The 56,101-nt window shown below is 62.3% G+C and carries 50 protein-coding genes, 3 tRNA genes and 1 pseudogene; 23 read left to right on the forward strand and 31 right to left on the reverse strand.

The genetic code is table 11. The features are described from left to right. Positions 1–420, forward strand: a 420-nt coding sequence (locus H8S23_RS13850; protein WP_207721171.1) for a hypothetical protein, incomplete at its 5' end; no start/stop codon positions are given. 30 nt (positions 421–450) lie between these two features. Here the strand turns inward: H8S23_RS13850 and H8S23_RS14020 are convergent. Next, positions 451–1,323 carry a helix-turn-helix domain-containing protein gene (locus H8S23_RS14020; protein WP_243166017.1) on the reverse strand — a complete coding sequence of 291 codons (873 nt, stop codon included), beginning with the start codon at positions 1,321–1,323 and terminating at the stop codon, positions 451–453. Between the two features lie 232 nt (positions 1,324–1,555). Here H8S23_RS14020 and H8S23_RS12180 point away from each other — a divergent pair, with 232 nt between their 5' ends. The 3 genes from H8S23_RS12180 to udk all read left to right on the forward strand — a co-directional run bounded on the left by H8S23_RS12180 (position 1,556) and on the right by udk (position 3,923). Continuing rightward, on the forward strand, positions 1,556–2,335 hold the full coding sequence (locus H8S23_RS12180; protein WP_186888630.1) for a type III pantothenate kinase: 780 nt from the start codon (positions 1,556–1,558) through the stop codon (positions 2,333–2,335). A gap of 179 nt (positions 2,336–2,514) precedes the next feature. Further along, the gene (locus H8S23_RS12185) at positions 2,515–3,114 is read left to right on the forward strand and encodes an ECF transporter S component (protein WP_186888631.1); all 600 of its coding nucleotides are present in this window, start codon (positions 2,515–2,517) and stop codon (positions 3,112–3,114) included. Between the two features lie 185 nt (positions 3,115–3,299). Then, entirely contained in the window at positions 3,300–3,923 is a 624-nt protein-coding gene (udk, locus tag H8S23_RS12190; protein ID WP_186888632.1) for a uridine kinase, read from the forward strand. Between the two features lie 392 nt (positions 3,924–4,315). On the opposite strand, the gene pgmB is transcribed toward udk, so the two are convergent. Beyond that, complete coding sequence (gene pgmB, locus H8S23_RS12195; RefSeq protein ID WP_186888633.1) at positions 4,316–4,993, reverse strand: beta-phosphoglucomutase; 678 nt, start codon at positions 4,991–4,993, stop codon at positions 4,316–4,318. 394 nt (positions 4,994–5,387) lie between these two features. On the opposite strand from pgmB, the gene H8S23_RS12200 reads away from it, so the two are divergent. The 6 genes from H8S23_RS12200 (at position 5,388) to H8S23_RS12225 (ending at position 12,538) form a co-directional block, all read left to right on the forward strand. Then, the gene (locus H8S23_RS12200) at positions 5,388–6,419 is read left to right on the forward strand and encodes a sugar ABC transporter substrate-binding protein (RefSeq protein WP_186888634.1); all 1,032 of its coding nucleotides are present in this window, start codon (positions 5,388–5,390) and stop codon (positions 6,417–6,419) included. A 124-nt stretch (positions 6,420–6,543) separates the two neighbouring features. Continuing rightward, on the forward strand, positions 6,544–8,064 hold the full coding sequence (locus H8S23_RS12205) for a sugar ABC transporter ATP-binding protein (RefSeq protein ID WP_186888635.1): 1,521 nt from the start codon (positions 6,544–6,546) through the stop codon (positions 8,062–8,064). Beyond that, on the forward strand, positions 8,061–9,050 hold the full coding sequence (locus H8S23_RS12210) for an ABC transporter permease (RefSeq protein WP_186888636.1): 990 nt from the start codon (positions 8,061–8,063) through the stop codon (positions 9,048–9,050). The genes H8S23_RS12205 and H8S23_RS12210 overlap by 4 nt, the downstream gene beginning before the upstream one ends. A 49-nt stretch (positions 9,051–9,099) precedes the next feature. After that, positions 9,100–10,797: a glycoside hydrolase family 3 protein gene (locus tag H8S23_RS12215; protein ID WP_186888637.1), complete on the forward strand. Its 1,698-nt coding sequence runs from the start codon at positions 9,100–9,102 to the stop codon at positions 10,795–10,797. Positions 10,798–10,955: 158 nt separating this feature from the next. After that, positions 10,956–11,252, forward strand: a complete 297-nt coding sequence (locus tag H8S23_RS12220) for a hypothetical protein (protein WP_186888638.1) — start codon at positions 10,956–10,958, stop codon at positions 11,250–11,252. 113 nt (positions 11,253–11,365) lie between these two features. Further along, entirely contained in the window at positions 11,366–12,538 is a 1,173-nt protein-coding gene (locus H8S23_RS12225; protein WP_186888639.1) for an ROK family transcriptional regulator, read from the forward strand. Positions 12,539–12,645: 107 nt separating this feature from the next. Here H8S23_RS12225 and H8S23_RS12230 read toward each other — a convergent pair whose 3' ends face one another. The 12 genes from H8S23_RS12230 to H8S23_RS12285 all read right to left on the reverse strand — a co-directional run bounded on the left by H8S23_RS12230 (position 12,646) and on the right by H8S23_RS12285 (position 24,369). After that, entirely contained in the window at positions 12,646–13,464 is an 819-nt protein-coding gene (locus H8S23_RS12230; RefSeq protein ID WP_186888640.1) for a histidinol-phosphatase HisJ family protein, read from the reverse strand. 37 nt (positions 13,465–13,501) lie between these two features. Further along, on the reverse strand, positions 13,502–14,152 hold the full coding sequence (gene hisIE, locus H8S23_RS12235) for a bifunctional phosphoribosyl-AMP cyclohydrolase/phosphoribosyl-ATP diphosphatase HisIE (protein WP_341479924.1): 651 nt from the start codon (positions 14,150–14,152) through the stop codon (positions 13,502–13,504). A gap of 39 nt (positions 14,153–14,191) precedes the next feature. Next, positions 14,192–14,950: an imidazole glycerol phosphate synthase subunit HisF gene (hisF, locus tag H8S23_RS12240; protein WP_186888642.1), complete on the reverse strand. Its 759-nt coding sequence runs from the start codon at positions 14,948–14,950 to the stop codon at positions 14,192–14,194. After that, the gene (gene hisA, locus H8S23_RS12245) at positions 14,947–15,684 is read right to left on the reverse strand and encodes a 1-(5-phosphoribosyl)-5-[(5-phosphoribosylamino)methylideneamino]imidazole-4-carboxamide isomerase (protein WP_186888643.1); all 738 of its coding nucleotides are present in this window, start codon (positions 15,682–15,684) and stop codon (positions 14,947–14,949) included. The genes hisF and hisA overlap by 4 nt, the downstream gene beginning before the upstream one ends. A gap of 14 nt (positions 15,685–15,698) precedes the next feature. After that, positions 15,699–16,310 (reverse strand): imidazole glycerol phosphate synthase subunit HisH, encoded by a 612-nt coding sequence (gene hisH / locus H8S23_RS12250; RefSeq protein WP_186888644.1) that lies wholly within the window; start codon positions 16,308–16,310, stop codon positions 15,699–15,701. A gap of 264 nt (positions 16,311–16,574) precedes the next feature. Next, positions 16,575–17,162 (reverse strand): imidazoleglycerol-phosphate dehydratase HisB, encoded by a 588-nt coding sequence (gene hisB / locus H8S23_RS12255; protein ID WP_186888645.1) that lies wholly within the window; start codon positions 17,160–17,162, stop codon positions 16,575–16,577. Next, entirely contained in the window at positions 17,159–18,232 is a 1,074-nt protein-coding gene (gene hisC, locus H8S23_RS12260; RefSeq protein ID WP_186888646.1) for a histidinol-phosphate transaminase, read from the reverse strand. Before hisC ends, hisB begins: the two co-directional genes overlap by 4 nt. A 177-nt stretch (positions 18,233–18,409) precedes the next feature. Continuing rightward, a complete protein-coding gene (gene hisD / locus H8S23_RS12265) occupies positions 18,410–19,696 on the reverse strand; it encodes a histidinol dehydrogenase (RefSeq protein ID WP_186888647.1) in 1,287 nt (428 codons plus the stop codon). Then, entirely contained in the window at positions 19,693–20,325 is a 633-nt protein-coding gene (hisG, locus tag H8S23_RS12270) for an ATP phosphoribosyltransferase (RefSeq protein ID WP_186888648.1), read from the reverse strand. Before hisG ends, hisD begins: the two co-directional genes overlap by 4 nt. After that, the gene (locus tag H8S23_RS12275; protein WP_186888649.1) at positions 20,310–21,467 is read right to left on the reverse strand and encodes an ATP phosphoribosyltransferase regulatory subunit; all 1,158 of its coding nucleotides are present in this window, start codon (positions 21,465–21,467) and stop codon (positions 20,310–20,312) included. Before H8S23_RS12275 ends, hisG begins: the two co-directional genes overlap by 16 nt. Positions 21,468–21,983: 516 nt before the next feature. After that, the gene (locus H8S23_RS12280) at positions 21,984–23,162 is read right to left on the reverse strand and encodes an AI-2E family transporter (protein WP_186888650.1); all 1,179 of its coding nucleotides are present in this window, start codon (positions 23,160–23,162) and stop codon (positions 21,984–21,986) included. A gap of 610 nt (positions 23,163–23,772) precedes the next feature. Then, a complete protein-coding gene (locus H8S23_RS12285; protein ID WP_186888651.1) occupies positions 23,773–24,369 on the reverse strand; it encodes a hypothetical protein in 597 nt (198 codons plus the stop codon). 171 nt (positions 24,370–24,540) lie between these two features. Between H8S23_RS12285 and H8S23_RS12290 the strand changes: the two genes are divergently transcribed. From H8S23_RS12290 to gluQRS, 3 genes are all read left to right on the forward strand, one after another. Beyond that, on the forward strand, positions 24,541–24,738 hold the full coding sequence (locus H8S23_RS12290) for a hypothetical protein (RefSeq protein WP_186888652.1): 198 nt from the start codon (positions 24,541–24,543) through the stop codon (positions 24,736–24,738). Positions 24,739–25,083: 345 nt separating this feature from the next. Continuing rightward, positions 25,084–25,857 carry a MerR family transcriptional regulator gene (locus H8S23_RS12295; RefSeq protein ID WP_186888653.1) on the forward strand — a complete coding sequence of 258 codons (774 nt, stop codon included), beginning with the start codon at positions 25,084–25,086 and terminating at the stop codon, positions 25,855–25,857. Positions 25,858–26,404: 547 nt separating this feature from the next. Next, positions 26,405–27,358, forward strand: a complete 954-nt coding sequence (gluQRS, locus tag H8S23_RS12300; protein ID WP_186888654.1) for a tRNA glutamyl-Q(34) synthetase GluQRS — start codon at positions 26,405–26,407, stop codon at positions 27,356–27,358. 372 nt (positions 27,359–27,730) lie between these two features. Here the strand turns inward: gluQRS and H8S23_RS12305 are convergent, their stop codons facing one another. Next, a complete protein-coding gene (locus tag H8S23_RS12305; protein ID WP_186888655.1) occupies positions 27,731–29,134 on the reverse strand; it encodes an MATE family efflux transporter in 1,404 nt (467 codons plus the stop codon). Positions 29,135–29,537: 403 nt separating this feature from the next. Between H8S23_RS12305 and H8S23_RS12310 the strand changes: the two genes are divergently transcribed. Next, on the forward strand, positions 29,538–30,410 hold the full coding sequence (locus tag H8S23_RS12310) for an AraC family transcriptional regulator (RefSeq protein WP_186888656.1): 873 nt from the start codon (positions 29,538–29,540) through the stop codon (positions 30,408–30,410). A gap of 264 nt (positions 30,411–30,674) precedes the next feature. On the opposite strand, the gene H8S23_RS12315 is transcribed toward H8S23_RS12310, so the two are convergent. From H8S23_RS12315 to H8S23_RS12350, 8 genes and pseudogenes are all read right to left on the reverse strand, one after another. Beyond that, on the reverse strand, positions 30,675–31,025 hold the full coding sequence (locus tag H8S23_RS12315; protein WP_186888657.1) for a thioredoxin family protein: 351 nt from the start codon (positions 31,023–31,025) through the stop codon (positions 30,675–30,677). A gap of 21 nt (positions 31,026–31,046) precedes the next feature. Then, on the reverse strand, positions 31,047–32,045 hold the full coding sequence (locus H8S23_RS12320; protein ID WP_186888658.1) for a permease: 999 nt from the start codon (positions 32,043–32,045) through the stop codon (positions 31,047–31,049). Beyond that, positions 32,042–32,353, reverse strand: a complete 312-nt coding sequence (locus H8S23_RS12325) for an ArsR/SmtB family transcription factor (RefSeq protein ID WP_479771549.1) — start codon at positions 32,351–32,353, stop codon at positions 32,042–32,044. The genes H8S23_RS12320 and H8S23_RS12325 overlap by 4 nt, the downstream gene beginning before the upstream one ends. 303 nt (positions 32,354–32,656) lie before the next feature. Further along, on the reverse strand, positions 32,657–34,522 hold the full coding sequence (locus H8S23_RS12330) for a flavodoxin (RefSeq protein WP_186888659.1): 1,866 nt from the start codon (positions 34,520–34,522) through the stop codon (positions 32,657–32,659). Next, the gene (locus H8S23_RS12335; protein WP_186888660.1) at positions 34,519–35,079 is read right to left on the reverse strand and encodes a flavodoxin family protein; all 561 of its coding nucleotides are present in this window, start codon (positions 35,077–35,079) and stop codon (positions 34,519–34,521) included. The genes H8S23_RS12330 and H8S23_RS12335 overlap by 4 nt, the downstream gene beginning before the upstream one ends. Beyond that, complete coding sequence (locus H8S23_RS12340; protein WP_186888661.1) at positions 35,076–35,630, reverse strand: DapH/DapD/GlmU-related protein; 555 nt, start codon at positions 35,628–35,630, stop codon at positions 35,076–35,078. Before H8S23_RS12340 ends, H8S23_RS12335 begins: the two co-directional genes overlap by 4 nt. Positions 35,631–35,645: 15 nt before the next feature. Continuing rightward, positions 35,646–36,821, reverse strand: a pseudogene (locus H8S23_RS12345) (iron-containing alcohol dehydrogenase). Further along, positions 36,818–37,066 carry a hypothetical protein gene (locus H8S23_RS12350; RefSeq protein ID WP_186888662.1) on the reverse strand — a complete coding sequence of 83 codons (249 nt, stop codon included), beginning with the start codon at positions 37,064–37,066 and terminating at the stop codon, positions 36,818–36,820. The pseudogene H8S23_RS12345 and the gene H8S23_RS12350 overlap by 4 nt, the downstream one beginning before the upstream one ends. A 126-nt stretch (positions 37,067–37,192) precedes the next feature. Here H8S23_RS12350 and H8S23_RS12355 point away from each other — a divergent pair, with 126 nt between their 5' ends. Next, on the forward strand, positions 37,193–38,068 hold the full coding sequence (locus H8S23_RS12355; RefSeq protein ID WP_186888663.1) for a LysR family transcriptional regulator: 876 nt from the start codon (positions 37,193–37,195) through the stop codon (positions 38,066–38,068). Positions 38,069–38,322: 254 nt separating this feature from the next. Here the strand turns inward: H8S23_RS12355 and H8S23_RS12360 are convergent. Next, positions 38,323–38,399, reverse strand: a tRNA-Arg gene (locus tag H8S23_RS12360). A gap of 324 nt (positions 38,400–38,723) precedes the next feature. On the opposite strand from H8S23_RS12360, the gene H8S23_RS12365 reads away from it, so the two are divergent. From H8S23_RS12365 to H8S23_RS12395, 7 genes are all read left to right on the forward strand, one after another. After that, positions 38,724–39,146: a potassium channel family protein gene (locus H8S23_RS12365; RefSeq protein WP_186888664.1), complete on the forward strand. Its 423-nt coding sequence runs from the start codon at positions 38,724–38,726 to the stop codon at positions 39,144–39,146. 2 nt (positions 39,147–39,148) lie between these two features. Beyond that, entirely contained in the window at positions 39,149–39,817 is a 669-nt protein-coding gene (locus H8S23_RS12370; RefSeq protein ID WP_186888665.1) for a potassium channel family protein, read from the forward strand. Positions 39,818–40,012: 195 nt separating this feature from the next. Next, positions 40,013–41,440 carry a DUF4340 domain-containing protein gene (locus H8S23_RS12375; RefSeq protein ID WP_186888666.1) on the forward strand — a complete coding sequence of 476 codons (1,428 nt, stop codon included), beginning with the start codon at positions 40,013–40,015 and terminating at the stop codon, positions 41,438–41,440. 29 nt (positions 41,441–41,469) lie between these two features. Continuing rightward, positions 41,470–41,889 (forward strand): PH domain-containing protein, encoded by a 420-nt coding sequence (locus tag H8S23_RS12380; RefSeq protein ID WP_186888667.1) that lies wholly within the window; start codon positions 41,470–41,472, stop codon positions 41,887–41,889. Further along, positions 41,886–43,262 (forward strand): PH domain-containing protein, encoded by a 1,377-nt coding sequence (locus H8S23_RS12385; RefSeq protein WP_186888668.1) that lies wholly within the window; start codon positions 41,886–41,888, stop codon positions 43,260–43,262. Before H8S23_RS12380 ends, H8S23_RS12385 begins: the two co-directional genes overlap by 4 nt. A 49-nt stretch (positions 43,263–43,311) precedes the next feature. After that, positions 43,312–44,145: an HAD family hydrolase gene (locus tag H8S23_RS12390; protein WP_186888669.1), complete on the forward strand. Its 834-nt coding sequence runs from the start codon at positions 43,312–43,314 to the stop codon at positions 44,143–44,145. Between the two features lie 5 nt (positions 44,146–44,150). Beyond that, positions 44,151–44,330 (forward strand): DUF6440 family protein, encoded by a 180-nt coding sequence (locus H8S23_RS12395; RefSeq protein WP_186888670.1) that lies wholly within the window; start codon positions 44,151–44,153, stop codon positions 44,328–44,330. A gap of 159 nt (positions 44,331–44,489) precedes the next feature. Here H8S23_RS12395 and H8S23_RS12400 read toward each other — a convergent pair whose 3' ends face one another. Further along, positions 44,490–45,953 (reverse strand): GntR family transcriptional regulator, encoded by a 1,464-nt coding sequence (locus H8S23_RS12400; RefSeq protein WP_186888671.1) that lies wholly within the window; start codon positions 45,951–45,953, stop codon positions 44,490–44,492. Between the two features lie 946 nt (positions 45,954–46,899). Between H8S23_RS12400 and H8S23_RS12405 the strand changes: the two genes are divergently transcribed. Then, a complete protein-coding gene (locus H8S23_RS12405; protein WP_186888672.1) occupies positions 46,900–49,119 on the forward strand; it encodes a putative bifunctional diguanylate cyclase/phosphodiesterase in 2,220 nt (739 codons plus the stop codon). A 1,191-nt stretch (positions 49,120–50,310) separates the two neighbouring features. Here the strand turns inward: H8S23_RS12405 and H8S23_RS12410 are convergent. From H8S23_RS12410 to H8S23_RS12435, 6 genes are all read right to left on the reverse strand, one after another. Next, the gene (locus H8S23_RS12410; RefSeq protein ID WP_186888673.1) at positions 50,311–51,153 is read right to left on the reverse strand and encodes an alpha/beta hydrolase; all 843 of its coding nucleotides are present in this window, start codon (positions 51,151–51,153) and stop codon (positions 50,311–50,313) included. A 510-nt stretch (positions 51,154–51,663) separates the two neighbouring features. Then, a tRNA-Glu gene (locus H8S23_RS12415) sits at positions 51,664–51,738 on the reverse strand. A gap of 83 nt (positions 51,739–51,821) precedes the next feature. Continuing rightward, positions 51,822–51,898: transfer RNA gene (locus H8S23_RS12420), tRNA-Met, on the reverse strand. A gap of 170 nt (positions 51,899–52,068) precedes the next feature. Continuing rightward, positions 52,069–53,361 (reverse strand): serine--tRNA ligase, encoded by a 1,293-nt coding sequence (gene serS, locus H8S23_RS12425; RefSeq protein WP_186888674.1) that lies wholly within the window; start codon positions 53,359–53,361, stop codon positions 52,069–52,071. After that, on the reverse strand, positions 53,361–54,227 hold the full coding sequence (locus H8S23_RS12430) for a ParB/RepB/Spo0J family partition protein (RefSeq protein WP_186888675.1): 867 nt from the start codon (positions 54,225–54,227) through the stop codon (positions 53,361–53,363). Before H8S23_RS12430 ends, serS begins: the two co-directional genes overlap by 1 nt. Positions 54,228–54,484: 257 nt before the next feature. Continuing rightward, on the reverse strand, positions 54,485–55,258 hold the full coding sequence (locus tag H8S23_RS12435) for an AAA family ATPase (RefSeq protein ID WP_186888676.1): 774 nt from the start codon (positions 55,256–55,258) through the stop codon (positions 54,485–54,487). Positions 55,259–56,101 lie beyond the last annotated feature (843 nt).

The raw sequence follows: 56,101 nt of genomic DNA on the forward strand, positions 1-56,101 counted from the left end.
CGCTTGCGTCCTTTTGTGAATTACTTTAAAGGAATTTTTTATTTTTACGAGCAGGTTTCTTCCTGCTCTAAGGGTTCCTTCAAGCTTCTTCCTATATTGTTTAATTTTCAAGGTCCTGTACTCCAAAACTTTGGAGGTTTTGCTGTGCTCACTTCCGTGGGACAGCTTATTTATTATAGCGTACTTGGTTTCGCTTGTCAAGCACTTTTTGGAATTTTTTTGAATTCTTTTTTGTGCCCGGCCTGCCGGCCTTTCCGCTATGGTTGCGGCCCCGCTTGGGGCAGCTCGATTATGATACCACACTCCGCCCACGAAAGTCAACACCTTTTTTCAAAAAATCTGCGCGCCCGCCCCGTCTCTTTCGGCGGCCCTCTTTTTTGCCCCGCCGCTTGGTCCGCTCTTTCTCCCTATATAATGTAATATATAGGGACATCGGGCGGCATCCCCGCTTCAGCCCCCGGATCTCCGGTTGGCAAACGCCTGAAAGACGAGCGAGGCCAACAGCAAGATCGAGATCGCGGCACCTGTCACGGTCCCATACGCCACGCCCAAAAGCACAACGGGGGCGGCCGAGCACAAAAGGGCGGCGGCCGTGCAGAGGAACGCCGCATTTTGCAGTTTTGCCGTTCTCAGCCTTTTTGCCAGCAGAAAGATCGAGAGCCCCCCGGCTGAAACGGTCAGCACCGCTGTCAAAAGCGGAAAAAAGTTTGCATAGCCAAACGGCGTCAGGCTAAAGTAGGAAAACGTTTCTCTGACCGTTTCCCCCGGACCAGGCGCAAAGATCAGAACCGCTCCCCAGGGCGTGGCCTCCAGGACAAGCGCCGCCGTCAACGCGGCACAGGCAAGAACACCTGCCAGACGGGTGGAGAGCCGGAAAGGCCTCCCGGGCGCTCTTCCAAAAAAGAGCAAGGCCCCCACAGCCGTGACGGCGATCCCCAGCAGGCAGATCTCCGGCAGCAGCGGGCCTCTGACCGCGAGCACCAGCGGGGACGCCGCTATGCAGGCGCCGATGAGCGCCGTCAGGGCCCCAAACGTTTTTCTGCCCATCCGCCCGGCATAGCCGAGCGCTTCCACGACCGCGCTGTCCGCCTGTTCCCCGGCGTTTTCGGGCTCGATCTTCTCCCCCTTTACAATTTCCGCGACCGACACGTCCAGCGCCTGCGCGAGCGGCTGCAAAACGGAAACATCGGGAAATCCCCTTCCCGTCTCCCACCGTGAGACAGCCTTGTCGGTGACTCCTATTTCCTCCGCCAGTTCCTTTTGCGTCATCTTCTGTTTTTTGCGTGAAGCCGCCAGAAAAGCTCCTGTTTTTTTCAGGTCCATGCCGCCGCCTCCCTGTGTTTTCCTGTCTTAACTATAGCGTCTTGACCGAAAAAAGTCACTCTATGCTTCCTAGAGCCGGCTTTTTGGCGGTCAACTACGGCGCCGGGCGGCCGGCCGCCCGGGGCGCGGGGCGCATTTTGACCGCGGCGGCGCGGGAACAGTTTTTCTTCCCATTTCGCTTGCCTTTTGCCGCTCTTTGCTGTAGGATAAGGGGCGGAAAGGGGGAAGCGCTGTGTTTCTCGCCATCAATATCGGCAACGCCAACATCCTTGCGGCCGCTTATGAGGGCCGGGAGAAGCTTTTTTGCTCCCAGCTGCGCACCGACCCGCTCAAGACCGCGGACGAATACGCCATCGGGCTGAAAAACCTGCTGCAGCTTTACGGCTTTTCCCCCGACCAGCTGGAGGGGGCGATCCTCAGCTGCGTGGCCCCCGCCCTGGCCGGCACCCTGCGCCAGGCGGTGCGCCTGCTGCGGGAGGTGCGGGTCCTCACCGTGGGCCCGGGCCTGAAAACCGGCCTCAACATCCGCATCGACAACCCCGCCGAGCTGGGCGCCGATATCGTGGCCACCGCCGTCGCGGCGCTGGAGCGCTATCCCGTGCCCAGCCTGTTGGTGAACTTTGACACCGCGATCACGGTCATGGGGCTGGACGAGCGGCGCAGCCTGATCGGGGGCTGTATCTCGCCCGGCGTGCGCCTCTCTCTGGAGGCGCTCTACACCCACGCGGCCCAGCTGCCCCAGATCGACCTGACCCGCCGCCCCGGCAGCGTGGCCGGCACCAGCACGGTGGCCAGCATGGAGGCGGGCCTGATCCTGGGCACCGCGTCGATGGTGGACGGGCTGATCGACCGCTTTGCCGCCCTGTTCGGCTGCGCGCCCGCCGTGATCGCCACCGGCGAGCTCTGCCGCTCCATCACCGCGCACTGCGCCCACAGCATCCAGGTGGATGAAGATCTGCTCACCGACGGCCTGGCGCTGATCTATCTGCGCAACGCGCGGGGCCCCGCATAACAGCGGCGGCCGCGCGGCGATGTTCTTCCCGCGCGGCAGGGCCTCTGCAGGCCGGCCGTCTGCCTTTTCCCGATGCATCCGCGCCCCGGGGGAGCGGTCCCCCGCCCGGCGTGTCTGCATAAATTTGATTGCGCTGTATCCGCCGGCAGGGCGGAACGGCAGCAAGGAGGAATTCTTTTATGAAAAACCGCACCAATACCCTGCGCATGACGCAGCTGGCGCTGCTCATCGCCATCGAGGTGGTGATGGCGCTGACCCCGCTGGGCTTCCTGATGATCCCGCCCATCGCAGCCACCCTGATGCACATCCCGGTCATCGTGGGGGGCATTCTGCTGGGGCCGGGCTGCGGAGCGATCCTGGGGGGCGTTTTTGGCCTCACCGCGCTCTGGAAAGCCTCCACTGCGGCCACCAGCCCGGTCGATATGGCTTTCAGCCCTTTTCTCAGCGGCAAGCCGCTGGCCAGCCTGGTGATGTGCCTCGTGCCCCGCATCCTGCTGGGGATCATCGCCGCCCTGCTTTTCAGGGCGTTTCTCAAGCTCTTTAAGGGCAGAGAGGGCCTTTCCATCGGCGCGGCGGCCGTGCTGTCCACCATCTGCCACACCGTGATGGTGCTGGGCTGTCTGGCCCTGTTCTTCCGCGAGTTCGGCATGGGCGTAATGAGCGTGGTCCTCTCGCTGGTCACCGTCTCCAGCGCTGCCGAGATGCTCATCGCCGCAGTGGTCGCCATCGCTCTCTGCGTGCCGCTGCGGGCTTACCTCAAGCGCAGTTCCCGCAGCTGAAGCCCTATTAAAAGGCCCTCTCACAGCGGGGGCCTTTTTCTTTTTCGCCATTTTTCGTCTTTCGCTTTACCCCGCGCCTATTTTATATTATACTGGTTTTTAAATAAACCGCTGCGCCGGGCCCCTGCCGTCAGGAGGGGCCCGCGCGCAGAGCGCTGGTGTGCAGTGAAAGGATGGAACTGGATATGGAGACGATGGTGATCGGCATCGCGGGCGGTACCGGCAGCGGCAAAACGACCCTGACCGACCGGCTGAAGCGGCATTTTGGAGACGACGTGAGCGTGGTTTACCACGACAACTACTATAAAAGTCACGACGATCTGACCTACGAGCAGCGCTGTGATCTGAACTACGACCATCCGGACGCTTTCGACACCGACCTGCTCATCGAACACCTGGCCGCGCTGCGCGCCGGCGAGGAGATCGACTGCCCGGTCTATGACTTTACGGTGCACAACCGTTCGGACAAGACCCTGCGCATCAAACCCTCCCGGGTGCTTCTCATCGAGGGGATCCTGATCTTTCAAAACCGGGCGCTGCGCGACCTGATGGACATCAAGATCTTTGTGGACACCGACGCCGACGTGCGGCTGCTGCGCCGCCTCTCCCGCGATGTAAAAGAGCGCGGGCGCAGCCTGGACTCGGTGGTGACCCAGTACCTCTCCACCGTCAAGCCCATGCACGAACAGTTCGTGGAGCCGTCCAAGCGCGCGGCGGATATCATCGTGCTGGAGGGCGGCCACAACAACGTGGCGCTGGACATGATCATCCAGCGGGTAGAGCGGCATCTCGCGGGCAATGAAAAGTAGGCCCGCAGAACGCGCCGTCCGCCCTTGACGGCTGCCGGGGGACGAGCCGTCAAAGCCGGTCCCTTTGCATCAGTTTTTGCGGACCGGCCGCTGTATCCGCCAACCAAAAACGGTCAAAAGAAGGTGAGGCGCCCACAGGCGCCCCACCTTCTTTGTTTTATTGTCCCTCGCTGGCGCATCTCATCTCCCGCCGTGCGGGCAAAAGCAAAGCCCCTTGCCCGATGCCGGGCAGCGCCCAGCCCGGGCCGGGACCTGCCGCGGCCGTCAAATTTTGTACACCGCCGATCCGTCCGCCTGCAGGCAGGGGGACGACCGGCTGGAAAAGAGACCCCGCCCTTTCTGAAAAGGCTGCCGGCAGAACTTCTTTCCCCCTCCTGCCCGCGCGCCGGACCTTACCGGGTTCCGCCCTTTTCCCTCTTTTCTGCAAGGCGGCGCTCGATCTCACTGAGATCAGCCCCCTGCAGCCCCGGAAGACAGAGGTCCGCTTCCGGCAGGTCTTTTTTGTCGCCGATCCCCACTGCGGGCATGCCGCCTGCATGCGCCGCCTCTATCCCCGCACGCGCATCCTCAAAGACGATGCACTCCCCCGGGGCCAGCCCCAGCGCTTTCGCTCCCTGCAGAAACACCTCCGGGTCGGGTTTTGCGCTGTGGACCGCCGTGCCGTCCACGATCGCGTCAAACAGCTCCAGCAGTTCCAGCCGCTCGAGGATCAGGCGGCTGTTCCTGCTTGCGCTGCCCAGCGCGATCCTGTAGTCCTTTTTCCGCGCCTGCTGCAAAAAATCGCACACACCGGGCAGGATCTCCCGGCGGGTCATCTGCCGGATGCAGGAGAGATAATACTCATTTTTGCGGGCACAGTATTCCGCCCTTTTTCCCGCCTCCATCTTCCTGCCGCCCAGTTCCAGCAGGATCTCAAAGCTGCGCTCCCGGCTGACCCCTTTCAGCCTTTCGTTGTCCTGCAGCGTAAACGGGAGCCCCAGTTCCTGTGCAATTTTGCTCCAGGCCAAATAGTGATATTTTGCCGTGTCCACCAGCACGCCATCCAGATCGAAAAGCAATCCCCGATGCATCGTTTTCTCCCTTCTCTTCAAAGCCCGTCTTCGGCGCTCCTGTCCGCCGTCCCAGGGCGCCTGCTGAAATCGCTCTAAGGATAGCACATGCTCTTTACTTTTTCAACTATTTTTATAAAAGTATATTCGTTTCATTTTCTGCCCTCTGTTTTACATTCGTTAAAATAAACTATTTTTTCCATCGAACTTTTGCAAAAACTTTTATTTTATTGTTTTTTCTGCCAACGTCCGTAAAAGCATTTGAGTTATTTTTCCGAAAATGACAACTCCCCCTTGACTTTCCGACGGGCTTCGCCTATTCTTTATGCAATGTCATTTGCAAAAGTTGTTTGGCGTTTTGCCAGACCCCTTGCAGACAAGAAAACACTTTCACCTGAAATTGGAGGAAAACAGAATGAAAAAGATCCTTTCCCTGCTTCTCTGTGCAGCTCTGGTGTTCTCCCTAGCCGCCTGCGGCGGCTCGGGTTCGTCGTCGGTCAGCTCTTCGGCCGGCGCTGCGGCGGGCGGTTCTTCCGCTTCCCAGGGCGGTGAGGCGCCCCTGATCGGCTACTCTCTCAACTCGATGGACAGCACGATGAAGCAGATGGCCGACTTTTTTGAAGAGACTGCAAAGGCCGCCGGCTGGGAACCGGTTCTGCTGAACGCCAACGGCGACGTCTCCGCCGAACTGTCCAATGTGGAATCCCTGATCAATATGGGCTGCAAGGCCGTTGTGATCATGGGCTGCGACAACGAGGGCAGCGCCCCCGCCGTCAAGGCCTGCGGCGACGCAGGCGTGCCCTGTATCGTTGCCGGCCGCGCCATCAATGCGGACGAGGCCTCTTATTATACCTTTGTATCCGGCGACCATCACCTGGCCGGCGAGGTACAGGCCAAGTTCGTCAACGACTATCTTGCCGCCAACCCCGACACCGTGCTGAACGTGGGCTTCATCTACGGCCAGTCCGGCAGTTCCAGCGTTGCGGCCCGCTATCAGGGCTTTGAGGACGATTGCCTGAGCCTGCCTGAAAATGAGGGCCGGGTAAACCTGGTCGCGGAACAATACGCCGAGTTTGACGCTGAAAAGGCCTACAACATCACCACCGACATGCTGTCGACCCACCCTGAGATCAACTGCTTCGTCACCCAGACTGACGACCAGGCCGGCGGCATCATCAACGCCATCAAAGCCCAGGGCTTACCTGTGGAAGATTTCCTCATCGTGTCCATCGATTGCTCCAGCACCGGCATCGACTATCTCAAGAGCGGTGAGCTGGACGCCACCGTCTTGATGGCGATGCGCCAGCTGGCGGTCACCGCTGCCGACTATGTGCAGAAAGCGCTGGACGGCGAGACGGTGGAAAAGGCCAACCCTATCCCCGAGTACTACCAGCTTGCCACCGCTGAAAACGTCGACGAGCTTTTGAAAGCCAACGGGATGGCCTGAGCCGCAAAGATCCAAGCGATACCGGGGGACAGCGATGTTCCCCGGTACCTTTATCCAGCGGGCATCGCCACAGGGCGCGGCGTGGGCGTCCCCTGTGCGGCTGGCCCGTGAAAGGTGGAAAATGATGAAACTACTGGAAGCAAAGGGAATCAACAAACGGTTCTATTCGACCTGCGCTCTCTCAGATGTGGACTTTGACCTGGAAGAAGGCGAAGTGCTGGCACTGGCGGGGGAAAACGGCGCCGGCAAATCCACGATGATGAACGTGCTGCTGGGCATCCACCGGCCGGACGAGGGCGCCATGACCCTTGCAGGCAGGCCCTATGCCCCCAAAGGGCCTCACGACGCTCTTCAGCAGGGCATCTCGATGATCCATCAGGAGCTGCGCCTGGTGCCCAGCATGACTGTTGCCGACAACGTCTGGATCGGGCGGGTCAAAAACTTTTCCAGCGGAGGGATCTATTTCCCCGAGCGCTGTGTGGAGGCAAGCCGAAAGCTGTTTGAAGAATACGGGATCGAGCTGAATCCCAAAGAGCGGGTCGCCAATCTGAGCGTGGCCCAGATGCAGATGGTAGAGATCGCGCGCGCAGTCTCTTACGATTCCAAGATCGTCATCATGGACGAGCCCACCAGCGCTCTGTCGGATAAAGAGGTGGAGGTGCTCTACAAGATCATTCGCCGCCTCTCTGCGGCGGGCAAATCGATCATCTTCATCTCCCACAAACTGGAAGAGGTTTTTGAGATCGCCGACCGGGTGACGATCTTCCGCGACGGCCGCAAGATCAGCACGCAGCGGGTGGCGGACATCACGATGACCGACCTGATCAACGGTATCGCCGGGCGGGAGGTCAAAGACCTCTATCCCAAGCTGGACGTCCCCCGCGGAGAAAAGGTATTGGAGGTGCGCGGCATCTCCAAGGCGGGGACGTTCAGCGACATCAGCTTTGACGTGCATGCCGGCGAGATCGTGGGATTCTGCGGTCTGGTGGGCGCCGGACGCACCGAGATCATGAACGGCATCTACGGCATCGACCCCATTGACAGCGGAGAGGTCCTGCTAGAGGGCCGGCCCGCTCTCAGCCGTACCCCCCGTCAGGCGCTTGACCACGGCATTGCCATGGTCACCGAGGACCGGCTGCGCCGCGGCGTTATCGTCAAGATGAACGTCAAGCTGAATATGACCCTCGCTTACTTCTATAAGATCTGCAGAGGCACCTTTATCGATCGCCGCCGGGAGACCCGGGACGCCTCCGATATGATCAAGACCCTGCGGGTCAAGACCGCGGGGCCCGAGATGCCCATCTGGTCTCTTTCCGGCGGCAACCAGCAAAAGGTGATGGTGGGCCGCGCCCTGCTGACCCGGCCAAAGGTGCTCATCCTGGACGAGCCCACCCGGGGCGTGGACGTGGGGGCAAAAAGCGAGATCTATCAATACTGCAACCAGCTGGCGAAAGAGGGGATGGCCATTATTCTCATCTCCAGCGACCTGCCGGAGGTCATGGGCATGAGCGACCGCCTGCTGGTGGTGCGCGAGGGCCGCATCGTGGGGCGCCACAGCCGCGGTGAGGCCACGGCAGAACAGTTGATGGCCGAGATGTTCGGCCTCTCATCTACTACGCAGAATACGGAGGGCTCATCCAAATGAATACCGCGACAAAGAAAAAGTTTTCCAAAGACGACATCCTGGTCTTTTTTCTCAAAAACCGTTCGCTGCTGCTGGTGCTCATCTTCAGCATCCTCCTTTCACTCAGCACCAGTACCTTTCTCACCGGCAACAACCTGATGAGCCTGGCGCGCCAGATCAGCGCCAACTGCATCATCGGTGTGGGCTACACACTGCTGCTGGCGTCCGACAGCGTAGACCTCTCAGCCGGCTATATGATGTGCATGATCGGCATTATTTCCGGCCTGCTGTCGCAGATCGAGGGGATGCCGTTCCTCGCCATCCTGCTCATCTGCATCGTGGTGGGCGCGGCCTGCGGTTCCTGGAACGCCTTTATCGCCAATAAATTCAAGCTGCCGCCTTTTCTGGTAACTCTTGCCATGCAGCAGATCTTCAAGGGCACCCTGATGCTGCTGAGCAACGGCTCCCCCATCGGCAACCTGAACCCCGGCATCATCTTTATGGGCCAGGGCTATATCGGCCCCATCCCCTTTCCGGTCATTTTGATGGTCTGCTTTATCGCGGTGGGCGCTGTGATCTTCAGCCGCACCCAGTTTGGCCGCGACGTCATCGCCATCGGCGGGAACCCGGAGGCGGCCCGTGTCTCCGGCATCGGCGTGGCCAAGACCCGCATCCTCGTCTCGGCTCTGCTGGGCGTCACCATCGCCGTCACGGCACTGGTCTCCTGCGGCCGGGTGGCATCCGCGCAGACCACGCTCGGCGGCGACACGGTCATGGACATCATCGCCGCCGTGGTCATCGGCGGCACCCCCATGGGCGGCGGCAGCGGCACCGTTGTGGGCACCCTGTTCGGCTGCCTTGTCATCGGCCTGATCAGCAATGGCCTCAATCTGCTGCGGGTCTCCAGCTTCTGGCAGATGGTCTCCAAAGGCGTCATCATCCTGGTGGCCGTCATTCTGGACGTCTACAGTGAAAAGATCTACGAGCGGATGCGCAATAAGGACTGAGCCGGTCCACCGGCGCAAAACAACCCCAAACGGAAAGGTGTGAACCGGCATGGTGGATTTAAAAGCCAAGCCCTTTTATCTGGATGACGAGGCCTGCGCCTGGGTGCGCGGGACCCTCGCCGGCATGACTGATCTGGAAAAGATCGGACAATTGTTCTGCGAGATTTTGTGGGACCGCCCGGACAGCGACCCGGAGGACCTGTTTGCCAACATCACTCCCGGCGGCGTGATGTACCGGCCTTTCAGCGGCGCGCGGATGAATGAGGTCTCGCGCCTGCTGCAGTCAAAGGCAAAGATCCCCCTGCTCATCGCCTGCAACCTGGAGCGGGGCGGCAGCGGGGGAAACGGCGGCCTGACCGACGGCACCTATGTGGCCAGCCCCATGGGGGCGGCAGCCACCGGAGATCCGCAGCAGGAGTACCGCCTCGGCCTGGTGGCCGCCCGCGAGGGGGCGGCGGCGGGCATCAACTGGACCTTTGAGCCCATTGTGGACCTGGACCGCAACCCGGAAAACCCCATTACCAACGTGCGCACTTTCGGCAGCGACCCCGACCGGGTGATCGCCATGGCCGAAGCCTATATGGACGCCTGCCGGGAAAACGGCGTGGCCACCACCATCAAGCATTTCCCGGGCGATGGCGTGGACTACCGGGATCAGCACCTGATGGCCAGCGTCAACAGCCTGTCGGCGGAAGATTGGTACGCCAGCTACGGCAGGGTCTATCAGACCCTCATCGACTACGGGGCCCCCACCCTGATGTCCGCACACATCCTGCAGCCCGCGCTGACGCGGGAGGTGGATCCGGACATCGCAGACGGCGATATCCTGCCCGGCTCCCTCTCGCGGGAGCTCAATCAGGGCATCCTGCGGGAAAAGTTCGGCTTTAACGGGCTGATCGTCACCGACGCCACCCAGATGGTGGGCTTCACCTGTTCCATGCCCCGCAGCCGGGCCGTGCCCACCGCGATCGAACACGGTGCGGACATGTTCCTGTTCACCGTCAACCAAAAAGAAGATGTGGAGTATATGAAGCAGGGGCTGCGGGAGGGCATCCTTTCCCGCGCCCGCCTCGACGAGGCGGTCACCCGCATCCTGGCCCTCAAGGCCTCTCTGGGCCTGCACTGCAAACAGCCCCTGGTGCCGCCGCTCTCCGCGCTGGAGGTCCTGGGCTGCGAGGAGCACCGGGCCTGGGCGGCGGAACTGGCAGACAAATGTGTTACGCTGGTAAAAGATCGGGAAAAACTGCTGCCCCTGTCCCCCGCCAAAACGCCCAAAGTCAAGCTGATCGCGGTCACCAACGAAAAGGTCTCCCCCGGAGAACAGCTGCCGGAGGTAGAGCTGTTCCGGCAGCTGCTGGAGCGCGAAGGGTTCCAGGTGGACTATTTTAAGGACAGCGCCTACCCCGGCGCCGCGCTCTCTCTGGCGGACTATCGCCGGGAGACCGACCTGCTGATCTATTATGCCAACATGAAGGTGAGCAGCAACCAGACCACGATCCGCATCACCTGGGACGATTTTCTGGGAGAGGATTCGCCGAAATATGTCTGCGATATCCCGACGCTTTTCCTCTCGTTCTCCAATCCCTATCATCTGACCGACGTGCCCATGGTGCGCACTTATATCAACGCCTATACCTCCAACGAGGTCACGGTACGCGCAGTGGTGGAAAAACTGATGGGGCGGTCCGCTTTCCAGGGCCAAAGCCCGGTGGACCCGTTCTGCGGTCTTTGGGATGCGGCGCGGTAAGGCCGGTTTTCAGGGCCTTTTCCCGGTCCTGTTCCCGCCGCAGGCGGTCCCGGCCTGCGCCGCCGGAAAGCGCGCGTCCGGCGTCCGGGCGTCCCTTTCCGGGCTCTTTCGGGGACTGCGCCGCCGCGCGCCCCAATCTGGTTTTTGGAGGAATCGCCATGTCTGTTTTTGAGGTCTTGATGATCGTCTGTTTTGGCTTTGCCTGGCCCGTCAACGTGTACAACAGCCTGCGCACGCATTCGACAAAAGGCAAAAATCTGCTTTTTCTTTTTATGATCGTTCTGGCATATGTTTTCGGGATCCTGCACAAGCTGACCTTTTCCCGTGACCCTGCACTCTGGTTTTATCTGTTCAACGCCGCCATGGTGCTTGCAGACGTGGCGCTCTATTTCCACAACCGCAGACGGGAGATCCGTGCAGGCAAAGCCCACAGCTATGTCCAGGTCCTCTCCTGAATGCGCGGCCCGCACGGTTGCAAACAGCGGGGCGGTTTGTTACAATAAAACAAATTACATTTTTAACCAGTTTTCTAAAAATCATTTTATTTTTTGTGAAAGAAGGGTGGGTCATGTCTGTGCGCCGGGAGCTGGTCTCCAGCAAAAAGGTCAGTAATATTTCGGTGCGCCTGATCAATGAGCAGCGCATCCTGCAGCAGCTCTATTGGCATGGAGGGCAGACACAGCTGACGCTGCGCAACGAGCTGCGTTTGAGCTCGCCCACCATCACCCAGGCCCTGCAGGCATTTAAAGAGACCGGGCTGGTCCTGGAAGGGCCTGAAGTTGCCTCTTCCGGCGGCCGAAAGCCCCGTCTGATCACGTTTAACTACGACGCTTTTCACTCGGTGGGGGTCGAGATCCGCAGACACCACATCGCCGTCGTGGTCACCGACCTGCGGGGCCAAGTGGTCTGCGAGCGCACCGAATCGCTTCCATTCGAAAACGTCCCCGCCTACTGGAGGTCGATCAACCGCAGTATCCACCAGCTGGTGGACGCCGCTGGGGTGCGGCGGGTGCTGGGGGTGGGACTGGCCTTTCCGGGCGAGCTCACCCTGGACGGCAGCGCCATTGAACGCGCCGTGGTCTTAGGCCTGCGCAACGAGCCGCTGGACAACATCCGGCAGCATTTCGACTTTGACGTCACCATCGAAAACGCCGCCAATACGGCGGGCTTTGGCGCGGTATGGCGCGCCCATGGCCTGGAGGACGCCGTCTATCTCATTGTCACAGACAACGGCATCGCCGGCTCTCTGATCGTGGGCAGCCAGATCTTTCAGGGCACCAACGCGCGGCGCAAGGTAGGCGCGTTTGGCCACATGGTGCTGGTGCCGGACGGCAAGCCCTGTTTTTGCGGGGGCCGCGGCTGCTGGTCCGCCTACTGCGCGCTGTCCAACCTTTTTGCGCGCTCCGACGGGGATCTCGATCAATTTTTCCGGCGGGTGCGGGAGGGGGATCCGCTCTATCAGCAGCAGTGGGATTCTTATCTGACCTATTTCGCCCAAGCGGTGGGCAATATCCGTCTGGCGCTGGATATGGATATCATCATCGGGGGCAAGATCGCCCGTTATCTCAAGGAATATCTGCCTCTGCTGGAGGAAAAGGTCGTCTCCCACCCCTCCCTGCAGGGGGACAGCAATTTTTTAAAGGTGGACGACATCGAGGGAAATTCTCTTGCCATCGGCGCAGCGCTGATCTTTGTGGATCGCCTGCTCTCAGGCAAACTTCCGCGCTTTCCGCTCCCCTGAGTCCGGCGCCGGGAGGCGGAGAAACGCAAAAGAACAAAAGAGAAGAGGGGCTGGACGCTTTGAAGCGGCGTCTTTCCCCTCTTCTCTTTTATTTTTATGCGCCTGTGTCACAGCCCGCGCTCTGTCCAGCCCCCCGCCGTCAGCTCCAGCACGCTGTGAAAGCCGGTCTGCCGCAGCAGGTCCAGCGTCTCGTCAAAATAAAAGGTCAGGCCGTCTGCGGCGTGGGCGTCCGCCGTGACGGTCACCCGGCCGCCGGAGGCCAGGATCTGCCGCAACAGAAAATCCGCCGGGTAGGGGGCCCGCCGCCAGCCGCGGCTGATGGCGCCGGTATTCACCTCCAGCACCAGGCCGGCGTCCAGCAGCCGGGCCAGCGCCGCCGAGGCCAGGGCGCGGTAGTCCGCGGCCTGCTCGTCAAAAAAACGGTTTTGGGCATTGAACTTGCAGATCAGGTCAAAGTGGCCCACCACGGTGGGGCGCAGCGCCAGGACATAGGCGCAGAGCTGATCGTAATAGGCCTGCACCAGGGCCAGCGCGTCGCCGCCAAAGCCGTCCTCCACGGCCCGGGCAAACAGTTCCGGGGTGTTGTCCACCGTCCACCAGCGGCCGCTGCCGTCCCGCACCGCATGGGCGGAGCCGATCAGGTAATCAAAGCCGCTTTGCCCCGCCTGCGGGGCCTCGGCGTCCACCTCCAGCCCGCAGAGGATCTCTAGCCGGCCCGCCCAGGCTTTTTTCAGCCTTTCGATCTCGGCGCGGTAGGCGGGCAGGCGGTCCGGGGAGATGCCGAACCCCTCCCGGGGCACCAGGCTGTGGCCGGAAAATCCCAGCACCTCCAGCCCCTGCCGGGCGGCAGCCGCCGCCATCGCCGCCGGGGTGTCCCGGCCGTCGCAAAAGGTGGTGTGGTTGTGTATGCCCGCTTTCAGCCGCATCCCGCCGGCCTCCCCTCTTTTCTGCGGCGCGCCGCGGCTACCGCATGCGCTCCTGCTTCACCTTGTGGTCGACGACATGCCGTTTTTCCAGCTCCGCGGTCACATCCCTCAGCGCGATCCCGCTCTCGACCATCAGTACCAGTAAATGATACACCAGATCGGCGATCTCGTAAACCGTCTCCCCGCGGTCGCCCTTTGCCCCGGCGATGATCACCTCGGTGCACTCCTCCCCCACCTTTTTGAGGATCTTATCCATCCCTTTTTCGAACAGATAGGTGGTGTAACTGCCCTCTTTCGGGTCTGTCTTGCGGCCCCGGATCAGCTGATACAGCCCCTCATAGCAAAAGGGCTTCAGCTCGTCGCTGACAAAGACCGGTTCAAAGAAACAGCTCTCGGCCCCCGTGTGACAGGCCGGACCCGCCTTGACCACTTCTATCACCAGCGCATCGCGGTCGCAGTCCGCGGTGATGGAGACGATGCGCTGCACATTGCCGCTGGTCTCCCCCTTGCGCCACAAGCACCTGCGGCTGCGGCTGTAAAAACAGGTGCGCCCCTCGGCGGCGCTGATGGCCAGGCTCTCCGCGTTCATATAAGCCAGGGTCAGCACCTCTTTGGTGTAGTGATCCTGGACGATGGCCGGGATCAGGCCCTGCTCGTCAAAGTTCAGTTCAACAGACATTTTTTCCACTCCCTCTGCGGTATTGCGGCGCGCGCTTTCCGGCGCGCCTCACAGCCGGACCTCCACACCACTGGCGCGCAGAAAGCGCTTGAGCGCCCCGATCTCCACCTCTCTGCGGTGGAAAATGCTGGCCGCCAGGCCTGCGTCCACCCCGGGATGGCCCAAAAACAGGTCGGCAAAATCCTGCATGCAGCCCGCGCCCCCCGACGCGACGATCGGCACGTCCACCCGCGCGGCCAGCGCGTCCAGCAGCTCCAGATCAAAGCCGCCCTGCACCCCGTCGGTATCGATGCTGTTGGCCACGATCTCCCCCGCGCCGCTGCGCACGCCGCGGACAGCCCATTCCAGCGCGTCGATGCCGGTATTTTCTCTGCCGCCGCGTGCGAACAGCATAAACCTGCCGTCCACCCGCTTTATGTCCATGCTCAGCACCACGCACTGGTCGCCGTAGCGCTGGGCCGCGCGCCCGATCAGCGACGGGTCGGCGATGGCGCCGCTGTTGACGCTCACCTTGTCCGCCCCGCACTTGAGCACCCGGTCAAAATCCTCCAGCGAGCGGATGCCCCCGCCCACCGTGAGGGGGATAAAGATCTCCCCCGCCACCCGGCGCAGCACATCGGTAAAGATGCCGCGCCCCTCGGCGCTGGCCGTGATATCGTAAAAGACCAGCTCGTCCGCGCCCGCCCGATCGTAAAAGCGGGCCATCTCCACGGGGTCCGCCACGTCCCGGACGCCCTCAAAATTGACCCCTTTGACCACCCGGCCGTCCCGCACGTCCAGACATGGGATGATGCGCTTTGTGATCATGCCTTACCCCTCCCTGATGGATTCTGGACCAGTTTCACCGCCTCGTCCAGCCGCAGCCGCCCGGTGTAGAGCGCTTTGCCCAAAATCGCTCCCGCCACCCCCATGGCCGCAAGTTCCTTTAACTCTTCCAGCGCCGTGATGCCGCCGCTTGCCACTACCGCCAGCCCCTCCAGGCCGGCCAGCCGCCGGTAAGCGGGCAGGTTCGTGCCCGCCAGACCGCCGTCCCGGGCGATATCGGTGTAGATGACGGTGCGCACCCCCAGCTCCCGCAGGTGGGCGCAGAAATCAAAGCTGTCCAGCCCGGTGGTCTGCAGCCATCCGTGGGTGGCCACTTTGCCCTCCCGCGCATCCACCCCCACGGCGATGCGCGGACCGTACCGCGCCACCATCCGCTGCAGAAAATCGGGGTCCGCCACTGCGGCGGTGCCCAGGATCACCCGGTCCACGCCGGCCTCCAGATAGCGCGCGACCCGCCGCTCGGTGCGGATGCCGCCACCCACCTCCACAAACAGCCCGCCCTGGGCCGCGATCTCTTTTACCGTGTCAAAATTGACCGGGGCGCCCTCCTTTGCCCCGTCCAGGTCCACCAGATGCAGGTTGCGCGCGCCCTGCCGCCGAAAGCGCTCGGCCACCTGCGCGGGCTGGTCGCTGTACACCGTCATGCGGCTGTAGTCCCCCTGCACCAGGCGCACCGCTCTGCCCTGCCGCAGGTCGATCGCCGGGAAAAGTTCCATCCTCATCCGCCCCCTTACAGTTCGCTGAATGCCCGCAGCAGCCGCAGCCCTGCGTCCCCGCTTTTTTCCGGGTGGAACTGGACCCCCACCACGCTGCCCGCCCGCACCGCGCCGGTGACCGGCAGGCCATACTCGCTCACCGCCAGGGTGTTGGCCTCGCAGCGGGCGGCATAATAGCTGTGGACGTAATAGACGTAATCCTCATCGCCGGAATAGCGGAACAGCGGGTCTTCTTTTTTCAGGATCTGCAGCCGGTTCCAGCCGATGTGGGGCACTTTCAGCCCTGCGGGCAGCGCCTCCGCCAGCGGGACCACTTCGCCCGGCACCAGCCCCAGGCCCGGGTGTTCGCCGTACTCGTAGCTTTTTTCAAACAGCAGCTGCATGCCCAGACAGATGCCCAGCAGCGGCTTGCCCGCAGACGCCTGCCGGCGGATGGTGTCCACCAGGCCGGTGTCCCGCAGCTTTGCCGCCGCGTCCGCAAACGCGCCCACGCCCGGCAGGATGATGCGGTCGGCGTCGATCAGGTCCTGCGCCGCGCGGGTGACCTTTGTCTCCAGCCCCAGGCTGCGCAGGCTGGAACAGAGGCTGAACAGGTTGCCCACTCCATAATCGATGATGGCGATCATATGTGTCCTCCTCGCTCCGCCCTCTGGTCCCCCGACCGCAGGGCGGCGTACCATACGTCTTTTTTGCTGCGCACCGGCAGAGACTGCCGCAGGCCGTTTTTTTGCCCCGGCCCGGGGCCGCTCTCCGCGGGCGGGCGCAGTTTTGGGGCCCTGCCCGCGCCTGCGCGGGGCCGCTCCGCTGCGGCGCGGGCCTCATCAGCCCTTTTGGGCCGCCCGCGCTTTTTCCCCGGCTGCCGCGCATCGCGCGCCGCGGCGGCAGCTCCGTCACAGGACGCCCTTGGTGCTGGGCAGCTCGTCCGGGTGCCGCGGGTCGGGCGCCGCAGCGGCGGCCAGCGCGCGGCCAAAGCCCTTGAACGCCGCCTCCAGAATGTGATGGGTATTGCTGCCCGCCAGCTGCTTCAGATGCAGCGTGACCTGCGCGCCGCGGCAAAACCCGAGAAAAAACTCCTCCGCCAGCTCGGTGTCGAAATCCCCCACCCTGGGCGAGGGCAGTTCCAGCCCGCAGCAGCACATGGTGCGCCCCGACAGGTCGATCGCGGTCAGCACCAGCGCCTCGTCCATGGGCAGCAGAAAGCTGCCGTACCGGGCGATCCCCCGCTTGTCCCCCAGCGCCTGCCGCAGCGCCTCGCCCAGCACGATGCCGATATCCTCCACCGTGTGGTGATAGTCCACCCGGGTGTCGCCCCGGCATTTCACCCGCAGGCCAAAACCGCCGTGCTTGGCAAACAGGTCCAGCATATGGTCCAAAAAGCCGCAGCCGGTGTCGTTCTCGTAGGCGCTGTCCCCCTCCAGCGCCAGCTCCAGCCGGATGTCGGTCTCCGCCGTTTTTCTCTCGATACGCGCCCGCCTCATGCGCCCGCCTCCCTCAAAATTTCCGCCGTTTTTTGCAAAAACGCATCCATCTCCTCATCGCTGCCGATCGAGATGCGCAGGTAGTCCCGGATCAGCGGCTCGTCCCAGCGGCGGGTCAGGACGCCGCGCGCCCGCAGGGCGGTGAAGAGCGCCTCGCCACTGATGCCCGCGGGCTTTGCAAAGACAAAATTCGCTTTGCTCTCCAGCACGGTGAAACCCAGCGCGCGCAGCGCGCCGGTCACCCTCCGGCGGGTGGCGCAGACCTTTTCCGTGCAGGCGCAAAAATAGGCCTCGTCCTCCATCGCCGCCGTCCCCGCCAGGATCGCCAGCCGGTCCAGATTGTAGGGGTTGAAGCTGAATTTCATCTGCTGCAGATCCCCGATCAGCCCGGGGCTGCCCAGCGCGAAGCCCACCCGCATGCCCGCCAGGCTGCGGGATTTGGAAAAGGTCTGCACGATCAGCAGGTTGTCATGCTCCCCCAGCAGCGGCACCGCGCTCTCGCCGCCGAAATCCACATAGGCCTCGTCGACCAGCACCACGCTGTCCGGGTTGGAGCGGGCGATCTCCCCGATCGTCCGCCGCCCCAGCGCCAGGCCGGTGGGCGCGTTGGGGTTGGCGATCACCACGTTTTTGCCGCAGCCGATGTAATCCGCGGGGTCGATGGTAAAGTCCTCCCGCAGCGGCACGGCCTCGAACTCCACCCCAAACAGCCGCGCAAAGACCGGGTAAAACCCATAGCTCAGCGCCGGGAAGCGAAAGGCTTTTCCCCCGCTGCCGAAAGCCAGAAAGGCAAAGGCCAGCACCTCGTCGCTGCCGTTGCCCACAAAGACCTGCCGCCCGTCCACGCCGTACCGCCGCGCGATGGCCGCCGTCAGCGGCCGGGCGTCCGGGTCGGAGTAGAGGCGCAGTTTTTCCACCTCTTCTGCCGTGATGGCCGCCGTCACCCGCGGCGACGGCGGAAACGGGCTCTCGTTGGTGTTCAGCTTGATGTAACGCTGTCCCCCCTGCGGCTGCTCGCCCGGCACATAGGGCCGGGCGGACCTGAATCTCTCGCTCAAAAAACGGCTCAATCCCCATTCCTCCCGCTGCGCCCGGCGCATACCGCCGGGCGGCTCTTTTCCGGCCCGCAGGCCCTGATCTTCCACAAAAAAGCTTCGCCCGGGCCGCGGCCAAAATCCCTTTCCGCAGCCGCCGCAGCCCGTGCCGGCGCGCTTCCCTTTCCGGCGCGCGGTGGCCTTTGGGGCCGCTCAGACCTGTTTTTCCTCAAATCGGATCGCCACGCTGCGCCCGTGGGCGGCCAGTCCCTCTCTCTGCGCAAACTCGATCACGCGGTCCGCCACCTGCCCCAGCGCCTCGCGGCTGTAGTAGAGAAAACTGCTGCGCTTGACAAAGTCGTCCACCCCCAGGGGGCTGGAAAAACGGGCCGTGCCGCCGGTGGGCAGGGTGTGGTTCGGGCCGGCAAAATAATCGCCCAGCGCCTCCGGCACACAGCGCCCCAAAAAGATGCTCCCCGCGTTTTTCACGCTGGGCAGCAGGGCAAAGGGGTCCTCGACCGCCAGTTCCAGATGCTCGGGCGCAATGGCGTTGGCGATCTCCACCGCCTCGGCGATGGAATCCGTGAGGATGATCCTGCCGCCCGCGGCAAGGCTGGCCCGGGCGATCTCCTGCCGCGGCAGAAGCGCCGCCTGCCGCTTCAGCTCCACCGCCACCGCCTCCGCCAGCGGCCTGCTGTCGGTGACCAGCACGGCGCTGGCCAGCCTGTCGTGCTCCGCCTGGCTGAGCAGGTCGGCGGCCACCCATGCCGGATCGCAGCCGCCGTCCGCCACCACCAGGATCTCGCTGGGCCCGGCGACCATGTCGATATCCACCAGACCAAAGACCCTGCGCTTGGCCGTGGCGACAAAGATGTTGCCCGGGCCCACGATCTTGTCCACCCGGGGCACGCTTTCGGTGCCGTAGGCCAGCGCGGCCACCGCGCCCGCGCCCCCGATCTTGAAGATGCGGTCCACCCCCGCGATCTTTGCCGCCGCCAAAATGGCCGGGTCCACGCTGCCGTCCGCCCCGGGCGGGGTGGCCATCACGATCTCTTTCACCCCGGCCAGCTTTGCCGGCACCACATCCATCAGCACCGTGCTGGGGTAACTGGCGGTGCCGCCGGGCACATATACCCCCACCCGCTCGATGGGGGTGTACCGCTGCCCCAGCACCACGCCCGGCTGCTCGGCCATCACAAAGTTCTGCCGGACCTGCTTTTCATGAAAAGCCGCGATGTTCTGCCGCGCCAGGGCCAGCGTCTCCCGGAACCGGGCGTCCACCGCCTCCCAGCCGGCCTGTAGCTCTTCCGCCGTCACCTCCAGCTCCTCCAGCCGCGCCCCGTCAAACTGCAGCGCGTATTCCCGCAGGGCCTTATCGCCGAAAAGGCGCACGTTTTCCAGTATTTTGTCCACTGTCTGCGAGACGTCCTCCGCCTTTTCCGCATCCCGGCTGAGGATGTCTTTCAGCTCCATATCCTTTGCCGCCACGATCTCGATCATCCGCCGATCACCCCGTTCAATTTTTTTGTCATCTCCGTGATGACGCCGTTTTTAAATTTAAAGGCCGATTTGTTGGCGATAAACCGCGCGCTGATCTCCATGAACTCGGTCAGCACGGCCAGGTCGTTCTCGCGGATGGTGCTGCCGCTCTCCACGATATCCACGATCACGTCGGACAGCCCCAGCAGCGGGGCCAGCTCGATGCTGCCCCCCAGCCGGATCACCTCGATATCCCGGTTCAGCCCCGCATAATAGCGCTTTGCGATGTTTTCAAATTTGGTCGCCACCCGCAGCGTGCGGCCGGTGTCCTCCACATAGCCGCGCTTTGCCGCCACCGCCATGCGGCATCTGCCGAGGCCCAGGTCCAGCAGCTCGTAGACGTCGGGGCGCGCATCCTCCAGAATGTCTTTGCCCACAATGCCCACATCCGCAGCGCCGTGCTCCACGTAGATGGTCACGTCCCCCGGCTTGACCAGCAGGTACCGCACCCCCGCCGCCGGGTTTTCAAACACCAGCCTGCGGTTGTCCTCATAGATGCTGCGGCAGTCATATCCCACGCGTTCCAGCAGCCGGTAGACCTGGTCGCCCAGCCGCCCCTTGGGCAGCGCGATATTCAGCAGCTCTCCCATGCCGCGCAGCCCCCTTTCCCGCTCTCTTCCAGCGCGCCGTCGGCGTCCAGACGGGCCTGACGCGCCCAGCGCAGCCGGCCCGCATCCTCGTCCTGCGGCAGCGCCCGCACCCGCAGCCCCTGCCGCACTGCCGCATCCACCGCTTTTGCCAGCTGGGCGGCGCCGGTCTGGGGCCCGTAGCGGATCAGCAGGTCGATCTCCGCCGCCGGCCGTCCGCCGGGCAGCCGCGCGATCTCGGACAGATCCAGCGCAAACCCGATGCCGCCGCCCGCCTTGCCGAATTTTTTCAGGATGTTGTCGTATCTGCCGCCGGTCAGCACCGCCCGGGGCAGCCCTTTCAGATAGCCGCGCAGCAGCAGCCCGTTGTAGTACCCGGTCCCGTTCACCAGAGAAAGATCAAGCTGCTGCTTTTCCCCGCAGCCCACCGCGGAAACGGCGGCGCAGACGTCCTCCAGCTCGGCCAGCGCCCCCGCCATCTCCGGCCCGCGGCAGAGCGCCCGCGCGCGGTCCAGCGCCTCGGGGGCCGGGCCGTAAAGCCCCGCCAGCCCGGCCAGCGCCGCGCCGTCCCGTCCGTTCAGCCCCGCTTCGGCTGCTGCGGCCTGCAGGGCGGGGCCGTTTTTCTGCCCCAGCGCCGCCAGCGCGCGGCTGCGCGGCCCATCCCGCAGCCCCAGCGCGTCCAGCAGCGCGGCGGTAAAGCGCATATGCCCGATCTCCAGCAGATAGTCGCCCCCCACCTCCGCCAGGCTCCTGGCCGCCAGCACCGCCACCTCGGCCATGGCGCAGCGGTCCATCCTGCCGATATACTCCACCCCCATCTGGCTGATCTCCTTGAAAGTGTGGCTCTCGGCGCTGGGCCGGTAGACGTTTTCCACATAATAAAGCTTTTCCGCCGTTGCGGGCCGCGCCGCCGCGTGGCGCACGATGCTCAGCGTCACGTCCGGCTTGAGGGCCAGCAGCCGGCCGTCCAGATCGGTAAACGCAATGACGTTTTCGCTGGGCAAAAAGCTCTTGTTGTCCATATAAAGGCTGTATTCCTCAAACTGACCCATCCGGTATTTGCGGTACCCGTACTGCTCAAACAGGCCCCGCAGCGCCAGGCTGGCCCGCTCTGCGGGGGCGAGCACGCCGGTATCACAGGACATGGGATCCCTCCTCGCCGTTTTTGCTTTTGCTTTATTATAGTAGTGTGATAGTGTGATAAATTAATAAAGCAATTGTAACACACACGGCGCCGGATTTCCACCGTTTTTTTGCCGGTTTGCAGCCCCTGTGAAAAGTTTTTTTCGTGCGGAACCACAAAAGCGAGGCCCAAATGAGAAAACAGGACGGCAAAAGGACAGCGGGAGGCGCATTGCAGGGCCATCCTCCGCGCAGCCCGCACCCGGGAGGCGAGCGGCCGGGCAAGCCGGGCAGGAGGCCTGCGGGCGAAAGCGGCGCGCTTCCAAAACCAGCCGGCAGGCCCGGCGGGAAACGGCCCGCGCCCGGGCGGCAGGCGCAAAAAAGGGGACGGGCCGGAGGTTCTCTCCGGCCCGTCCCCGGGCAAAGCCGAAACCGGATGGACCCGGGTCCGGACAGGGAACTCTATCCGCAAAAAAACACTGTGCGGCCGCTTTTCCCCTCTGTCTGAAAAACGGCGGGCGCGGCAAACGGCTCCCATTTTATTTCTCTTTCCGCTCTTCCCCGGCATAGCGGTCGGCCGGCACCTCGCGCCGCAGCAGCCGGCGCTCGGTGTTCTCCCGCGCCAGCGCGTAGATCACCGAGGCGGCGGGCACCATGATCAGCATGCCCAGCACGCCCATGGTGCTGCCGCCCAGCGTGACCGCCACCATCACCCACATGGCGGGCAGCCCGATGGAACTGCCCACCACCCGCGGGTAGATGAGGTTGCCCTCGATCTGCTGCAGCACCAGGAACAGCAGCACAAACCACAGCGCCTGGATGGGGCTGACCACCAGAATCAGGAAAGCCCCCACAAAGCAGCCGATGAACGCGCCGAACATGGGGATCAGGGCCGTAACCGCCACCAGTACCGCCACCAGCATCGCGTAGGGGAAGCGCAGCAGCGTCATGCTGACAAAGAACATCAGCCCCAGGATCATAGCTTCCAGACACTGCCCGGTCAAAAATTTGGAAAAGGTGCGTTCGGTCATCGAGGCCACATAGATCACCCGGTCAGCCCGGGGCACCGGCAGCCAGGCGTACAGCATCCGCCGGGCCTGCACGGCCAGATGCTCTTTGCGGAACAGGATGTAGACAGCAAAGATAAAGCCCATGAAAAAATTGAACACACCGTTGAAAACAGACGTCGCAATACTAAAAGTTGACCCCAGAATAGAGGTCGCCCCGCTCTGCAAAAAGCCCATCGCCGACTCGGCGATGCTTTTCCAATCCAGCTCCAGCGACTGCACCAGATCCTGCAGCTGGGGCAGCCAGGCCTCCAGCAGTTTTGCCTGCTCCTGCACCCGCTGTAAAAAGGCGGGCATCTGTTTGCCCAGCATCGCAAAGGTCTTGCCCATCTCGGGGATGACGATGAACGAGATCAGCGCCGCGCCGCCCAGCAGCAGTGCCAGCGTCAGCGCAAAGCTGGACATGCGCGCCGCGCCCGCAGCCCGGCCGCCCCGGGCCCGCGCTTTGCGGAACAGCCCGCGCTCCAGCGCGCGCATGGGCACGTTCAGGATAAACGCGATCACCAGCCCGATCAAAAACGGGGCCAGCATGCCCACCAGCGTCCCCAGCAGCCGGAACACGATCTTGTTGTTGTTGAGGCACCAGGCAAACAGGATCAGCCCCGCTAACCCAAGGCCGGCGCGCTGTAATGTCTTTTTGTCCAATTTCATTTTTCCCTCCAAGAGAGCCTGCTGGCGGTTTTGCCGCGCTGCCGCAGGCTTGTCCCCTATTTTACCGCATTTCTCCTCTATGTACAATCAGTGTCCCAGATCACAAAAAAATTTTACCCGCCCTTTCCCGGACAGCTCCTGAGGGAGGGATAAAACGCACAGCGGCTTTCGGCGCGGCAAAAAACGGCGCAGTTCCCGCACCCGGGGCAAAACGCGCCGCAGCGGAGCGGAAAACGCTTGCGGCGGAGACCGCACCGGCTGAAGATTCCTTGCTGCGCCTATCGCCCAGCGGAGAGGAATCTTTCAAAGCTTGCCTGTGGCAAACTTGCGGCATCGGCCGCTGAGTTTAAGGTTCCTTGCTGCACTTATCGCCCAGCGGGAGAGAAATCTTTCAAAGTTTGCCTGTGGCAAACTTGCGGCATCGGCCGCCGGGTTTCAGGTTCCTTGCTGCGCCTATCGCCCAGCGGGAGAGAAATCTTTCAAAGTTTGCCTGTGGCAAACTTGCGGCATCGGCCGCTGAGTTTCAGGTTCCTTGCTGCGCTTATCGCCCAGCGGGAGAAAAATCTTTCAAAGTTTGCCATCGGCAAACTTGCGGCATCGGCCGCTGGACTTAAGGTTCCTTGCTGTGTTTCTCGCCGATGCGGGCCCGCAGCCGACGCGCTTCGTGAAAGAGAGCCGGGTCAAGAAACTGCCACCGCTCTTCCCGTACCAGCTCCCGCGCCAATCGGTACAGGGCGGCTGGGTCATGCGGTTCTTCGGGCAGCTTTTTCCAGAGCGGCCCCGGCACCGTAGCGGCATACCAATCCCATACCTGCGGCCCGGCCCCGCAGCAGCGCAAAACAGCAAAGCTGTTTTCCCCCTCCCTCAGCAGCGAAGCGAACAGTTCCGGGTCAAAGGGGCCGTCCCGCTGCATGCCGCTGCCCCACTCGCCATTGGCGCAATAAAAATGGGCGCTGCAATGGACACAGCTCTTGAGGTCGGCCTTTCGCGCCGCGGGGTTTTCCACACTGCGCAGGGCTGCCCAATCATTGAGGGCCAGACTGGGCCGGCGCAGCAGACCGCGCACATAAAGGCCAAGGTGAGCGGGATACTCGAATTTGCGGCGCAGCCAATCCAGCGCAGCGCCCATCTCCGGAAAGATCTGTTTTGCGCACACCTCATCACTGACGTCATAAAGCAGGGCCTGAATGGGGACTCTGATCCTCATCAAAACATCGCCTCTGTAAAAATTTTTGTTTTATGATTTCATTTAGATATCATAACGAAATAATAATATCATTTTGACTCTATATTTTCCAGCTGTATTTTTATAGGATAATGTCAGAAAGATATAAAAATATTAAAAAGCTATCATTATGATATTAAATGGGGTCATCCTATGGGGAACATCAAAAACGACAAAATTCAAACCACACTGCGGCTCAATGCGGCGGTCTATGCCAAAATGGTCTATATTTCCAAGGTTTCCCGCCGGTCTTTTACCGGGCAGGTAGAGCTGCTGTGCGCTGCCTGCATCAAAAAATTTGAGGCGGAAAACGGGCCGATCCCCGAAAGTGAAACGCAATCGGAACCATAAAGTTTTAAAAACCTCTTTAAGATTCTCCAGGCTTCCCCACAAAATGGGGAAGCTTTTTTCGTCATGAAGAGACCGGGTCTGGGGCGCAGGAGGCGCAGCGGCCATGCACGGGAGCAAAAAAGTATTTTCTTCTGGAAACAGCGTCCCCGGCAGCCGTCTTTGCAGAGCACTTTCTAAGATTCCACAGAAATCTTTCCCCGCCCCTTTCGCCCGCGCTGCGGCGAGGACCCTTCGCTGCACCGGCGGCAAAACGTGCCGCGCCGCACCGCAGATCTTTTTTGCAAAACCGCTTGACCTTGACGCTGCGTCATCCCTTATGCTAAGGTCATGGAGGGAGGGACCGCCATGAAAAACGACAGGGAATACACGGTGAAAGCGCTGGCGCAGCTCGCCGGCGTGAGCAGCCGCACGCTGCGGTATTATGACCGCATCGGCCTGCTGCATCCGGCCCGGACCAGCGCGTCCGGCTACCGGCTTTACGGCGCCGCAGAGGTGGACCGGCTGCAGCAGATCCTGTTTTATCGCGAGCTGGAGCTGCCGCTCGCGCAGATCAGGGCGATCCTCTCCTCTCCGGATTTTGACCGCCGCGCGGCGCTGGACAGGCATCTGACGGCGCTCGAGAGCCGCAGGGCCCGCCTGGACCGGCTGATCGAAACGGCCCGCGCCACGCTGGCGGCAGACAAGGAAGGTGTACCGATGACAGACAAAGAAAAATTCGAGGGCTTCAAGCAGGAGCAGCTTGCCCGCAACGAGGCTGCCTACGGCGAAGAGGTCCGGCAGCGCTGGGGGGACGAGGCCATGGACGCTTCCAACCGCAGGTTTGCGGGTCTTTCACAGAAGCAATACGACGCGATGCAGGCCCTGGCGGAAGAGATCCTCTCCCGGCTGGACGCTGCGGTCGCGGCCGGGGCCGACCCCGCCGGGGAGGAGGGGCGCGCCATCGCCCGGCTGCACCGGGAATGGCTGGGCTATACCTGGCCCTCCTACTCGGCCCCCGCCCATTTGGGGCTTGTGCAGATGTACGTGGCAGACGAGCGCTTTACGGCCTATTACGACGCCCGCCGCCCCGGCTGCGCAGCCTTTTTGCGGGATGCGGTCACGGCACTGCTGCAGGGCTGAGCCCGGCCGCAGGACCGCCCGCCCCGCGCCGGCCGCCGGCTGAACGGACGGCCTGCGCGTGCTCCGCGGGAGCTTTTTCCCGGTCCATGTACTGCACAGTACCGGGCCGTTTGGGCGGCCGCATATCCGGCAGAGGGCTTTCGGCGGCGGGCCTCCCCAGGCACGGCGCCGGGTCTCCCCTCTGCGCCGCACAGCGGGGGGCACAGGTCTCCTGCCCGCGCGGCCGGCGTTTCCGTGCCCGCGGCAGCCTCTGCCGGAAAACCGCTCGGCCCGCTTTTTGCCGCTGAAGTTTGGGAGCTCCCCCGCCGGGGGTCTCCTGCAAAAAATACGAAAAGGGCGATCCCGGCGGGATCGCCCTTTCCGCATCCATCCCCTCTGCAAAAATGTTTCCCCGTGCTCCGGCGGGACCGGGCGGCTGCCTCCCCTCCTGCCGCGCGGCCCGATTTCCGGGCAGCGTTTTCTCTTTGCCGGAAAGCATTGGAAAACCGCCGCCGCTCTATTATAATAGATAACATACAAAGGCGGTCTGCCAAACGGAGGTGCCCGGATGGAAGAAAAAGTGGTGGGGCGGTTTGCCCCCAGCCCCAGCGGACGGCTGCATCTGGGCAATCTTTTCTGCTCCCTGCTGGCCTGGCTCTCGGTCAAAAGCCGGGGCGGCAGAGTGGTGCTGCGCATCGAAGACCTGGACCGCGCGCGCACGACCCGCGCTTTTGCCGATCAGCTGGAGCGGGATCTCGAATTCCTCGGCCTCTTCTGGGACGAGGGCGGCAGCGGCGGCGGCCCCCACGCGTCCTATTATCAGAGCGACCGCTCGCCGCTGTATGAACAGTGCCTTGCCGCCCTGGAGGCGCAGGGTCTGGTCTACCCCTGTTTCTGCAGCCGCGCCCAGCTCCACGCCGCTCAGGCCCCTCATGCCGCCGACGGCGAACCCATCTACACAGGGCGCTGCCGCGGCCTCTCCGCCGCTGAGGTGCGCCGGCGGGCCCTCGCCCGTTCTCCCGCGCTGCGGCTGAAAGTGCCGGACGAGACCGTCGGCCTCATCGACGGCCACTACGGCCCTTTCTCTCAAAATCTGGCGCGCGATTGCGGCGACTTTATCCTCCGCCGGTCGGACGGCGTCTTTGCCTATCAGCTGGCGGTCGTGGCCGACGACGCCGCCATGGGGGTGACCGAGGTGGTGCGCGGCAGGGACCTGCTGGCCTCTGCGCCGCGCCAGATCTATCTGTACCGGCTGCTGGGCGCCCGGCCCCCGGCTTTCTGCCACGCCCCGCTGCTGCTTGCGCCGGACGGCCGCCGCCTGTCAAAAAGAGACGCCGATCTGGGTCTGGACGCCCTGCGGGCGCAGGGCCTGTCCGCCGCCGACATCACCGGCCGCCTCGCGTTTGCCGCGGGCCTGCTGGACAGGCCGCAGCCCGCTTCTCCCGAGCAGCTTCTTCCGCTTTTTTCCTGGGACAAGGTCCCGACGCGGGATATCCCGCTGCCCGCACAGCTGTTCAGATAAATTGTTTACTCTTTGTATTTTTTGGAGAATTTATTTTTGTATTCTCCCGCGGGGCGGTCTGTCCGGCGGCCCGCCCGCGCCAAAACCGGCAGAAAAAGCCGCCCGCCGAAGCGGCGCTCCCGACCCACGGCGGGAGCCAGGCGCGGCGCCCTGTGGAAGAAAGCGGACGGCGCGTCCGCCTTTTCTCGGCTCCCCCCGGCGGCGTCTATCCCGGGGACGCGGCGCTTTTCCGCGTTCCGCCCGCTTTCCAGCGCGCGGCCGCGGGCCCGGTGAGACCCGCTCTTACAGCAAAAAAGACCGGCGGGGCGCTTGCCCGCCGGTCTTTCCATTCCAGGACAAAAGACTTTCCGCCGCCCGGCGGGCCGCTTTTTTTCACTGCGTTTCCCCGCCGCCCGCTTCTTTCACGCCCCCTGATTTTCGAATGCAGCGTTTCAGCCAGCCCCCGCGCAGGTAATAGGCGACAAACAGCACGCTGGTGGCCGCCCAGCTCAGAGGATAGCTGATGAGCACGGTGGAGAGTTCCCGCCGGAAAGGCAGGACCGAGAAGATCCACACCAGCCGCAGCAGGCAGACGCCGCCCGCCACCAGCAGCATGGGCGGCAGCGCCTCCCCGCAGCCGCGGATGGCCCCGGCCAAGATCTCGATGCACACATAGGTGATGTTGAACGGCACCACGGTATAGACGATCTGCCGCCCGACCTGCAGCACCGCCGCATCGCCGCTGAAGATGCGCAGCAGCGGCAGCGCAAACAGGCAGTAGGCGGCGCTGATGACCACGGCCGTGCCCGCGGACATTCCCAGGCAGATCCTCACGCTTTTTTTGACCCGGTCGTATCGCCGCGCGCCGAAATTCTGGCCCGCAAAGGTCGTGATGGCAATGCCGTAAGCGCCCATGATCATCCAGAAAAAGCCGTCCACCTTGCCGTGCGCGGTCCAGGCCGCCATGGTGTCGGTCCCAAAGGAGTTGATGCAGGTCTGGATGATGATGTTGGAGATGGAGTACATGTTGGACTGCAGCCCTGCGGGCACCCCCACCCGCAGCACCCCGGCCAGCATGCTCTTGGTAAACCGCAGCCGGGCCGGTTCAAACCGATAGCAGGCCGCGGTTTTGGAGAGGGAGAGCAGCGTCAGCACGGCGCTGAGAGCCTGTGACAGGATCGTCGCCAGCGCCGCCCCAAACACCCCCAGCCCCATGCCCGCCACCAGGATCAGGTCCAGCAGGATATTGGTCAGACAGGCGGCGATCAAAAAGTAAAGCGGCCGTTTGGTGTCCCCCACCGCCCGCAGCACGCCGGAACCCATATTGTAGAGAAACGAGGGCACGACCCCCAGCAGGATGGTGCGCAGATAGGTCATGGCATAGGGCAGCACGTCCGCCGGGGTCCCCATGGCCAGCAGCGCGGGCCGCGCCGCCAGCAGGGACAGCACCGTCAGGCCCAGCCCCGCCGACAGCGCCAGCGCCAGCGAGGTGTGCACCGCCTGCCCCACCTCTTTATGCCGCCCCGCCCCGTAGAGCTGGGCCACAAGCACCGTCGTGCCGGAGGAAAGCCCCACAAACAGGTTGACGATAAAATTGATCAGGGTCCCGGTGGCCCCGCCCACAGCCGCCAGGGCCTGCTTTCCCACAAACTGCCCCACGATCATGGCGTCCGCCGTATTGTACAGCTGCTGAAAAAAGGTCCCGAACAGGATGGGAAAGAAAAAGGCGAGCAGCTGCCGCCAGATGACCCCCTCCGTGATATTGACGCCCGCCGCGCCGGTCCTTTGTCCGCCCATATCGATGCCTCCGCTTCTCCCTCGCCGGCGGCCCAAAGGCGGGCGCGCCCGGCGCTTTCGCCCGGCCGGGATAAAAGGGCCCTCCCCGGCGCAGCGCTGTTTTCGCCTTTGATCCGATCCGTTAGGAGTATAGCACAACGGCGCGGACAAGTCATTCCCTCCCGGGAAAAATTTTCCGCGCCAGCCGTCCCGCCCGCTTTTCTGCCGCCCCCTCCCTCCGGCGTCTGCGCGCTGCGCGCTGCACCCGCCGCGGCAGCGCAGAAAAGCGGCCTCTCTCTTTTTTCGCTCCGCTTTTGCGAGGCGCCCGCCGCCGGAAAGTGATAGAATGAGATCAGACAAAAACGGACAGGCCCCGGGCGCGCGCCGGGACCCCCCGCTTTGTTCAAAAAGGAGTTGATGCGCAATGGAATGGCTCGACCAATGGAATCGCGCCCTGGATCTTCTCGAAGAGCATCTCGACCGAAAGCCGGACCTCGAAGCCGCAGCCCGCGCCGCGGGCTGCTCCTCTTACCACTTTCAGAGGATGTTTTCCTATCTGGCCGGCATCCCGCTCTCAGAATATCTGCGCCGCAGGCGGATGACCCTGGCCGCAGCGGACTTGCTGGCGGGGCGCAGCGTGACGGATACCGCGCTGCGCTACGGGTATGAGTCCCCCACCGCCTTTAACCGCGCGTTCCAGAGCGTGCACGGGGTCTCCCCCTCCGCCGCCGGGCGCGGGGACGCGGCGCTGCGCGCCTTTCCGCGGATCAGCTTTCAGATCACCATCAAAGGAGAGGTCGCTATGGAATACCGTATCGTGCGCCGGGAGGCGTTCCGCATCGTGGGGCTCAAAGAGCCGCTGGAGAAAGAACTGGAGAAAAATTTTGAGGCAGTGCCCCACCTGTGGGAGCGGGTCGCCGCCACCGGGGCGCTGGAAAAGCTGGCCGCCCGCATGGACACCGAGCCAAAGGGCATCCTGGGCGTGAGCGCCTGCAGCGGCGGCGACGACTGGGCCTATTACATCTCGGTGGCCAGCACCCTGCCCCTGCCGCAGGACCTGCCCGGCGTCTGCGAGTACACGGTGCCCGCCTGCACCTGGGCAGTCTTTTTCGGCACCGGCCCCATGCCGGGCGCCATCACCGACCTGGAAAAGCGCGCGGTCACCGAGTGGCTGCCCTCGTCGGGTTACGAATACGCGGACGCCCCGGACGTCGAGGTCTATCTCTCGCCCGACCCGGCGAACGCGGTCTTTGAGGTCTGGCTCCCGGTGCGCAAAAAAGAAAACGCGTCCCTTTGACCGGGCCCGGCGCTGACGGTCTGCGCGGGGAGGCCCGTTCCCCCTCCGGGCCGGCTCCCGGAGAGGTCAAAAAACTTCTCCCAGCGCGCGCCCGCTGCGCCGCGGCCCTCCGCCGGCGGGCGGGGGCGAGCAACGATAAAACCGGCGGCCCCTGGGGGCCGCCGGTTTTATCGTTGTCCCGCAGCAGCGGCGTTTGCAGTAAAGGGCGGCAGAGCGGTGGTCTCAAGGGCCGGGAAAGCGGCTCTTGGTCTATCCGTCCCCGCGTCAGCCCCGCATCTCCTGTAAGATCTTCACCACTTCCTCCGTTTTCAGCACTTTTCCGCAGGACGCCACTTTTCCGTCTACCACCAGCGCCGGGGTGGTCATCACGCCATAAGCGGCGATCTGCGCGAAATCCGTCACATGGTCAACGGCCTCTTCCATGCCGAGCTGGGCAAGGGCCCGGCGGGCGGCGGCTTCCAGCTGATCACATTTTGCACAGCCCGAGCCGAGTATTTTTACACGCGCACCCCCTGCCCCGGCGGTTTCCGCCCTCTCCGCCGATGCGGGGGTGCTGCTTCCTCCACAGCGGCAGGGGGCCGTTTTTTCCTGTTTTTTCTTTCCAAACAAAGCCATTGTAAAACGCTCCTTTCCCGATCATAGAATAAACGCCTGGATCCCATTAAAGAAATATCCCACCAAAATGATGCCCACGGCGCAGATGCCGATGAACAGGCCCAGCAGCTTCGGCTTGACAGCCTTTTTCAGCATGATCAAAGAGGGCAGGCTCAGCGTGGTCACCGCCATCATAAAAGACAGGATGGTGCCCAGCTGCGCCCCCTTAAAAAGCAGGGCCTCCGCGACGGGAATGGCGCCGAAAATATCGGCGTACATGGGGATGCCCACCAGCGTGGCGAGAACGACGCCAAAGGGATTGCCGCTGCCCAAAGCGCTCTCGACCCAGTGCTCGGGGATCCAGTTGTGGATCAGCGCGCCGATGCCGACCCCCACAAGGATATAGGGAAACACCTTTTTGAATGTAGAGAGCATCTGCTCCTTGGCATAGATCAGCCGGTCCTTTTTCGTCAGATCAGGCGCTTCCATGTCCACACGGGCCGCTGTGAGAACAAAATTTTCCACATACTGTTCCATCTGCAGCTTCTCGATGACGGTGCCGCCCGCCACCGCGATGACCAGCCCCATCGCCACATAGATCATTGCGACCTTTGACCCGAAAATGCTCATCAGCAGCACCAGACTCCCCAGATCCACCATGGGGGAGGAGATCAAAAACGAAAACGTCACCCCCAGCGGCAGCCCCGCGCTGGTAAAGCCGATGAAAAGCGGGATAGATGAGCAGGAGCAAAACGGCGTTACGGTGCCCAGCAAAGCCGCGATACAGTTGGCCCAAAACCCGTGGAACCGCCCCAGGATCTTTTTGCTCCGCTCCGGCGGGAAGTAGCTCTGGAGATAGCTGATAAAAAAGATCAGGCCGCAGAGCAGCAGCGTGATCTTCACCGTGTCATAAAGAAAAAACTGGATGCTGCCGCCCATGCGGCTGCCCGTGTCCAGCCCCAGCGCGGAAAGTCCTCTGCCGATCAGCTCACTCAGCCATTTCATCCCGAGGACCTGGTCTTGAACAAAATCCCAGATCATCGGCAGCACCCCCCGCCCCCGGGCGCGCAGGCAAGCCCGTCGATAAACTGCTTGAATGCCGCCAGCGTTTCACCACTCAAGGAGTAATGGCTCCACTTGCCCTCTTTCCGCATCCTTACCAAACCGCACTCACAGAGAATTTTCATGTGATGGGAAAGGGTCGGCTGCGTGATCTCAAAGTGTTCCAGCAGCCTGCAGGCGCACTTCTCGCCGTCCGCCAGCATCTGCACGATCTGCAGGCGGTTGGCATCCCCCAGCGCCCTGCAGAGCAGCGCCACGTCGATCGTGTTCATATCCTCACCTCGCATTGATGATCATCTATGTATTATGATACAAAACATATCGATAAATGTCAATATGAAATCAAACTTTCCGCAGAGGATGTCCTCTTCACGGTCTCATCCAGCGGGGCGGTCGCGCGCCGGACGCAAAAAGCACCCCGCCGGCCAAGAAGCCTCGCCGTCAGGCGGGGTTCCGCGCCAAATGGGGCGTTCTGCGCTGCCGCTGCCGCGCGAAATCGCTATTTGCCTCTGAACCATCCGTCCGCTCCCTTTTTTATCCCCGATCTCGGAACAGGCCTGGACCGGCAAAAAGATGTATGGGGATGCACGTCAGTACCAATCGTGTTTTTCATTGCGATCAAGGGCATTGATCCGCGCCATCTCCGCTTCGGTCAGTTCAAAATCATAGAGCTCCGTATTCTCCTGAATATGGTCGGGGTTGCTGGAGCCCGGGATCACCACCACCCCTTTTTGGAGATTCCAGCGGAGGATGACCTGAGCGGAGGATTTGCCGTGGGCCGCAGCGATGCCGGAGATGACCTCGTCCCCCAGCAGCTCGGCGGTGTGGCCTCTGCCGCCGAGGGGATACCAGCCCTGCACCACGATGCCCAGGCTTTGGATATAGGGGATCACGTCGTTTTCCTGGTAGTAGGGGTGTATCTCATTCTGCACCAGGGCCGGGGTGATATCCACCCGGGGCAGAAATGCCTCCAGCTCCTCCACATACCAGTTGGACAGGCCGATAGAGCGGAGCTTTCCCTCAGCCACCGCCCGCTCCATGGCCTGATAAGCGGCCACATCGCCCTCGCCCGGATGGTGCAGCAGCATCATGTCGATGTAATCCAGTCCCATGCTCTCCAGCGCCTGGTCGATAGCCGCTTCCGCATTGGCAAATTGGCTTGGGTAGAGTTTAGTGATGACGAAAATGTCCTCTCTGGGGATGCCGGACTCCCGCACTGCGCGCCCAACCTCCGCCTCGTTGTGGTACATATAGGCGGTATCGATAAGCCGGACGCCCCGCTCCAGCGCCGCGGACACGGAGTGAAAACAGGTTTCGCCGGTCAGAGAGTAAGTCCCCAGGCCGTTGATGGGCATGGCATAGCCGCTGTTGAGCATGACGGTCCTCGTCTCGAAGTCGAATGTCCCGATGCCCGTTGCGGCGGTCGTCCGGGGCAGCTCCAGTCCGTCGATCCAGTCCGTGATCGTCTCCCGGCTGGTTCCGCCGGGGAACCGCCTGCCGGAGCGCCAGTCTGCTCCGGGCGCCAGGGCGTGGAGGTTGGTATCGCTGGAGCCGATGCCGCTGCTGTGGGAGGTACAGAACGGCACGATGGTCTTGCCGGAAAAATCATAGCTCTCTAAAAATGTACAGATGATTTTGGGCGCCTGGCCGTGCCAGATAGGGTAGCCCAGAAGAACCACATTGTAATCCCCCATGTTCTCCACACTCCCTGAAATCGTGGGGCGGGCGGAAGGATCGGACTGTTCCCGGTTGGCCCGGCTGGAACCGTTGGTATAGTTTAAATCATCGGCGGTATAGAGAACCTCCGGCACGATCTCATAGAGGTCGGCGTCCAGGGAATTGGCCGCGTATTCGGCAAGGGGCCGGGTGGTGCCGGTAGCCGAGAAATAGGCCACCAGCATTTTATTTTCCCCATTGGAATCGGGGATGTTTTCTGATGTCTGCATTCGGAAGGTCACCTCCGCAGTTCCGTTTCCCACAGCCTCGGCCAATCCGGCCGGGTCGGCGATCCGCCCCAGCCGGGTATAGGCGTAAGCGCTGTCAAAGCTCTCATAAAACAGTACCAGGCAGTTTGAGCCGTACAGCATCAGGTCTCCGGCCTGAATGGTTCCCGGCTGTTCCGGGTCGGTGGGGAGGTCCTGCGGGAGATCGTAATATTTTTCGTTGCCGTTCAGCTCCTCCATGGTCACAGTGAGAGGCAGCCGCGCCGCCAGCGCGCGGACGGCGGCGTTCTCCTCCAATACGGCAGTAAAGTCCTTACCACCCACCGAGATTTGGAGCGCATTCCCGTGCGGAGTTTCATTGGCGGCGTCTGCAGATGCCTCTGCAATGCTGGAAGAATAGCCGTCCTCCAAAGCGGTGGAGGATTCGAATCGATTTTCCGCCGTGCAGGCCGACAGTGTCAGCAGAGTCAGCGTGCAGAGTGCCAGCGCCAGGGACAAAAATCGTCTTCTCATGAGCCGCCTCCCGTTCCTAAGCTCCGTCCCATCTGGGCTGCCTGCTCCAAAAGATCGGGACGGGCTTGGATCGCGCCGGGCGCGTCCGCGCCCGTGCCCCGTACCACACCGGAGAGGTGGGCCCGCTCAAAGCAGGAGATCCAGCCCTCCAACCCCTTTACCGCACCGTCCATAGCGCCCTCATCCTCATCCGCCGCCGTCGCCAGCAGGTAAATATTCCGGAAGGCGTACTCCGCCGGGAACAAGGGATTGGTGCGGTCGAGCAGGGTCTTCATCTGGCCGCTCATTTCATAGAAGTAGATGGGGGTGGCGAAGACCAGCACGTCGGCACGGCGTATCTTCTCCAGAATGTCCCCCATATTGTCATGGATGACGCAGCGTTTTGTTGTTTGGCAGGCCAGGCATCCCCGGCAAAACTCGATGTTCTTATCATACAAGCAGATTTTTTCCGTCTCATGCCCCGCCTTTGCCGCTCCTGCCAGGAAAGCATCGGCCAGAAGCTCTGAGTTTCCGCCCCGCCGGGGGCTGGTGGACAGGGCCAGAATTCTCTTTTTCATTCTGCTGCCTCCGTTTCGATTCGTTTGAGGACCCGGGCGGGTACGCCGCCCACCACCACGTTCGGCGGCACGTCCTTCGTTACTACCGCCCCTGCGGCCACGATGGCTCCGTCCCCGATGGTGACCCCGGGGACCACGGCGGCATTGGCCCCGATCCAGACATTTTTACCCAGAACGATGGGACCCGGGTGGAGGATGTGGCGCTTGGCCGGGTCCTCATCGTGGTTGAGGGTGGCCAGCACCACGTTGTGGCCGATGAGAGCGCCGTCCCCCAGGACGATGCCGCCCTGGTCCTGGAATCGGCAGCCGGTGTTGATGAAGACGTTTTTGCCCACCGTGATGTTCTGGCCGTAGTCGGTGTAGAAGGGCGGGAATAGGCAAAAGGTCTCATCCACCGGCTGGTCGATGAGCTGAAAGAACAGCTCCCGCACCCGCTCTGGGGTGTGGTAAGCTCCGTTCAGTTCCATGGTCAGGCGGAGCGCCCGCTGGCTGGCGGCGCGCATGACTCCCGGGTCTTTGAGTCCGGTCGTGATCTGGTCATCAGGCTTCATTGCAGGATCTCCTCATCAGCGGTAGGACTTGCGGAAAATCTCCGCGCAGTCCTTGTCGGTCATCTCGCAGGGGTTGGCGGCGAACAGGCCGCCCTGCATGGAGCGGGCCCCCTTGGCCAAGGTCATGGCTTCCTCCGGCACAAAGCCGTAGTCACTCATCTTCAGATCGGCCACGCCACAATCCTGCTGCAGTTTCGTCAGGGCGGTGATGAAGTCCTCCGGCCTGTCGGCGGTGGGAATACCCATAACCCGCGCCATTTTGACAAATTGTCCGTCGCAGGCGCGGCGCTCGATGAAGAACTGGGCAAACGCCCTGGAGATCATGATAAGGCCCGCGCCGTGCGGCAGCTCGTGGTGATAGGCGCTCATGGCGTGTTCCATGGAGTGCTAGGCGGTGGTGCTGGTGAGCTGCATGGTCATCCCCGCCAGGGTGCTGCCGTAGGCCACATGCTCCCGGGCCTCCAGATCGTTTCCGTCCTTGACCGCCCGGGGCAGATATTGGGCGATGTGCCCGATGGCGGAGAGGGCCAGCGTCTCGCTCAGGAGATTGACGCCCTTGCTCATCATGACCTCTGTATTGTGGAACAGGGCGTCGAAGCCCTGATAAGCGGTATACTTAGGCGGCACAGTGCGCATCAGCTCCGGGTCCACCACCGCCAGCACCGGGGTCAGAGAGGGGTGCCCGCCGAAGCCGATCTTCTCGCGGGTGTCCGGGTTAGAGATAACGCCCCAGAAGTTGATCTCTGAGCCAGTTCCGGCGGTGAGGGTGACGGTGACGATGGGCAGGCCAGGATTTGCCAGGGGCAGCCCCTTGCCGGTGCCGCCCTGCACATAGTCCCACAGGTCGCCGGGGTTGGCGGCCATGGCGGAGATGGCGACGGAGGCGTCCAGCACTGCGCCGCCGCCCACGGCCAGGATGAAGTCGCAGCCGTTGTCCCTGGCAAAGGCCGCCCCCTCCATAACGATGCTCTTGAGGGGGTTCTCCATGATTTTTGCGAACTCGGCCCACGCCACGCCCGCCTCCCTGAGTTGGGCGGTCACCTTGCCATAGGCGCCGCTGACCTGGGCGGACTTGCCGCCGGACAGCAGCAGCAGCGCCTTTTTACCCGGCAGCGTTTGCTGGCTCAGCGCGGCGATGCTGCCGCTGCCGAAGATCAGATGAGTGGGGTTGTGAAAATCAAATTGGATCATTGAGATTCCTCCTGACGCTGTTCTTTTTCTGTTTGATAGACAAGGTAGTCCAGGCAGTCTATCTGTTTTTGATTTCGGTGGACCGCATCCAGCAGGGCTTTCCGATGACCGGCGAGCAGCCGGAGCAGTTCGGACGTTTTCCCGTTTTGGGATAGAGCAATACACTGCTGGACTGTCTCCCGGCCGCAGCCCGCGTCCATCAGATTCTGATAGAGGATGCCTTGGATGTCTAACGCTTCCGCCATGGTACCACCTCCCGCTGTCCTGAGTATAAGGCCACCATCCAGAAATATCAAATATTTGTTTTCTATATCTAATTATTCTTGAAAAGAATAACTGTCTCTGTTATTATAGTCAAAGGAGGTATCTATATGGAACTTCGTGTCCTGCGCTATTTTCTGGAGATTGCCCGGGAGGGAAGCATCACCCGGGCGGCGGAACGCCTCCATGTGTCACAGCCCACCCTATCCAAGCAGCTCAAGGACCTGGAAGCGGAGCTGGGCAAAAAGCTGTTTGTGCGCAGCAATTACAGCGTCAAGCTGACCGACGAGGGGATGCTTCTGCGCAAACGGGCGGAGGACATCCTGGAGATGGCGGACAAGACCGCTGATGAATTCAAGGCCCTGGGGGAGATCGCCGGCGGGGATATCCGCATCGGCTGCGCCGAGTCCGACGGGGTCAAGTACCTGGCCCGGTGTGTCAAATCCCTGCAGGAGCAGTACCCGCGCATCCGGCTTCACCTGTACAGCGGCAACACCGAGGATGTGTCGGAGCGGCTGGACAAGGGGCTGCTGGACTTCGCGGTCCTCGCCCAGGAAGTGGACCTGTCCAAATACAATTATCTGGAGGTCCCCTACAGCGACCGCTGGGGCCTTGTGATGCGAAAGGACAGCCCCCTTGCCAAAAAAGAGGCTGTCCAAATGGAGGATCTATTGAACCTGCCGCTGATCTGCTCCCGGCAGGGCATCACAGAGGATTTCCCAAAGTGGTTTGGGGAAAAAGTGGACCGGCTCAACATCGTCGGAACCTTTAATCTTGCCTATAACGCCGGGGTCCTGGTGCGGGAAGGCATGGGCTATGCCCTGTCGTTTGACAAGCTGATCAACACCGGTCCTGACAGCGAGCTGTGCTTTCGGCCGCTCATGCCTGCGCTGGAAACGAAACTGTATCTTGTCTGGAAAAAGTATCAAGTGTTTACAGGGATTGCCGAAGTGTTTTTGAAACGCTTGCGGCGGGATCTAACTTAACCTTTGACGTTAGCGGCACCCGGATAAAGCACAAGGGCGGTCCATTCAGGCACCGCCCTTGTGCTTTACTTTCAGTTTTTCTTTTTTCACCCCTGCCGTGCTCTCCGGCGGCTGGGGGCTCAATCTCTGCCGGAGGGAAAGCAGGGAGACGGAGCTCCAAAATTTAAAGGCCCCCAACTTTTTCTAAGTTGAGGGCCTTATAAGGCTTAAAAACGCCGGCTTTTTGAGCCGGATATTTTTTTGCCTTGTACTTTTGGTGCGCCCGACAGGATTCGAACCTGCGGCCTTCCGGGTCGGAGCCGAACGCTCTATCCAACTGAGCTACGGACGCATAATAAAAGCCTGCACCTGCAGTGCATTTATTATCATACCATAAATTTTGATTTTTGCAAGCGCTGCGGCGGCTTTTGTGCCAAAACGGGCGGCTGCCTTTGCGCCGCGCGCCGCCCCAGGCGGCTGTTTCCGCCCGGCGGGCAGCCCGCGCCGGGCCGATATTAAGATGGTATTAAAATGCGCCGGTTTTTGCAGCCCCTCATTGCCATTTGGGGCGGGGTGGGCTATAATGGGGGTGCTCTGCCGACAGCGGTCCTGCGGGGCCCGCGGGACCGCCGTCTTTCGGCGCTGCGATTATATCACATTCTGAGGTGAAATTGTTTTGAATATCCTGATTGTGGGCTGCGGTAAGGTGGGTTCTTACCTGGCGCGGGTCCTGGAAAATCTTGGACACGATATCTCCATCGTGGACAAAAGCGCTTCCGCCCTGGACGCGTCGGACAACGTGCGCCTTGCCGGCTTCGGCGGCCTGTGCGTCTGCGGCGAGCCCATCGACGTGGACGTGCTGCGCTCGGCCGGGATCGAGAGCTGCGACGCGGTGGTGGCGGTCACCCCCAACGACAACACCAACATCATGGTCGCGGAGGTCGCCACCAAGATCTTCGGCGTGCGCAACGTCACCGCCCGCATCTACGACCCCGCCCGGCAGGAGGTCTTTTCCGACCGGATGGATATCCAGACCATCTGTCCCACCACCCTCACGGTGGATTCCCTGCTGAATTCCATGCTGAAAGAGGAGGAGTGAGCATGCGCGTTTGCGTTGTGGGCGGCGGCAAGGTCGGCTTTTATCTGTCCAAGACCCTCATGGAGCACGGCCATGAGCCCATCATCATCGAGATCGACGAGCACACCTGCGCCCGGCTGGCTGACAGCCTGGACTTCCCGGTCGTCCACGGGGACGGCACCCTGGTGGAGATCCTGGAGCTGGCCAAGATCGGCAGCTGTCAGGCCCTGATCGGCGTCACCGGCAGGGACGAGAGCAACCTGATCGCCTGCCAGTTGGCCAAAAAAGTGTTCGGCGTCAAAAAGACGGTGGCCCGGGTCAACAACCCCAAAAACGCGCGGGTGCTCAAAGCCCTGGGCGTGGACATCGCGGTCAGCAGCACCGACAACATCGCCCACCTGATCGAGCGCGAGGTGGAGACCGACGCCATCCATCACCTGCTCAGCATCGCCGGGGGCGACGCCGCCCTCACCGAGGTGCTGCTGCCGGAGGATTTCAAATACGCCGGCCGCACGCTGGCCGAGCTGGACATCCCCCACGAGGTGGTCATCGTCTTTCTCACCCGCGGACAGGAGCTCATCATCCCGCGCGGCAATACCACGCTGCAGGGCGGGGACAAGGTCGTCTGCGTGGCACGGAACACCGCATTTCACGATCTGGCAAAAAAGTGGGACCTGCAGGAGCATCAGTAAAGCCTGCGGGCCCGCCCAGGATCTTTCCGCCGGCCCGGACCGCGGAGCAGCTGCTCCGCGGCCCTTTTTTGCCCCTTTGCCCGGCCGCAGGGTCGATTTTTCCCGTTTCGTGACCTTTTCTTCCGGCGGCATATTCTGTATAATAAAAGGTACGATAAGTGATGCGGGGCGATCCCGTTTTCTGCGGAGGCTCTCATGAAAATCAACAAGCAGTTCCTTACGGCCCTGCTGGTCTTTCTGGTACTGGGAATAGGCACCCTGTTGCTGTTCTTCTTTCTTCCCCCCGCCGCGCACGGCGCCGCCGCCGAGCCGGTGACCCTTTCCGACCGGGCGCAGAACGCCTTTGTGTCGGCGGAGATCACCAATGCCGGCGGCCGCTATGTGGTCACGGCGGAGGACGGCATTTTTTCCTGCGATCTGCTTACCGGCCTGCCGGTGTCGCAGGCGGCGTTCGAGCGGCTGGCGCAGGAGTGTACCAGCCTGACCGCCGACCGGCCGGCGCCCGCCCCGGATGAGGACGCGGCGCCCGATTACGGTTTCGAGCACCCACTGGCGCAGGCAAGGGCCGTCTACTCCGACGGCAGCGGCATTTTTATCGAGGTGGGCGCCCAGATCGCGGGCACCGATCAGTACTACATCCGCGTGGACCACTCCGCTTCCGTCTATCTGATCGGCAGGGAGGCGATCCGCTGTCTGCTGGCGGATATCAGCGCCTATCTAGACCTCTCCCTTACCCCGGACGGGGTGGACGAGGACACCCTGCCCAGCAGCATTTCCGTCTTCAGCGGCGCGCGCTCCCTGCAGCTGGAAAAGCTGGCTCTTCCCGAGACCGACGGCGCGGGGTTTTCTTACCGCTACCGCCTTTCCGGCAGCCGGCCCGCCTATGTCGACCCCGACGCCTATGAGACCTATTTCGGCGGCCTGGGAGGCCTGGAAGCCGACGGCGTGGTCACCATGCGCCCCACCGCGGTGGACCTGAAAGAATACGGCCTTGCCGACGAGGACGCCTGCGACGGCATCTCCTTTACGATGCTGGGGCAAACGGTGCGGCTGCGGCTGGGCCGCCTCAGCGGCGATTTCTATTATGTGCTGCGCGAGGGGGTCCCCGCGATCTACCGTCTTTCACGGCTGGCGGTCACCTGGGACGACGCGGACGAGTACGCGCTCATGAGCCGCTATCTGATGGCCCCCGACCCCGACAAGGTGCAGGAGATCCTGATCGAGGGGGGCGGCGCCAGCTATCACTTCACGCTGGATAACGGCTTTGTCTCTCTGGACGGCGCCCCGCTGACCGCCGATACTTTCGACAGCTTTTACGCCCTGCTCTGCTCGCTGCGGGCGGAATACAAGCTGGGCGACCCGGCGCAAAATATCCCGCCCGATCTCACCGTCACCTTTGTCTATACCGACCCGGCGGGGCCCGCCTCCTCCCCCGCGCCCGACGGCGCGCAGGACTCTTTCTACCGCACCGACGTCATCCGCTTTATCCCCTACGGCCCCAAGCGGCACGCCATCGAGATCAACGGCGCCGCCCTTTACGCGGTGCGCAGCACCTATGTCACCAAGGTGCTGGGGGTACTGGCCACGCTGCAGGACGGCCAGATCGTCTCCGCCGTCTGGTGAATGGAGTTTTACAAAAAGGAGTATTTTGAATGAATTATACAGTCACACGAAAGGGCGCACTGCTTCCGGCCCTCTGGCTGACGGCGCTGTCCGCTGCGGTCGGTCTTTTCGTGTGGCTGTTTTTCTCTTTTGCGGCGGGCGCCATCGCTTTCCTTTTGCTGGCCGCGCTCTCTTTTGCGCTGCCGTTTCTGCACCGGCTGCACTATCAGGTGCGGGTCATCCCCGGCGAGCTGACGGCGGACCGCGGCTTTTTTGTCCGGGTGCTGCGCCGGCTGCCGCTGCGCTGCGTCACCGGGGTGGTCTGCCTTTCCACCCCGCTGGGGCGTTTGCTGGACGCCTCGGTAGTCGTGGTTTATACCTCGGGCACGGCCCTGCTGCTGATCGGGCTTTCGCTTGCGGACGCCGAGCGGCTGCGGCTGGCCCTGACGGTGGGAGGCGATCCCTCATGAACCCGGTGCGCCTGCATCCGTTCCACTTTTTAAAGTATATTAAGTACGGATTAATACTTTGCGTAATCCCCATCCTGCGGGCGGTCCTCGCGTTCGACATCGCAGCCGCCTGGCTTGCCTTTACGCAGGACCTGCTGATCCTGCTGGCCTGCGCGGGCATTCTGGTCACCCTTTGGCAGGCCTCCTCCGCCGGGCTGGCGGACGGCGTGCTGACCGTGCGCCAGGGCGTTTTGGCGCGGCGGCCCGCCCTTTACCGCGCCTGCATGGTCAGCGCCGTGGAGGTCTGCCGGCCGCTGTGGTACCGCCTCTTCGGCGCCGCGCGGGTCAGGGTCCACTTCAAGGCGGGCGGCGGCCTGCGCCGGGTCGAGCTGGTGCTGCCCGTCCGCCAGGCCCGGCAGCTGGCCCGGGCGCTGGTGCCCGCCACCGCCGCCGCCAACTTTTTTGAGCCGGTGGGCATGGACCGGCTGATCTTCGTCCTGCTTTCGGCCAACATCCTGGCCACCAGCGCCTTTTCGGTGCTGGCGGTGCGGCGGATCGCCAAGCTGGTGGGACAGGACGTGGGCGCTCTGGCGCTGGGAGGCATCACCCAGATGGAACACCTGCTGGCCGCCTTTCTGCCCGCGGGCCTCTCGCTGCTGGCCGCAGTGCTGCTGTTCTTTCTGGCCCTCTCGCTGCTGGCCAGCCTGCTGCGCACCTACCGCTTCACCGCCACCCGCTCGGGCGGGGTGCTGCTCTGCCGCGGCGGCCTGCTGACCCACACCGAGCGCCGGGTGCTGGTGAGCGCCATCACCGCCAGCGCCCTGCGCATCACCCCCACCGCCCGCCTGCTGCGGCGCTGCCCGGTCTACGTCAGCGCCGGGGCGTTCCGCGGGGACGATCTTCCCATCTTGGCGCTGGGGGCCGACAACGCCCCCGTGCTGCAGCGCCTGCTGCCCGAATTCTGCCTGCCTCAGGAGCCGCTGTGCGACCCGCGCCGCAAAAGCCCACCTCAATATCTGTGGAAGCCGGGTTCCCTCTCGCTGCTGCTTGCGGCGCTGCTGGTCGTTTCTCTGCGCACCGTCCCGGCCGTGGCCCCGCTGCTGGGGCTGCTGCTCTGCCTGGCGCTGGCCAGCACCCTGTGCAATCTGGAGGGCATTTTTAAAGAGGGGTTCTGCAAAAACGCGAACCGCACCTTTACCCTCTGCTACTGCCGCGGCCTCACCCGTCACGTGGTGTCGCTGTACACCAACGATCTCTCCCTCACCATCACCCGCATGCCCCAGGCCGCCTCTGCCGGGCGCTGCGACCTGCGCTTTCACACGCCGTCCCGGCACACCTATCGTCTGCGCGGGGTCGAGTTCTACCGCGCCCGCGCGCTGAAGTTCAATCTCTGACCCGGCGGCCCCGCCGCCGCGGATCCCACATAGAAAGAAGTCGATCCCCATGATCAAAGCTGTTGTTTTCGACCTGGACGGCACCCTGCTCAACACCATTCAGGACCTGGCGGCCGCCGGCAACCATGCCCTGCACACCCTGGGCCTGCCCGAACATACCACCGATGCGTTTTTGCATTTTGTCGGCGACGGCCGCCGCAATATGGTGCTGCGGATGCTGCCGGAGGCCCAGCGCGGCGACGAGGCGGTCGTGGCGCGGGCCACCGCCCTTTTTGACGAGCATTACGATGCCCATCTGCGGGACTGTACCGCCCCTTATGCCGGCATCCCCGAGCTGCTCGCCTCCCTGAAAGCCAGGGGCCTGCGGCTGGGGGTGGTGTCCAATAAGCCCCACGAGTTCGTCACCCGCATCATCGAGGACTATTTCCCCGGCCAGTTCGACAGCGTCGCCGGCCAGCAGGGCGGCCTGGTCAAGCCCGACCCCTCCGGGGTCAACCAGGTGATCGGCGCGTTCGGCCTGCACCCCGACCAGGTGCTTTACGTAGGGGACAGCGCCGTGGACGTCCAGACGGCCCAAAACGCCGGCGCCGTCAGCTGCGGCGTGCTGTGGGGCTTCCGGGACGAGGCGGAGCTGACCGACGCGGGCGCACAGTACATCGCCTCCCACCCGCAGGACATCGACACCCTGATCGCCTCCCGCAACCGGGCCGAGGCCTTCAACCGCGGCCTGGCGCTTTTCACCGTCGCGGTGATGGTGATCTGTCTGGTGGGCGTATTTTACTTTTTGTTCACCGGCAACGGGGCGGGCATCGGCGCCTGCGTGGTCTTGCCGCTGCTGATGGGCTTTGCCGCAACAGGGATGCTGAAAAAGAAAAAGGAGTGAGCGATATGGCGGACAAGCGCTTTAAAAAAATCTATACCCAGGGTATCATGGGAGTACAGGAGATCTGGCAGGATGTGGAGACCGGGGTGCAGTATCTGTATGTCGGGATCGGTTACGGCGGCGGCCTGACCCCGCTGCTGGGCACGGACGGCAAGCCCGTCATCACGCCGGTGGAGCCGGATTGACGGCGGGCCGGGCCGGTAAGACAGTCCGCCAAAAATGGGGGCCGCGGGATGCGGCCCCCTTGCTTTTTCCCTGCGCTGCTGGTCCCGCCGGCAGGTCCGCCTGTTCCCGCCGCGGCGTCCCCTGAGGGGGGCGCCGCCGTTTTCTGCGCGCTTTGCGCCTTACGTTTCCTCCAGGCTGCGCAGCTCTTCCGCCTCCCGCAGCCCCGCCGCGCAGAGAAGCGACCGCACCCAGCAAAAAGAGGCGTCGTAGCTGCCTGCCGCCGCCTGCGCAAAGCCCTCCCGGTCCCCGCTGCGGAGCCGCTCCAGCGCCTGGGCGCATCTGCGCTTCAGCTCCGGCAGCCGCACGGCCATGCTGGGCCGGAAAAGAAAATGCTGCCCCCAGAGCAGCAGCCCGCCCACCTCCTGAAAGACCCCCTGCAGCGGCCGGTAGGGCAGCGCCTCCACCACGGTCTCCAAAAGGGCTTTCTGGGCCGCCGCCCCATTGCGCGCCAGCTCCTGTTCCATCCGCAGCGCGCTCTCCGGCCCCATGTTGTCGAAAGCGGCTCTTGCGGCCGGGCGCAGCAGCATGGCCGTGAGCTGCAGGGCCTGCAGGTAGATCAGCGCGTCCCGCTTCTGCGCGGGGTCGGCAAAATAGTCCCGGTCGTTCCCGCCCACCCGGGACAGGGTGACCTGCGCGCCCCTGCCGTTGCGCACCTGGATAAATCCCAGCGCCTCCATCCGCTGCAGGGCCTGCCGCACGGTGTACAGCGACACCCCGTATCGCTTTGCCAGGGCTTGTCCGGAGGACAGGTAGCCTCCGTCCGGCCATCTTCCCCGGCCGATCTCATCGATCAGTTCCCGCGCGATCTCCGCATAGAGATGGGTGCGGCCCTTGGCGGCGTTCCAGCGGTAGGCGGCCTGCGGATCTTCCCCTACTGCCGGAAACGCTGCGGACAGGTCCTCCAGATAGACGGCCACCTCCCGGCCGGTGCCGCGGTACATCCGCCCGATCCGCAGCTCCGCCTGCGCCCGGTCCCCCTGCCGCAAAGGCTCGATCACCCAGGCAAACGGGGCCTTTTCAGCGATCACCCGCGCAAACGGATCGGCGCGTCCCGCCAGCACCGGCACCTGACAATAAATTTCCAGGCTGGAATACAGGTCGCTGATCAGCGGGTTGCGGGCCTGCGCCAGGATGCCGTGCAGCACGGCGGAGGACAGCCTCCAGCTGTCTTTCACCCCCGCGTGGGCAGACCTTTTCGCCACCCTCTCCAGCGCGCGGAACTCCTCTTCCCCGCAGCGGCGCGCGCCCGCCCAGAACAGGTCGGGCATCACGGTCCCAAGGGTCTCATAGACCTGCAGGATGGACTCCCGGCGGGAGAGCAGCGCGCAGACGGCCTGCTGTTCATTTTCGGCCTGCGCCTTTTCCTGGTAAATAACTGCCGGCGCACGGCGCTCCCGGGTCTGGATATACCCCTCCCGCCGCATGCGCGCCATCACGTCCCGCACGGTGCGGATCCCCACCTGATACCGCCCGCACAGCCTGCGGGCAGTGGGCAGGCTCTGCCCGTATTTCAGCCGCCCGGCGCGGATCTGCGCGGTCAGCTCCTGGTAGAGATAATCCGACAGCGTCATCTTTTCGATCATTTCTCTTCCCCGTTTCTCTGCTCCCTGCCGCCCCCGGCCAAACTGCTGCAGTCCTCCCGTTTCCGGCCCCGGCAGGGGCGGCGGCCACCGGGGCGCAGCGATGCCGCCGCCGCGCCCCGCCGCATGGTCTGTCCAGGCGCCCCCGGCGCATCCAAAGCCGTTTGCCTCGGAATAGGAGCGGCGGCTTTTCTGGTATCCGGGCGGGTCCTGTAACAGCGCCGGTCCTTTGCCGCCGCGCGGATGCCCGCCTCCCCAGAGGGCCCGTTGGCGGAAGTTTCTCTTTTATCCTTAGTTTACCATGAAAAATCGGTCTTAGCTATATGGAAACGTATACAGATAGCATCTTGTGAGCTTTTTTTCTTTCCTCTATAATCAAACTATAGTGTCCCCTTTTTTATTCATACGTGCATCGGCGCGGAGAAAAAGCAGAACTTCCCGGTTCCCAAATTTTCCGGCGGACCGCTCTCCGCGGCGCTGCGGCCTGTTTTTTCAACCCACTCACGCCGCGCGGGGGGGACAGGCCGGCGGCCCGTTCTCTCTCCCCGCCCCGCGCCCTCCCCGCCGTCCTGGCTGAGACGGCTGCGTTCGGTGCCCCGGCGCGTCAAAGTCATTCAAGCGGCCTTGGAGCGCTGCGGTCCCGGGGCCGGCCGGGTTCCGGGGAGGGATCGCCCGCTGCGGGCAACGCGCAAAACAGTCTGTACTCTTGCGGGCCCCGGACGGGGACACATCGCCCCGCGTCCGGCGGCGCCGCTGCACCGGGACGCTTTCCGCCCTGTTTAAAAAAGGCCCGTCTTTTGACCGCTGTCCGCAGAGAGGGCGCCTGCGGCGCGGTCCGCGCCATAAGGAAACGGATCCCCGCACTTTTGGATTTGATAAAAGCGGCCGCTGCGCGGCCGTCTGTTGCATTTTTCTCTGATCTTCCACCTTTTGGAAAGGAGTCCTTTTTATGTCTCAGCCTTCTCCCCGGCGTCCCAAGCGAGTCACAGCGCTGCTGCCGGGGGCTGCTTTTCTTTTTCTCGTTCTTCTCGCCTCTGTGATCCTGTGGAACGGCACCGGCCTGCTCCGGGCCGCCGAGCGAAGCACCCAAAGCTATCTGAGGGACGTGACCAACAGCTCGGCCCAGACGGTCAACACGCGCCTGGAAAGCGTCATGCAGGCAATGGATCTTGTCGCGGACAGCGTCCGCCGCATCGACCCGGAAGACCGGCAGGAATTTTTGCTGCGCAAAGCCCAGATCGGCGATTTTTCTGAACTGGCGCTGGTGGACGCGGACGGCTTCGCCCACTTTTTGTACAGCGGCACACAGGATTTCCGCGATTACGCCCCGCTGGCCGACGCCCTGGAGGGAAAGTCCACCGTCGGCTCCTGGGAGGACCAGATCCTCTATATGGTGCCCATCCCCGAGGGGGGCGAAAGCGCCCGCGTGCTGCTGGGGGCCAAATCCATGGAAAAAATGCAGCAGCTCATCACCAACGACGCTTTCAACGGCGCGGGCAGCTCCTGTCTTGTGGACAACACCGGGACCATCGTGGTGACCCCTGTGCGCAAGCCGTTTTCCGCCCTGATCGCAGACACCTCGTATTCCCCCACGGATGACTGGGCCATGACCATGCAGGAGGACCTCGCCGCAGGGCGCGGCGGCAGCGTATCCATGCCCACGGCCAGCGGAGAGGTCATTCTGCTGGATTACTTCCCCCTCTCCACCGGCGATTGGTTCCTTTTGACGATGATCCCCGACAACATCCTCTCCGCGGAACTGAACGCCCTGGTCTCCCGCACCCTTTTTCTCATCCTGGGCCTTGCGGCTGCATTCACCGCCGCCCTCATCGTCATCATCTGGATCCAAAGCCGCTACCGCACCCGCCTGGAAAAAACGGCCTTTTTGGACCCCATCACCGGCGGCGAGAGCAATATCCGCTTTTTGATGGAGGTGGAGGCGCTTCTGGCCCGCACCGCGCAGCCGGCGTTTTTTCTGGTCTCCCTCAACCTGCGCAACTTCAGCCTGCTCAACGAACAGGGCGGCCGCGCCTACGGGAACAGCGTCCTCAAAGAGGTCTACCGCCTGCTGCGTCAGGAGCTCACCCTGCCCGGCGAGCGGGTGGCCCGCGGGGAAGCGGATACTTTTTACCTGCTGCTTCTGGGGGCCGACCGCCCGCTGGCCCTGCACCGTCTGGAACAGATGACCGCGCTGCTCGCTCCGCTGGGCGGCGCCGGCGGCGCGCTGCGGTCCAGGGTCGGCATCTATGCCCTGCCTGCAGGACAGGTGGATGTGGCCCTGGCGGAAAACCGGGCCGATCTGGCCCGCAAGATGGGCGGGGACGACGAGCGCGGCTGCGCGTTTTACACCGATGAGATGGGCGTCCGCCTGCGGGAGGAGCACGAGCTTCTGGCAGAGCTGGAGCCCGCGCTTTCCCGCGGCGAGTTCGTGGTCTATTTTCAGCCCAAATTTTCTCCCCAAAGCGAGGAGATCGGCGGCGCCGAAGCCCTCGTGCGCTGGCAGCATCCCGCGCGCGGCTTCATCAGCCCGGGGCTTTTCATCCCCCTGTGCGAGAGCAGCGACCTGATCTGCCGCGTGGACCTTTTTGTCTTTGAAGAGGTCTGCCGCAGCCTGTCCCAGTGGATCTCGCAGGGATTTTCACCTGTCCCCATCTCGGTGAATCTCTCCCGCCGGCACCTGAAAAACCCTGACTTTCTCTCTGAATACAAGGCCATTGCCGACCGCTATCATGTGCCTGCCGGCCTGATCGAACTGGAACTGACCGAGTCGGTGATGTTTTCGCTGGCGGAGTTCCGGCAGATGCACGATCTGCTGGGCGAGATCCACCGCGCGGGCTTCTCCTGCTCTTTGGACGATTTCGGCTTTGGATTTTCTTCTCTGGGCGCGCTGAAAGAGCTGGAGATCGACTGCCTCAAGCTGGACCGCAGCTTTTTCGTCAACGGTTTTGAGGAGCCGCGCGCCCGGGCCGTGATCGAATCCATGGTGCTCATGGCCCAAAAGCTGGGGGTCACCACTGTGGCCGAGGGGGTGGAGCAGCGCAGCCAGGTCGAGTTTTTGCGCGAGATCGGCTGCGACTACATCCAGGGCTTTTATTACTCTCCCCCGCTTGCAGCAGAAAAATTTGAGGCCCTTGCTTTCGGCGTCACCGCCGTACAGCAGAAAAGCTGAGCCGCTTTTGCGCGGTTTCGAAAACAGGTCCTGCGACTTCCTGCCGCGGGCCCCGGGATATTGCCGCAGGCCCGCTGCACACAGGAGGTCAGGCGCGCGCTTTTCTTTAAAAAGCGCGCGCCTTTCTTCCCGCCGGCTCCTGTCAGCGGATGACAGCGCTGCGTCGGTCTATCCGCGCTCCGGCTCTTTCCTCTGTGGGCTTTTCAAGGCGATCAAAAGCGGGCGGCTGCCGGAAAACGCGGGCGGGATATGTGTTTTCCAGGCCGCCGCTCTCACAGTTGCTTTTTTGTACAACCAGAACAGCCTCTTCGGGACAGCGCTTCAAGGCGCTGCCCTGAGGAGGCTGTTTGCTCTGCAGGCCGTCTTAAAAACAGCAAGCTTTCCAGGGCAGGACAGATCCAGCTGTGACGTCGCCGGGGATGAGCGCAAACTTTCTGCAAGGGCGCGCTGCGGCAGACGTCGCTCAAAGCGGACTTACACATCTCCCTTTCTGCCCTATTGGCTGCCCCGCAGCCCGCACGCAGGCGCTTTTGACGCAAAGTAAAACCGCCCTGCTGCAGTAAGGCCAGCAACTGTTTTCCGCTTTGCCTGATACCCGGGGTGTCTGAAAGCCCTTTCTATCCCAGTGTCGCCGAGGAAGAGCTCAAACGTTCTGCAAGGGCATGCCACAGCAGACGATTCTCAAAGTGGCCCTACTCATCTTCTTTCTGCCTCATTACCTGTCCCTCAACTTGCAGACGGGTGCTTCCAACCCAAAGCAAAGCTTTCTGCTGAGAGGGTAAGGTCAACAGTTGTTTTCTGCTTTGCCTGAGGCCTGGGATGTCTGAAATCCCTTTTCCTGTCCCAGTGTTACCAGACAGAGTACAAACTTTCTGCAAGGGCACGCCTCGGGAGGCGGCGCTCAAGGCGGCCTTATATATCCTTTCTGCCCTATTGGCTGCTCTGCAGCCCGCAGGCAGGCGTTTTCGGCGCAAAGTAAAACCGCCCTGCTGCGATAAGGCCAGCAGCCGCTCTCTGCTTTGCCTGATGCCCGGGGAGTCTGAAAGCCCTTTCTCCGCTCGGCAGGGCCGGGAGATCCTCTTTTCACCCAGGCGTCCAAAACTGAAAGCGCACAGAAAAATACAATTTGTATTTTTCTGTGCGCTTTTTACATTTTTCGCGGCGACGGCCGAAGCTCATCGCGTTTGGGCATTATTTTTTCTCTACATGTACATTGCCGCTGTTCAGGCCCGCAGCGGACGTCTCCAGCGGCAGCCAGCTGAGTACCTGCGGCAGCTGGGCATCCCAGAAGTTCCAGTCATGGATGCCCGGCGCCTCCCGGTAGGTCAGCGGTGCGCCCGCCGCCAGCAGCTTGTCGCGGAACGAGCGGTTCGCCTGCAGCAGTCCGTCCTCCGTGCCACAGGCCATATAGATGCGCGGAAATTCGGCTTTCTTTGCCTTTACCCGCAGCGTCAGTTCTTCCAGTGCCACAGCCGGGTTTTTGTCCGAAGCTGCGGCCTGCTGCCAATCGCCCAGGCAGGCGTCTTCGCGCATCAGCATCTCCCGCCGGGGGTCTCCGGGCGCAAATTCAAACAGATGCAGCGCGCTGGACAGCGCCGCGATGCCGCCAAAGGTCTCGGCATATTTCAGCCCGTTGCGCAGCGCACCGAAGCCGCCCATGGACAGGCCCCCGATAAACGTCTGCTCGCGTCTGCGGGAGAGCGGGAACATCCTGCGGGTCAGCTCTACCAGTTCTTCGCCGATAAAGGCCCCGTAGTCATTGTTGGGCCCCAGCTGATCCACATAAAAGGAATTGTCCCCGCTGGGCATGACCACCGCCAGATTCTTTTCTTCCGCCCACATCTGGACGCGGGTATTGCTGACCCAATCGGTATAATTGCCGAACAGGCCGTGCAGCAGATAAAGGGTGGGGTATCTCTGCTCCGGGCCGTTGACAAAACCGCTGCCGTCCCCCTTGTCCACAGGCAGGATCACCTGCAGCGGCACGGTCCGCTTTAATGCGTTGGAGACAAAGTTCACCTGGATGAGCGCCATTGATTGTAACCTCCCTGGTCTTGCACTGTTTTTTATTTTTATCTTATCCCCTCCGCCGTGTCGGGCGCGGCTCTGCGGGCAAAAAGGTGCGCTGGTTGCTGCGCTGTCTTTTTCTGTCCGTTTGAAACTGCCGGGCGCGGCGGGGATCTCTTTCTTCATTGTAGCCGGAAATCCGCATTTGTCCAATACCCGCTTTTTATGTCTCTTCATAGAACAAAGGCATTGCCGCGGCCCAAGCGAACGGCTGCGCCGTTCTCCCCTGCCTGCTCTTTCACTTTTCCCGGCTTCTCATCCCGGTGGGCACAAAAAAACACCCGCCAAAAGGTGGGGTGTTTTTGGTGACCCGACCGGGAATCCGGGGCCGGCTGCAGATCTTCTCTTGCGCTTCCGCCTTCCCGGCCGGCCCGCTGAGAACGGCTGCGCCGTTCTCCCTCGCCTGCTCTTCCGCTTTTCCCGGCTTCTCATCCCGGTGGGCACAAAAAAGCACCCCGCCAAAAGGCGGGGTGTTTTTGGTGACCCGACCGGGAATCGAACCCGGGATACCACCGTGAAAGGGTGGTGTCTTGACCGCTTGACCATCGGGCCGTGCAAAGCTTAGGTAAAATCGTAAAGCCTCACACCACCCGCTGCTGCAAGCGGTACCCTACTGGTTTACCTAAACTTTGTGCTGGTAGCGGTAGTGGGACTCGAACCTACGACACTTCGGGTATGAACCGAATGCTCTAGCCAACTGAGCTATACCGCCATTTTTGGGCAAGCCATCCTTGAATGGTGCATTTGATATTATATCGGATTCTGGGCGGCTTGTCAACCTTTTTTGGCGGTGCATCGCGGTTTTTTGTCCCTTTTAGTTTGCCCCTTTTTGCTGAAAAAACCGGACGGGAATTTTCCGTCCGGTTTTCCATGTTTTACCATTTATTTCTTCGGTTCCAGAACAGTTTTGCCTCCCATATACGGCTGCAGCACCGCGGGGATCTTCACGCTGCCGTCCGCCTGCAGATTGTTTTCCAGCAGGGCGATCAGCATGCGCGGCGGCGCCACGCAGGTATTGTTGAGGGTGTGGGCCAGATAGTTCTTGCCGTCCGCCCCCTTGACGCGGATGCGCAGCCTGCGCGCCTGGGCGTCCCCCAGGTTGGAGCAGCTGCAGACCTCGAAATATTTCTTCTGCCGGGGGCTCCAGGCCTCGATGTCGCAGCTTTTGACCTTCAGGTCCGCCAGGTCGCCGCTGCAGCACTCCAGCTGGCGCACCGGGATATCCAGGCTGCGGAACAGTTCCACGCTGTTTTTCCACAGTTTTTCATACCAGTCCATGCTCTCTTCGGGCTTGCAGACCACGATCATCTCCTGCTTTTCAAACTGATGGATGCGGTAGACGCCCCTTTCCTCGATGCCGTGGCTGCCCTTTTCCTTGCGGAAGCAGGGGCTGTAGCTGGTCAGCGTCTGGGGCAGCTGATCCTCCGGGATGATCTGGTCGACAAAACGGCCGATCATGGTGTGCTCGGAAGTACCGATGAGATACAGGTCCTCCCCCTCGATCTTGTACATCATGGCGTCCATCTCAGGAAAGCTCATTACCCCCTGTACCACCGAGCCGTGCATCATAAAGGGCGGGATCACATAGGTAAATCCCTTTTTGTCGATCATAAAATCGCGGGCATAGGCCAGTACCGCTTCGTGCAGGCGCGCGATATCCCCCATCAGATAATAAAAGCCGTTGCCCGCCACGCGGCGCGCGCTGTCCAGGTCAATGCCGTCAAAGCGCTCCATGATCTCGGTGTGGTAAGGGACCTCAAAATCCGGCACCGCGGGCTCGCCGAACCGCTGTACCTCCACATTATGGCTGTCGTCCGGGCCGATGGGCACGCTGGGGTCGATGATGTTGGGGATGTTCATCATGATGCCGCGCACTTTCTCGTCCAGCTCCGCCTCGCGGGCTTCCAGCTCTTTCAGCCGGTCCGCCTGCTGTGCCACCTGGGCTTTCACCTGCTCGGCTTCTTCGCGTTTGCCCTGGGCCATCAGGCCGCCGATGGTCTTGGACAGCCGGTTGCGCTCCGCGCGCAGCGCCTCCGCCTCGGTGATGGTCCTGCGGTTCTCCACATCCAGCGCGATGACCTCGTCCACCAACGGCAGCTTTTGGTCCTGAAATTTCTTTTTGATGTTTTCTTTGACGGCTTCGGGGTTCTCCCGCACAAATTTGATGTCCAGCATTATTTTCCGTTCTCCTTCTCATATTTTCCCAGCAGATTGGCAAACGCCTTCAGCTGCTCATCACTGTAAAAATGCACCTGCAGGGTGCCTTTTCCCTCTTTGTAGGTCACCCCTACCTCAGTGCCCAGCACCTCCTGCAGTGAGAGCTCCACCTCGCAGGGCAGGGCGGGACGCGGGCGGGCGCGGCGCTCCTTTTTTGGCCGGGCCATTTTTTTGCACAGCGCTTCGGCCTGGCGCACGTTCAAATTCTGGCTCACGATCAGTCTGGCCGCATCGGTGCGCGCTTCATCCCCTTCTACCGTCAGCACCGCCCGCGCGTGTCCGGCGCTGAGCGCGCCCTGCCGCAGCAGATGCAGCACTCCCTCCGGCAAGGCCAGCAGGCGCAGGGCATTGGCCACCGCGGGACGGCTTTTGGATACCTTTGCGGCCGCCTGCTCCTGTGTCAGGCTGCAGGTCTCGATCAGCTGCTGATAGCCGAAAGCCTCCTCCACCGGGTTCAGGTTTTCCCGCTGCAGGTTTTCGATCAGCGCCAGTTCCATCGCGTCCTCATCGCTGACCTCTTTGATGACCGCGGGTATCTCGGTGAGGCCCGCTTCCCTCGCCGCCCGCCAGCGGCGCTCCCCTGCAATGATCTGATATCCGCCCGCAGGGTTTGGCCGCACCGCGATCGGCTGCAGCACCCCGTGAAGCCGGATCGACTCCGCCAGTTCGGACAGGCTTTCAGGCTCAAAATGCTTGCGCGGTTGGTTTTTGTCCGGTTCTATCTCCGCAAGCGGCAGGCTGGTGGGTTTGCTCCCCTGCCCTGCCGCCGACTCGGCAAAAAGGGAATCCAGTCCCCTGCCGAGCCCTCCTTTTTTTGCCGCCATGGGCATCCTCCTTGTGTGGGCCGCGGACCGGCGGCCCGCGCGTCTTTTTTTGTATGGTGCGATCTTGTTTGCCTTTTTCTCAAAAGCCGCCGCCTGCTTTTTCGCCGGCCGTCTGCTGCGGCCGTCCGCGTCTTTTGGGACAGGATCACGTTTCTTTTGCAGCGCTGCCGCTGCAGCCGGGCCCTGCAGGCCCGCGCGCGGCGTCTGGTCCCGTTCTCACGGCTGCTCAGCCCGGGCTGTAAAAGGCCTTTTTCCGTTTATGCGTCGGCACCGCGGTTATTTGCCAATAATTCCATCGCCAGATCGCGATAGGCCGCCGCCCCCTTTGACGCGGGGTCGTAATAATTCACCGGCGCCCCGAAACTCGGCGCTTCCGACAGGCGCACATTGCGCGGCACCACCGTTTTATAGACCTTGTTGGGGAAATATTTTTTGACCTCCGCCACCACCTGCAGGGTCAGGTTCAGCCGCCCGTCATACATGGTGAGCAGCACGCCTTCGATCTCCAGATAGCGGTTGTACATGTTTTTGACCGTGCGCACCGTGCTCATCAGCTCGGACAATCCCTCCAGTGCAAAAAACTCGCACTGGATGGGCACCAAAACGGTGTCACAGGCGCAAAGCCCGTTCAGCGTGAGCAGATCCAGCGACGGGGGACAATCGATAAAGATAAAGTCATACTGTTTGGCCAGCGGCGCGATGCCCTCGCGCAGCCGTGATTCCCTGCGGTCCAGCGCCACCAGCTCGATCCCCGCGCCGGACAGCTGGATGTTGGAGGGGATCAGGTCCACTTTATATTTGGTATGAAGCACGCATTCCTGCGGCTCCCCCTCCCCGATCAGCAGCTGATAAACGCTGTTTTTTACACTGCGCTTGGCGACGCCATACCCGCTGGTGCTGTTGCCCTGCGGGTCCAGGTCTACCAGCAGCACCCGTTTGCCTGCCGCAGCCACCGCCGAGGCGAGATTGACCGCCGTCGTGGTCTTGCCGACCCCGCCTTTTTGGTTTGCAATGGCAATGACTTTACTCACTCATATCAACTCCTGTGCTGTTTATTATAGCACAGGAGTTGATGCAGGAAAACCCATTTCAGCCAATGTTTCCGTTTTCTTCTCTTCAACAACGTGTTTCACGTGAAACAGGCTGCTTTTAGAATGTCCTGTTTTTGGATATCGCAATCTTTTTTTATTTGGAGACCGCAAAATTTTTTTGAGGTCATCGCGGCCGGCCGTTTGCAGAGAGAAGCGGCACTCCTAAACAATAAAACAGAGAATAGATACTATGACTGCCGCGCGCTGAAAAGGGTCTGTCTCCCAGGGTGTCTCTCCTTTTTCTGCCATGTTCCTACCCTGTTGCTGCAGTGTCTCTCACCCCGTCTTGCCCTTACGCTGCCTTATCTCCACCCTATCCCTGTTCTTCCCCTCTCCGGCCCTATCCTTGTCTCGCCCTATCTTGTCCCGCCCTGTCCTTGCCCTGCCCTGTTGTTGCTTTATTCCTGCTTTGCTCTGCGTTTTCCAGCGTTGACGGCCCTGAGACTGATAAACAGCATCTTGTACTGGCTCACTTCACAATAAAGCCGCAGTCCTTTGCGTGGGGGCTGCCGTCAAACTCCCCTCTGCGGTCCGCTCCGGACACAAGATGCAGAGCCTTTTCTCTCCTGCCCGGAAAAACTTTTACGCGAAATTCCCTCTAGGCTTCCCATCTGGTCTTTCGCTTTTGCCTGTCCGCTCTCCCCTCTTGTTCTCATGGCGTTGATCTCTCTCCCGCCGCCTTTTCCTCTGCTTCCACCCAAAAGTTTCACGTGAAACTTTTTCCAGAAGGCCCCCCTCTATAGAAAAAGCGGCAGAGAAAAATTTCTCTGCCGCCTTTTCTGC

Source organism: Anaerofilum hominis (genome assembly GCF_014287275.1).
In the GTDB taxonomy this organism is placed as follows: domain Bacteria; phylum Bacillota; class Clostridia; order Oscillospirales; family Ruminococcaceae; genus Pygmaiobacter; species Pygmaiobacter hominis.

What these genes read in the sequence shown, in the direction of transcription:
- H8S23_RS12200 (WP_186888634.1), top strand. Translation starts at nt 5,388, where the DNA reads ATGAAAAAGATCCTTTCCCTGCTTCTCTGTGCAGCTCTGGTGTTCTCC.
- hisD (WP_186888647.1), bottom strand. Translation starts at nt 19,696, where the DNA reads ATGATCGAGATCGTGGCGGCAAAGGATATGGAGCTGAAAGACATCCTC.
- H8S23_RS12370 (WP_186888665.1), top strand. Translation starts at nt 39,149, where the DNA reads ATGCGCGTTTGCGTTGTGGGCGGCGGCAAGGTCGGCTTTTATCTGTCC.
- H8S23_RS14020 (WP_243166017.1), bottom strand. Translation starts at nt 1,323, where the DNA reads ATGGACCTGAAAAAAACAGGAGCTTTTCTGGCGGCTTCACGCAAAAAA.
- H8S23_RS12350 (WP_186888662.1), bottom strand. Translation starts at nt 37,066, where the DNA reads ATGGCGGAAGCGTTAGACATCCAAGGCATCCTCTATCAGAATCTGATG.
- H8S23_RS12275 (WP_186888649.1), bottom strand. Translation starts at nt 21,467, where the DNA reads ATGTCCTGTGATACCGGCGTGCTCGCCCCCGCAGAGCGGGCCAGCCTG.
- H8S23_RS12375 (WP_186888666.1), top strand. Translation starts at nt 40,013, where the DNA reads ATGAAAATCAACAAGCAGTTCCTTACGGCCCTGCTGGTCTTTCTGGTA.
- serS (WP_186888674.1), bottom strand. Translation starts at nt 53,361, where the DNA reads ATGCTGGACATCAAATTTGTGCGGGAGAACCCCGAAGCCGTCAAAGAA.
- gluQRS (WP_186888654.1), top strand. Translation starts at nt 26,405, where the DNA reads ATGGAAGAAAAAGTGGTGGGGCGGTTTGCCCCCAGCCCCAGCGGACGG.
- H8S23_RS12400 (WP_186888671.1), bottom strand. Translation starts at nt 45,953, where the DNA reads ATGATCGAAAAGATGACGCTGTCGGATTATCTCTACCAGGAGCTGACC.
- H8S23_RS12395 (WP_186888670.1), top strand. Translation starts at nt 44,151, where the DNA reads ATGGCGGACAAGCGCTTTAAAAAAATCTATACCCAGGGTATCATGGGA.
- H8S23_RS12355 (WP_186888663.1), top strand. Translation starts at nt 37,193, where the DNA reads ATGGAACTTCGTGTCCTGCGCTATTTTCTGGAGATTGCCCGGGAGGGA.
- hisA (WP_186888643.1), bottom strand. Translation starts at nt 15,684, where the DNA reads ATGGAACTTTTCCCGGCGATCGACCTGCGGCAGGGCAGAGCGGTGCGC.
- H8S23_RS12385 (WP_186888668.1), top strand. Translation starts at nt 41,886, where the DNA reads ATGAACCCGGTGCGCCTGCATCCGTTCCACTTTTTAAAGTATATTAAG.
- H8S23_RS12290 (WP_186888652.1), top strand. Translation starts at nt 24,541, where the DNA reads ATGGGGAACATCAAAAACGACAAAATTCAAACCACACTGCGGCTCAAT.
- H8S23_RS12185 (WP_186888631.1), top strand. Translation starts at nt 2,515, where the DNA reads ATGAAAAACCGCACCAATACCCTGCGCATGACGCAGCTGGCGCTGCTC.
- H8S23_RS12225 (WP_186888639.1), top strand. Translation starts at nt 11,366, where the DNA reads ATGTCTGTGCGCCGGGAGCTGGTCTCCAGCAAAAAGGTCAGTAATATT.
- H8S23_RS12405 (WP_186888672.1), top strand. Translation starts at nt 46,900, where the DNA reads ATGTCTCAGCCTTCTCCCCGGCGTCCCAAGCGAGTCACAGCGCTGCTG.
- pgmB (WP_186888633.1), bottom strand. Translation starts at nt 4,993, where the DNA reads ATGCATCGGGGATTGCTTTTCGATCTGGATGGCGTGCTGGTGGACACG.
- H8S23_RS12310 (WP_186888656.1), top strand. Translation starts at nt 29,538, where the DNA reads ATGGAATGGCTCGACCAATGGAATCGCGCCCTGGATCTTCTCGAAGAG.
- H8S23_RS12315 (WP_186888657.1), bottom strand. Translation starts at nt 31,025, where the DNA reads ATGGCTTTGTTTGGAAAGAAAAAACAGGAAAAAACGGCCCCCTGCCGC.
- hisB (WP_186888645.1), bottom strand. Translation starts at nt 17,162, where the DNA reads ATGAGGCGGGCGCGTATCGAGAGAAAAACGGCGGAGACCGACATCCGG.
- H8S23_RS12340 (WP_186888661.1), bottom strand. Translation starts at nt 35,630, where the DNA reads ATGAAGCCTGATGACCAGATCACGACCGGACTCAAAGACCCGGGAGTC.
- H8S23_RS12205 (WP_186888635.1), top strand. Translation starts at nt 6,544, where the DNA reads ATGAAACTACTGGAAGCAAAGGGAATCAACAAACGGTTCTATTCGACC.
- H8S23_RS12210 (WP_186888636.1), top strand. Translation starts at nt 8,061, where the DNA reads ATGAATACCGCGACAAAGAAAAAGTTTTCCAAAGACGACATCCTGGTC.
- H8S23_RS12325 (WP_479771549.1), bottom strand. Translation starts at nt 32,353, where the DNA reads ATGCGAGGTGAGGATATGAACACGATCGACGTGGCGCTGCTCTGCAGG.
- H8S23_RS12305 (WP_186888655.1), bottom strand. Translation starts at nt 29,134, where the DNA reads ATGGGCGGACAAAGGACCGGCGCGGCGGGCGTCAATATCACGGAGGGG.
- H8S23_RS12285 (WP_186888651.1), bottom strand. Translation starts at nt 24,369, where the DNA reads ATGAGGATCAGAGTCCCCATTCAGGCCCTGCTTTATGACGTCAGTGAT.
- hisG (WP_186888648.1), bottom strand. Translation starts at nt 20,325, where the DNA reads ATGGGAGAGCTGCTGAATATCGCGCTGCCCAAGGGGCGGCTGGGCGAC.
- H8S23_RS12230 (WP_186888640.1), bottom strand. Translation starts at nt 13,464, where the DNA reads ATGCGGCTGAAAGCGGGCATACACAACCACACCACCTTTTGCGACGGC.
- hisH (WP_186888644.1), bottom strand. Translation starts at nt 16,310, where the DNA reads ATGATCGCCATCATCGATTATGGAGTGGGCAACCTGTTCAGCCTCTGT.
- H8S23_RS12280 (WP_186888650.1), bottom strand. Translation starts at nt 23,162, where the DNA reads ATGAAATTGGACAAAAAGACATTACAGCGCGCCGGCCTTGGGTTAGCG.
- udk (WP_186888632.1), top strand. Translation starts at nt 3,300, where the DNA reads ATGGAGACGATGGTGATCGGCATCGCGGGCGGTACCGGCAGCGGCAAA.
- H8S23_RS12335 (WP_186888660.1), bottom strand. Translation starts at nt 35,079, where the DNA reads ATGAAAAAGAGAATTCTGGCCCTGTCCACCAGCCCCCGGCGGGGCGGA.
- H8S23_RS12220 (WP_186888638.1), top strand. Translation starts at nt 10,956, where the DNA reads ATGTCTGTTTTTGAGGTCTTGATGATCGTCTGTTTTGGCTTTGCCTGG.
- hisF (WP_186888642.1), bottom strand. Translation starts at nt 14,950, where the DNA reads ATGATCACAAAGCGCATCATCCCATGTCTGGACGTGCGGGACGGCCGG.
- H8S23_RS12410 (WP_186888673.1), bottom strand. Translation starts at nt 51,153, where the DNA reads ATGGCGCTCATCCAGGTGAACTTTGTCTCCAACGCATTAAAGCGGACC.
- H8S23_RS12215 (WP_186888637.1), top strand. Translation starts at nt 9,100, where the DNA reads ATGGTGGATTTAAAAGCCAAGCCCTTTTATCTGGATGACGAGGCCTGC.
- H8S23_RS12390 (WP_186888669.1), top strand. Translation starts at nt 43,312, where the DNA reads ATGATCAAAGCTGTTGTTTTCGACCTGGACGGCACCCTGCTCAACACC.
- H8S23_RS12320 (WP_186888658.1), bottom strand. Translation starts at nt 32,045, where the DNA reads ATGATCTGGGATTTTGTTCAAGACCAGGTCCTCGGGATGAAATGGCTG.
- H8S23_RS12330 (WP_186888659.1), bottom strand. Translation starts at nt 34,522, where the DNA reads ATGAGAAGACGATTTTTGTCCCTGGCGCTGGCACTCTGCACGCTGACT.
- H8S23_RS12380 (WP_186888667.1), top strand. Translation starts at nt 41,470, where the DNA reads ATGAATTATACAGTCACACGAAAGGGCGCACTGCTTCCGGCCCTCTGG.
- H8S23_RS12430 (WP_186888675.1), bottom strand. Translation starts at nt 54,227, where the DNA reads ATGGCGGCAAAAAAAGGAGGGCTCGGCAGGGGACTGGATTCCCTTTTT.
- H8S23_RS12295 (WP_186888653.1), top strand. Translation starts at nt 25,084, where the DNA reads ATGAAAAACGACAGGGAATACACGGTGAAAGCGCTGGCGCAGCTCGCC.